Annotated in this window: 41 protein-coding genes and 1 pseudogene (2 of these 42 cut by a window edge); 21 read left to right on the forward strand and 21 right to left on the reverse strand. The window is 71.1% G+C overall.

The window, feature by feature from the left end:
• Positions 1–244: the 3' portion of an alpha/beta fold hydrolase gene (locus ACIRO3_RS27360; protein ID WP_404141272.1), read on the forward strand. The gene continues 1415 nt to the left of window position 1, outside the view; only the last 244 of its 1659 coding nucleotides appear in the window; its start codon lies beyond the left edge, outside the window; its stop codon occupies positions 242–244.
• A 115-nt stretch (positions 245–359) separates the two neighbouring features.
• Here the strand turns inward: ACIRO3_RS27360 and hemQ are convergent, their stop codons facing one another.
• A complete protein-coding gene (hemQ, locus tag ACIRO3_RS27365) occupies positions 360–1073 on the reverse strand; it encodes a hydrogen peroxide-dependent heme synthase (protein WP_361774583.1) in 714 nt (237 codons plus the stop codon).
• Positions 1074–1077: 4 nt separating this feature from the next.
• The gene (gene hemG, locus ACIRO3_RS27370; protein ID WP_404141274.1) at positions 1078–2556 is read right to left on the reverse strand and encodes a protoporphyrinogen oxidase; all 1479 of its coding nucleotides are present in this window, start codon (positions 2554–2556) and stop codon (positions 1078–1080) included.
• Positions 2557–2694: 138 nt separating this feature from the next.
• On the opposite strand from hemG, the gene ACIRO3_RS27375 reads away from it, so the two are divergent.
• Positions 2695–3771: a DUF4349 domain-containing protein gene (locus ACIRO3_RS27375; protein ID WP_404141276.1), complete on the forward strand. Its 1077-nt coding sequence runs from the start codon at positions 2695–2697 to the stop codon at positions 3769–3771.
• Positions 3772–3844: 73 nt separating this feature from the next.
• Positions 3845–5227: an FAD-dependent oxidoreductase gene (locus tag ACIRO3_RS27380; RefSeq protein ID WP_404141278.1), complete on the forward strand. Its 1383-nt coding sequence runs from the start codon at positions 3845–3847 to the stop codon at positions 5225–5227.
• 60 nt (positions 5228–5287) lie between these two features.
• On the opposite strand, the gene hemE is transcribed toward ACIRO3_RS27380, so the two are convergent.
• Complete coding sequence (hemE, locus tag ACIRO3_RS27385; RefSeq protein WP_361774595.1) at positions 5288–6352, reverse strand: uroporphyrinogen decarboxylase; 1065 nt, start codon at positions 6350–6352, stop codon at positions 5288–5290.
• A 91-nt stretch (positions 6353–6443) separates the two neighbouring features.
• Here hemE and ACIRO3_RS27390 point away from each other — a divergent pair, with 91 nt between their 5' ends.
• From ACIRO3_RS27390 to ACIRO3_RS27440, 11 genes are all read left to right on the forward strand, one after another.
• Positions 6444–7100 (forward strand): DUF3000 domain-containing protein, encoded by a 657-nt coding sequence (locus tag ACIRO3_RS27390; RefSeq protein WP_404141280.1) that lies wholly within the window; start codon positions 6444–6446, stop codon positions 7098–7100.
• Between the two features lie 300 nt (positions 7101–7400).
• Positions 7401–8063: a response regulator transcription factor gene (locus tag ACIRO3_RS27395; RefSeq protein WP_007267191.1), complete on the forward strand. Its 663-nt coding sequence runs from the start codon at positions 7401–7403 to the stop codon at positions 8061–8063.
• Between the two features lie 171 nt (positions 8064–8234).
• Positions 8235–9515, forward strand: coding sequence for a ribonuclease D (locus ACIRO3_RS27400; RefSeq protein ID WP_366149065.1), 1281 nt, complete (start codon positions 8235–8237; stop codon positions 9513–9515).
• Between the two features lie 228 nt (positions 9516–9743).
• On the forward strand, positions 9744–10970 hold the full coding sequence (locus ACIRO3_RS27405; RefSeq protein WP_366000408.1) for an acetyl-CoA C-acyltransferase: 1227 nt from the start codon (positions 9744–9746) through the stop codon (positions 10968–10970).
• Entirely contained in the window at positions 10967–13105 is a 2139-nt protein-coding gene (locus ACIRO3_RS27410) for a 3-hydroxyacyl-CoA dehydrogenase NAD-binding domain-containing protein (RefSeq protein WP_404141282.1), read from the forward strand. Before ACIRO3_RS27405 ends, ACIRO3_RS27410 begins: the two co-directional genes overlap by 4 nt.
• 169 nt (positions 13106–13274) lie before the next feature.
• Complete coding sequence (locus tag ACIRO3_RS27415; protein ID WP_404141284.1) at positions 13275–14327, forward strand: signaling protein; 1053 nt, start codon at positions 13275–13277, stop codon at positions 14325–14327.
• A 160-nt stretch (positions 14328–14487) separates the two neighbouring features.
• Positions 14488–16482 carry a hypothetical protein gene (locus tag ACIRO3_RS27420; protein WP_361774613.1) on the forward strand — a complete coding sequence of 665 codons (1995 nt, stop codon included), beginning with the start codon at positions 14488–14490 and terminating at the stop codon, positions 16480–16482.
• Positions 16483–16557: 75 nt separating this feature from the next.
• Positions 16558–18063, forward strand: coding sequence for a bifunctional cytidylyltransferase/SDR family oxidoreductase (locus ACIRO3_RS27425; RefSeq protein WP_361774616.1), 1506 nt, complete (start codon positions 16558–16560; stop codon positions 18061–18063).
• Between the two features lie 2 nt (positions 18064–18065).
• On the forward strand, positions 18066–18905 hold the full coding sequence (locus ACIRO3_RS27430) for a rhamnogalacturonan acetylesterase (protein WP_404141287.1): 840 nt from the start codon (positions 18066–18068) through the stop codon (positions 18903–18905).
• The gene (locus ACIRO3_RS27435; protein ID WP_404141288.1) at positions 18902–19714 is read left to right on the forward strand and encodes an Ig-like domain-containing protein; all 813 of its coding nucleotides are present in this window, start codon (positions 18902–18904) and stop codon (positions 19712–19714) included. Before ACIRO3_RS27430 ends, ACIRO3_RS27435 begins: the two co-directional genes overlap by 4 nt.
• Positions 19715–19730: 16 nt before the next feature.
• Positions 19731–21320, forward strand: coding sequence for a glycosyltransferase family A protein (locus tag ACIRO3_RS27440; RefSeq protein ID WP_366000402.1), 1590 nt, complete (start codon positions 19731–19733; stop codon positions 21318–21320).
• Here ACIRO3_RS27440 and ACIRO3_RS27445 read toward each other — a convergent pair.
• On the reverse strand, positions 21290–22381 hold the full coding sequence (locus tag ACIRO3_RS27445; RefSeq protein ID WP_404141290.1) for a hypothetical protein: 1092 nt from the start codon (positions 22379–22381) through the stop codon (positions 21290–21292). The genes ACIRO3_RS27440 and ACIRO3_RS27445 overlap by 31 nt on opposite strands.
• Before the next feature lie 214 nt (positions 22382–22595).
• On the opposite strand from ACIRO3_RS27445, the gene ACIRO3_RS27450 reads away from it, so the two are divergent.
• Positions 22596–23687: an LCP family protein gene (locus tag ACIRO3_RS27450; RefSeq protein WP_361774631.1), complete on the forward strand. Its 1092-nt coding sequence runs from the start codon at positions 22596–22598 to the stop codon at positions 23685–23687.
• Between the two features lie 14 nt (positions 23688–23701).
• Here ACIRO3_RS27450 and ACIRO3_RS27455 read toward each other — a convergent pair whose 3' ends face one another.
• The 7 genes from ACIRO3_RS27455 to ACIRO3_RS27485 all read right to left on the reverse strand — a co-directional run bounded on the left by ACIRO3_RS27455 (position 23702) and on the right by ACIRO3_RS27485 (position 32966).
• Positions 23702–24199 (reverse strand): GNAT family N-acetyltransferase, encoded by a 498-nt coding sequence (locus ACIRO3_RS27455; protein WP_404141292.1) that lies wholly within the window; start codon positions 24197–24199, stop codon positions 23702–23704.
• Positions 24200–24401: 202 nt separating this feature from the next.
• Positions 24402–25916, reverse strand: coding sequence for an amino acid permease (locus ACIRO3_RS27460; protein ID WP_404141293.1), 1515 nt, complete (start codon positions 25914–25916; stop codon positions 24402–24404).
• A 116-nt stretch (positions 25917–26032) separates the two neighbouring features.
• Positions 26033–27949: a 1-deoxy-D-xylulose-5-phosphate synthase gene (dxs, locus tag ACIRO3_RS27465; RefSeq protein ID WP_404141295.1), complete on the reverse strand. Its 1917-nt coding sequence runs from the start codon at positions 27947–27949 to the stop codon at positions 26033–26035.
• A gap of 252 nt (positions 27950–28201) precedes the next feature.
• On the reverse strand, positions 28202–29491 hold the full coding sequence (locus ACIRO3_RS27470; RefSeq protein ID WP_404141437.1) for a sugar ABC transporter permease: 1290 nt from the start codon (positions 29489–29491) through the stop codon (positions 28202–28204).
• Positions 29492–29517: 26 nt separating this feature from the next.
• The gene (locus ACIRO3_RS27475; RefSeq protein WP_053684862.1) at positions 29518–30306 is read right to left on the reverse strand and encodes an ATP-binding cassette domain-containing protein; all 789 of its coding nucleotides are present in this window, start codon (positions 30304–30306) and stop codon (positions 29518–29520) included.
• Between the two features lie 215 nt (positions 30307–30521).
• Entirely contained in the window at positions 30522–31634 is a 1113-nt protein-coding gene (locus ACIRO3_RS27480; protein WP_361774644.1) for a substrate-binding domain-containing protein, read from the reverse strand.
• A gap of 117 nt (positions 31635–31751) precedes the next feature.
• Positions 31752–32966: an ROK family transcriptional regulator gene (locus ACIRO3_RS27485; RefSeq protein ID WP_361774647.1), complete on the reverse strand. Its 1215-nt coding sequence runs from the start codon at positions 32964–32966 to the stop codon at positions 31752–31754.
• Positions 32967–33558: 592 nt separating this feature from the next.
• Here ACIRO3_RS27485 and mgtA point away from each other — a divergent pair.
• Positions 33559–36276 carry a magnesium-translocating P-type ATPase gene (gene mgtA, locus ACIRO3_RS27490; RefSeq protein ID WP_404141297.1) on the forward strand — a complete coding sequence of 906 codons (2718 nt, stop codon included), beginning with the start codon at positions 33559–33561 and terminating at the stop codon, positions 36274–36276.
• A gap of 42 nt (positions 36277–36318) precedes the next feature.
• Here mgtA and ACIRO3_RS27495 read toward each other — a convergent pair whose 3' ends face one another.
• From ACIRO3_RS27495 to ACIRO3_RS27515, 5 genes are all read right to left on the reverse strand, one after another.
• Complete coding sequence (locus ACIRO3_RS27495) at positions 36319–37248, reverse strand: carbohydrate ABC transporter permease (RefSeq protein ID WP_366149073.1); 930 nt, start codon at positions 37246–37248, stop codon at positions 36319–36321.
• A 12-nt stretch (positions 37249–37260) separates the two neighbouring features.
• On the reverse strand, positions 37261–38205 hold the full coding sequence (locus ACIRO3_RS27500) for a carbohydrate ABC transporter permease (protein WP_404141299.1): 945 nt from the start codon (positions 38203–38205) through the stop codon (positions 37261–37263).
• A 43-nt stretch (positions 38206–38248) separates the two neighbouring features.
• Positions 38249–39700, reverse strand: a complete 1452-nt coding sequence (gene ngcE, locus ACIRO3_RS27505) for an N-acetylglucosamine/diacetylchitobiose ABC transporter substrate-binding protein (protein ID WP_361774659.1) — start codon at positions 39698–39700, stop codon at positions 38249–38251.
• Between the two features lie 340 nt (positions 39701–40040).
• Positions 40041–42755, reverse strand: a complete 2715-nt coding sequence (gene acnA, locus ACIRO3_RS27510; protein ID WP_361774662.1) for an aconitate hydratase AcnA — start codon at positions 42753–42755, stop codon at positions 40041–40043.
• Positions 42756–42910: 155 nt separating this feature from the next.
• Positions 42911–43912: a LacI family DNA-binding transcriptional regulator gene (locus ACIRO3_RS27515; protein ID WP_404141302.1), complete on the reverse strand. Its 1002-nt coding sequence runs from the start codon at positions 43910–43912 to the stop codon at positions 42911–42913.
• Positions 43913–44153: 241 nt separating this feature from the next.
• Between ACIRO3_RS27515 and ACIRO3_RS27520 the strand changes: the two genes are divergently transcribed.
• The 4 genes from ACIRO3_RS27520 to ACIRO3_RS27535 all read left to right on the forward strand — a co-directional run bounded on the left by ACIRO3_RS27520 (position 44154) and on the right by ACIRO3_RS27535 (position 49930).
• The gene (locus ACIRO3_RS27520) at positions 44154–46046 is read left to right on the forward strand and encodes an amidohydrolase (RefSeq protein WP_404141303.1); all 1893 of its coding nucleotides are present in this window, start codon (positions 44154–44156) and stop codon (positions 46044–46046) included.
• A gap of 166 nt (positions 46047–46212) precedes the next feature.
• Complete coding sequence (locus tag ACIRO3_RS27525; RefSeq protein WP_404141305.1) at positions 46213–47742, forward strand: helix-turn-helix domain-containing protein; 1530 nt, start codon at positions 46213–46215, stop codon at positions 47740–47742.
• A 177-nt stretch (positions 47743–47919) separates the two neighbouring features.
• Entirely contained in the window at positions 47920–48435 is a 516-nt protein-coding gene (locus ACIRO3_RS27530; RefSeq protein WP_404141307.1) for an NUDIX domain-containing protein, read from the forward strand.
• A gap of 82 nt (positions 48436–48517) precedes the next feature.
• Positions 48518–49930 (forward strand): cytochrome P450, encoded by a 1413-nt coding sequence (locus tag ACIRO3_RS27535; protein WP_404141308.1) that lies wholly within the window; start codon positions 48518–48520, stop codon positions 49928–49930.
• A gap of 27 nt (positions 49931–49957) precedes the next feature.
• Here the strand turns inward: ACIRO3_RS27535 and ACIRO3_RS27540 are convergent, their stop codons facing one another.
• Positions 49958–51439, reverse strand: coding sequence for an MFS transporter (locus tag ACIRO3_RS27540; protein ID WP_404141439.1), 1482 nt, complete (start codon positions 51437–51439; stop codon positions 49958–49960).
• Positions 51440–51588: 149 nt separating this feature from the next.
• Here ACIRO3_RS27540 and ACIRO3_RS27545 point away from each other — a divergent pair.
• Positions 51589–53679, forward strand: a pseudogene (locus ACIRO3_RS27545) (prolyl oligopeptidase family serine peptidase).
• A 115-nt stretch (positions 53680–53794) separates the two neighbouring features.
• Here the strand turns inward: ACIRO3_RS27545 and ACIRO3_RS27550 are convergent.
• The 4 genes in view from ACIRO3_RS27550 to ACIRO3_RS27565 are tightly spaced (each overlapping or abutting the next) and all read right to left on the reverse strand, a layout consistent with a single transcriptional unit that may run on beyond the window.
• Positions 53795–54805, reverse strand: a complete 1011-nt coding sequence (locus tag ACIRO3_RS27550) for an ABC transporter ATP-binding protein (protein ID WP_404141309.1) — start codon at positions 54803–54805, stop codon at positions 53795–53797.
• A complete protein-coding gene (locus ACIRO3_RS27555; RefSeq protein WP_404141311.1) occupies positions 54805–55806 on the reverse strand; it encodes an ABC transporter ATP-binding protein in 1002 nt (333 codons plus the stop codon). The genes ACIRO3_RS27550 and ACIRO3_RS27555 overlap by 1 nt, the downstream gene beginning before the upstream one ends.
• Positions 55806–56792, reverse strand: coding sequence for an ABC transporter permease (locus tag ACIRO3_RS27560; RefSeq protein WP_361774684.1), 987 nt, complete (start codon positions 56790–56792; stop codon positions 55806–55808). Before ACIRO3_RS27560 ends, ACIRO3_RS27555 begins: the two co-directional genes overlap by 1 nt.
• Positions 56789–57671 carry the 3' portion of an ABC transporter permease gene (locus tag ACIRO3_RS27565; protein WP_404141314.1) on the reverse strand. The gene runs 164 nt beyond the window's last position, so 883 of the gene's 1047 nt are visible here — the last part of the coding sequence; the start codon falls outside the window, past its right edge; its stop codon occupies positions 56789–56791. The genes ACIRO3_RS27560 and ACIRO3_RS27565 overlap by 4 nt, the downstream gene beginning before the upstream one ends.

Genomic DNA, 57671 nt, shown 5'->3' on the forward strand with positions numbered 1-57671 from the left:
GCAACGGCGGCTCGGCGCGCGGGCCGCCCTGGTCACGGAGCTGGGCGCGGGCGCCCACGGGGTGGCCGGCGGTCGCAACGAGTGCGTCGACGCCCATGTGGAGCGGTACTTGCTGAGGGGTGAGACCCGGGGTTGGCGTCGCACGTGCGCGCCGCATCCGGAGCCCGCACCGGTGTCGCTGGACGACCGGGCAACACGTGCCCCGGGGAATGCTCCCAGGGCCCTGCTGCCGCCTGTCGTCTGAACTTCCGGGCGGATCTCCGGCTGCGTCGATTCGGGGGCAGGGCCTCCCGATCCACCGGAGGCCCGCCCCTGTGTCAGGGGTGCGCTCCTCCGGTTCCTTCCCCCCAGGGGAGGTCTCAGGCGAGCCCGGCCACCAGATCGGCGACGGACTTGCGGCGTCCGGTGTAGAAGGGGACTTCCTCACGGACGTGCATACGGGCCTCGGAGGCACGCAGATGACGCATGAGGTCGACGATGCGGTACAGCTCGTCGGCCTCGAAGGCCAGCATCCACTCGTAGTCGCCCAGCGAGAAGGACGCGACGGTGTTGGCACGCACGTCCGGGTAGCCGCGCGCCATCATGCCGTGGTCCTTGAGCATGCGGCGACGGTCCTCGTCGGGCAGCAGGTACCAGTCGTACGAGCGCACGAAGGGGTACACGCTGACGTAGTCGCGCGGGTTCTCGTCGGCCAGGAACGCCGGGATGTGCGACTTGTTGAACTCGGCCGGGCGGTGCAGGGCCATGTTCGACCAGACCGGCTCCAGGGCGCGGCCCAGCCGGGTGCGGCGGAACAGGTTGTACGCGGTCTGCAGCTCGTCGGAGGTTTCCGCGTGCCACCAGATCATGACGTCGGCGTCGGCGCGCAGGCCGGAGACGTCATAGGTGCCGCGGACGGTGATGTCCTTGGCGGCCAGCTGGTCGAACAGCTCCTGGACCTCGTCGGCGAAACCGGCGCGGTCCTCGGGCAGGACGTCCTTCAGCTTGAAGACGGACCACAGGGTGTAGCGAATGACCTCGTTCAGGTCCTTCGCCTTCTTCCCCGCGTTGGGAATCTTCTCTGGTGCAGTCATGTGCCTATTGTCCCGTGTGCTGATCAGTGGTCTTCGCCAGGGGTCCCGAACGCGTTCGAAGTCCCGCGAGCACGGTGTCCGCGGCCTTGCCGGCGCTCGCGACACAGGCCGGGATGCCGACCCCGTCGTACAGCGCGCCGCACACCGCGAGGCCCGGCAGGGCGCTCACGGCGGCCCGGATCCGGGCGACCCGGTCGAGGTGGCCCACCGGGTACTGCGGCAGTCCGGCGTCCCAGCGGGTGACGGTGGAGGCGACGGGCCGGGCCGCGAGGCCCACGGCGGCGCCGAGGTCGCCCAGCGAGACCTCCATCAGGTCGGCGTCGTCGCGCGCCAGGTCGCCCTCGTCGCCGTGCCGGCCCACGGAGGTCCGCAGCAGGAACAGGTCCGGATCGGCCCCGGCCCACGCCCACTTGTTGGAGGAGAAGGTGGAGGCCTTGATGGTCCGGCCGTCCACGGGCGGTACGAGGAAGCCGCTGGCGCCGCCGTCGGCGATCGCGGCCGGCAGGTCGGAGCGCCGGAAGGCCATCGTGACCAGGGCCATGGAGGCGTAATCGACGTCACGCAGTTCGACGGCCGCGGTGGGCGCGAGGTCGTCGAGCAGTCGGGCGGCGGCGCCGGCCGGGACGGCCAGGACCACGCCGTCGGCCTCGATGACCTCGGATCCGGCGGCCACCCGCCAGCCTTCGGGCGTACGGACGATCTCGCGCACGGGGGTGTCGAGCGAGATCCGCGCCCCGGCGGCGCGGCACGCGTCGGCCACGGCGAGCGGGAGCCGTCCGATGCCGCCCTCGATGCCGGCGAAGACCGGTCCGGCCGGGCCGGGTCGGGCCTGCGCCCGGCGCTGGATCTCCCGCACCCCGTCGCCGAGCAGCGCGTGGGCGCGGGCCGCCTCGAAGAGCTGGGGGACGGCGGCGCGCATCGAGATGCGGTAGGCGTCGCCCGCGTAGACCCCGCCGAGAAGGGGTTCCACCAGCCGGTCGACGACCTCGCGACCGAGGCGCGCGGCGACGTACTCGCCGACGGCCACGTCCTCGCCGATCTCGGTGGGTGGCAGCGCGTGCTCGGCCTCGACCCGAGCCAGGCCCTCGGCGGAGAGCACCCCGGAGGCGGCGAGGGGACCCACGTCGCCGGGCACGCCCATGACGTGGCCGCGCGGCATGGGACGCAGCGCGCCCCGGGTCCACAGGTGGGCGGTGGCGGTGGCGGGAGGCTGGAGGGCCTCGCCGAGCCCGACGGCACGGGCGAGGTCGACCGCCTCGGGACGGCGGGCGAGCACCGATTCGGCGCCGAGGTCGACGGGCAGGCCCGCGAGTTCGCCGGCGCGCAGTTTGCCGCCGAGGCGCGGGCCGGCCTCCAGGAGGGTGACGCGGAGCCCGTCGGCGAGGAGTCGGTGGACCGCCGCGAGGCCCGCGATACCGCCGCCGATGACGACGACGTGACCGGTGGGGGCCGGTCGATCCGTACGCGTGTCCGCTTCGTGCATGGACACATCGTCTCAGATCGATCAACGAGGCCGGACCGTGACCGCATCGGGATCACCTCGGGACCGAGGAAGCGAAACCCGCGGCCGGACCCTGGACGTCGAACGGGCAACGACGGCCGAACCTCGGGGGTATCACTGATGGGCACCACACCCGGCACCACGCACGGACACGGCACGGCCGGCCACCGCACGACCCGCCGGCGCGCGGCCGGGAACCGCACGGCGGCGACCCTGGCCGCCCTCTCCCTGGCCGGGACCCTCGCGCTCACCGGCTGCTCGGCCTCCTCCGGCGACGAGGCCCGGTCCTCGTCCGCCGACAAGGCCGCGGCCGGCCCGCGCGAGGCCGCCCCCCAGCAGGGCGCGGCCCAGGGCAAGCCCGGGGCGGCGGCCCCCTCGGCGGGGGCGGACGCGGGTCGGGAGCCGGTGACGGTCCGCCCGCACATCATCCGTACGGCGACCCTGGCGATCGAGACGACGAACGCGCAGAAGGCGCTCTCCGCCGCGCGCACGGCGGCCGAGAACGCGGGCGGGTACGTCGGCAACGAGTCCACGCGGCGCGACGACGACGGCCGCATGACCTCGTCGGTGACCCTGCGGGTGCCGGGCGAGCGCTTCGACTCCGTCCTGGGCGCGCTGGAGGGCGGCGGGAAGCTGCTGAACCGGAAGGTCGAGGCGCAGGACGTGACGGAGAAGGTCGCGGACGTCGACAGCCGGGTCCGGTCCCAGCAGGCCAGCGTGGCGCGGGTGCGGGAGATGATGGAGAAGGCCTCGGCGCTCTCCGACGTGGTCATGCTGGAGAGCGAGTTGAGCCGGCGTCAGTCCGACCTGGAGTCGCTGCTGGCCCAGCAGTCCGCGCTGAAGGACCGGACCGCGCTCGGCACGATCACCCTGGAGGTCTCCGAGCCGGCCACGAAGCGGGCGGCCCCGGAGAAGAAGGAGAAGGACGAGCCGGCGTTCACGGACGCCCTGCGCGGCGGCTGGGACGTCTTCACGACGCTGGTGCGGTACCTGGCCCTGGCGGTGGGCGCCGTCCTGCCGTTCGCCCTGGCGGCCGCGCTGGTGGTGGCGGGCGTGCGGGTGTACCGCAGGTTCCGCCCGGCGACGCCGAAGACGGGCCTGACCCGGAAGTGGGCGACGGTGCCGGGGCAGCCGTCTCGGTCCGCGGACTCCCGCGGGGCGGCCGACTCCGACGCCGGGGTCGACTCCGACCGCTGAGGGAACACCCTTTCGGGCGGCGGCCCGTAGCGTGTCCCCCACCTGACGGCGGCGGTGGAGGACGGTGCGGACGATGGCGGCGGAACGACTGGTGGTGATCGGCGGCGACGCGGCGGGGATGTCCGCCGCGTCGCAGGCCCGGCGGCTGAGGGGCCCGGCGGAGCTGGAGATCACCGCCTTCGAGCGGGGGCACTTCACCTCGTACTCCGCGTGCGGGATCCCCTACTGGGTCGGCGGACAGGTCGCCGGCCGGGACGAGTTGATCGCCCGCACCCCCGAGGAGCACCGCGCGCGGGACATCGACCTGCGCACCCGCACCGAGGTCGTGGGGCTGGACCTCGCGGGCCGGCGCGTGCGTGCCCGGGACCTCGATTCGGGCGCCGAGTCCTGGACGGCGTACGACAAGCTGGTCCTGGCGACGGGCGCCCGTCCGATCCGACCCCGGCTGCCCGGCATCGGCGCGCACGGGGTCCACGGCGTCCAGTCCCTGGACGACGGGCAACGTCTGATGGACGACCTGGAACGTACGCGGGGCCGCCGGGCGGTCGTGGTCGGCGCGGGCTACATCGGCGTCGAGATGGCGGAGGCGTTGGTCGGTCGGGGTTTCGAGGTCACCGTCCTGCACCGGGGCGAACAGCCGATGGTCACCCTGGACCCGGACATGGGCGGCCTCGTGCACACCGCGATGAACGGCATGGGCATCCGTACGGTGTCCCGCGCCGAGGTGACGGCGGTCCTCACGGACGAGGAGGGTCGCGCGCGCGGTGTGGCCACGGCGGCGGGGGACGAGTACCCGGCCGACGTGGTGGTCCTGGGCATGGGCGTGGAGCCCAGAACGGCCCTGGCCCGCGCGGCGGGCCTCCCCCTGGGCGAGTCGGGCGGTCTGCTGACGGACCTCTCGATGCGGGTCCGCGGCCACGAGGACGTCTGGGCGGGCGGTGACTGCGTGGAGGTCCTGGACCTGGTGGCGGGTCGCTCGCGGCACATCCCCCTGGGCACCCACGCCAACAAGCACGGTCAGGTCATCGGCTCGAACGTGGGGGGCGGCTACGCCACCTTCCCCGGGGTGGTCGGCACCGCGGTGAGCAAGGTGTGCGACCTGGAGATCGCCCGCACGGGGCTGCGCGAACGCGACGCGCGGGAGGCGGGGCTGCGCTTCGTGACGGCGACGATCCGCTCCACCAACACCGCGGGCTACTACCCGGGCGCGACCGGGATGACGGTGAAGATGCTGGCGGAACGCCGCACGGGCCGGCTGCTGGGCGTGCAGATCGTCGGCGGGGCCGGCGCCGCGAAGCGGGTCGACATCGCGGCGGTCGCCCTCACGGCCGGCATGACGGTGGACCAGGTCGTCTCCCTGGACCTGGGCTACGCCCCACCGTTCTCCCCGGTCTGGGACCCGATCCTGGTGGCGGCCCGCAAGGCCGTCACCGCGGTCCGCTCGGCGGGGGTCTGAAACCGCGCGAGCCGCTTCCCGGGGCCGTGGGCCCGGGGAAGCGGCTCGGCGGGGGACCGGCTAGCGCGCCGTCCGCGTGTGGACGTACTCCACCAGGCGGGTCAGCGCGTCGGGGTCCGTGGTCGGCAGGACGCCGTGACCGAGGTTGAAGACGTGGCCCTCCAGGCCGGCGGCGGCGTCCAGGACCTCACGGGTCTTGGCCTCCACGGCCTGCGGGGTGGAGAAGAGGACGGCCGGGTCCAGGTTGCCCTGGAGCGCCTTGCCGGGGCCGACGCGACGCACGGCCTCGTTCAGCGGGACCCGGTAGTCGACGCCCATGACGTCCGCGCCGGCCTCGCCCATCAGGTCGAGCAGCTCGCCCGTGCCCACGCCGAAGTGGATGCGCGGGACCCCGTACGAGGCCACGGACTCCAGGACCTTCGCCGACGCCGGCATCACCGAGCGCCGGTAGTCCGCGGGGGCCAGCGCGCCGACCCAGGAGTCGAAGAGCTGGACGGCGGAGGCGCCGGCCTCGATCTGGACCTTGAGGAAGGCGGAGGTGATCTCGGCGAGGCGGTCCAGCAGGTCGGCCCAGAGCTGCGGGTCCCCGTACATCAGGGCCTTGGTGTGCTCGTGGTTCTTCGAGGGGCCGCCCTCGACGAGGTAGCTCGCGAGGGTGAAAGGCGCGCCGGCGAAGCCGATCAACGGCGTGGAGCCCAATTCACCCGTGAGCATGCCGATCGCCTCGGTGACGTACGAGACGTCCTCCGGAGTGAGGTCGCGCAGCTGTGCGAGGTCCTCGCGGCGGCGGATCGGCTGGGCGACGACGGGGCCGATGCCCGGCTTGATGTCGAGGTCGACGCCGATCGCCTTGAGCGGGACCACGATGTCGGAGAAGAAGATCGCGGCGTCCACGCCGTGCCGCCGCACGGGCTGCATGGTGATCTCGGTGACCAGGTCGGGCCGCATGCAGGACTCCAGCATCTGCGTGCCCTCGCGCAGCTTGCGGTACTCCGGCAGCGAGCGCCCCGCCTGCCGCATGAACCACACCGGGGTGTGCGGAACCGGCTCCCGCCGGCACGCCTTCAAGAAGGCGGAATCGTACGTCTGACTCGGCTGGCCCTTGGGGCGGTCGTTGGCGCTCACGACTCAAATCCTCGCACGTACGAAGAAGTGCCCGACCCGGCGCGGGTGTCCCTGCGCCGTCCGGCCGCTCGTTCCGCCTAGTCTTCCCCGCATGGCTGCGGCTCAGGGACGATTTTCAGATGGCGCTGACGGTGTGGACAGCGCGAAGGAGAGCTCCGTCCCGCTCCCGTTCCGGCGGGCGGTCGACGGCTTGAAGAAGGCGCGGCTGCGGCAGGGGATCGAGATCGACCCCACGAAGCCGCCGCAGAGACTTGCCCCGTACGCCTACGCGCTGGAGGCGGCGGTCGTCGACGGCGAGGACGATCTGGCCGACGGCCGGCTGATCCTGCTGCACGATCCGTCCGGGCACGACGCCTGGCAGGGCACCTTCCGCCTGGTGACGCTGGTACGGGCGGAACTGGAGCCGGAGATGGCCGCGGACCCGCTCCTGCCCGAGGTGTGCTGGTCCTGGCTGACGGGGGCCCTGGACGCGCGCGGGCTGACGTACGGGGAGCCCAGCGGGACGGTGACCATGGCGAGCTCGCACTATTTCGGCGGGCTCTCGGAGCGGCGGCCGGCCACCCAGATCGAGATCAGGGCCTCGTGGACGCCGCGCGAGGGGGTGGGCGGGGTGCCGGACACCTCGGCCCATCTGTCGGCCTGGTGCGAGCTGCTGTGTCAAATCGCGGGGCTGCCGCCGATCGGGCCCACGGACACCGTCACCGGTGTGGTCTCCCTGCCACAGCGGCGCGGTCCGCACCACCCGTAGTCAAGGGGCCGCTCGGCCGCACCGCGCGCCCCTCCCGGGGACTCCCCGGGAGGGGGGCGCCGGGTCGGACCGACCGATCGAGCCCGCATCGGAGTGCCAGAACGTGCATTCGTTGCGGGCTTCTGATCATCCATTGATCGATCGTGCGTCCGAATTGCCCGAATTGTTACTCACCAAATCGTGATCATTCCCTAAAGCCGGGCGGGTGACGTGCCGAAGGAGTCAATGACCATCAGCACGGAGCGCACCGGCTTCCTTCCCCCGGCCGAGACGTTTCCGCCACTCCCCCAGGAGGCCTAGGTGTCCGTTCTTCTCGAGCAGCCCGCAAGCCTGGTCGCCTACCGCCCGAACAAGCCGACGGCCATGGTCGTCGTGGCCGACCCGCGCGTCCGTTCCACCGTGACCCGCCATCTGTGGGCCCTCGGAGTACGTGATGTGATCGAGGCGTCGTCCATCGCGGAGGCCCGCCCCCGCGTCGGCAGCCCGCGCGACATCTGCGTGGCCGACGTACACCTGCCCGACGGTTCCGGTCTCACCCTGCTCTCCGAGACCCGCGCCGCCGGCTGGCCGAACGGCCTGGCCCTGTCCGCCGCCGATGACATCGGCGCCGTGCGCAACGCCCTCGCGGGCGGCGTGAAGGGCTACGTCGTCACCGGCACCCGGACCAACATCGGACTCCCCACCCGGCCCGGCGCCGCCCCCATCGGTGCCGCCGCCGCCCGCATGCACCGCCGCCCCCCGGGTGCCCCGAGCCACCCGGGCGGCTACCGAGAGCTCTCCGGCCGCGAGGTCGAGGTCCTGCGCCTCGTCGCGGAGGGCCAGTCCAACAAGGCCATCGGCGTCTCGATGGGCCTGTCCGCACTGACCGTGAAGTCCCACCTCGCCCGGATCGCCCGCAAGCTGGGCACCGGCGACCGGGCCGGGATGGTCGCCGTCGCCCTGCGGACCGGAATCATCCACTGACCGCGCCCGGTGGCTCCCGGGGGACGTCCCGGGAAGACCGCCGGGACCCGTTCGCGCCGCACCCCGTCCCCTCCCTCCCGCCGCTCCCCGTCCCCACCCCGTCCCACCCTCGCGCCCGTCGCCGGAACGTTCCGGCGACGGGCGCGCCACATCCACGGATACCCTTGACCGGTGACCGACGCCCAAGAGACCGCAGCACACCTGCGCACCACCACCGGGGGCGGCCCCCCGGACGAAGAGGTTTCGTCCGATGGGTTGCCCGTTCCCTTGCTGGAGCCCCGCGAGGGCATCCCCCCGGTGGTCGCCGACGCGGAGTCCCTCGCCGAGGTGGTCGCGGCCTTCGCCGCGGGCACCGGCCCCGTCGCCGTCGACGCCGAGCGCGCCTCCGGCTACCGCTACGGGCAGCGCGCCTATCTGGTGCAGCTGCGCCGCGAAGGCGCGGGATCGGCGCTGATCGACCCGGTCGGCTGCCCCGACCTCTCCAGCCTGGGCGAGGCGCTGTCCGGGACCGAGTGGATCCTGCACGCCGCCACCCAGGACCTGCCGTGCCTGCGTGACATAGGCATGGCCCCCACCTCTTTGTTCGACACCGAACTGGCGGGCCGCCTGGCGGGCTTCCCCCGGGTCGGACTCGGCGCGATGGTCGAGAGCGTGCTCGGCTACACGCTGGAGAAGGGCCACTCCGCCGTCGACTGGTCCACCCGTCCCCTCCCGGAGCCGTGGCTGCGCTACGCCGCGCTCGACGTGGAACTGCTGGTGGACCTGCGCGACGCCCTGGAGAAGGAACTGGACCGGCAGGGCAAGCTGGACTGGGCCCACCAGGAGTTCGACGCCATCGCCTCCGCCCCGCCCGCGCCCCCCCGCAAGGACCCGTGGCGCCGCACCTCCGGCATGCACAAGGTGCGCCGGCGCCGGCAGATGGCCGTCGTACGGGAACTGTGGGAGTCCCGCGACCGGATCGCGCAGCGGCGGGACGTGTCGCCCGGCAAGGTGCTGGGGGACACGGCGATCGTCGAGGCCGCCCTGGCCATGCCGCTCAACGCGAGCGCGCTGTCCGCCCTCCCCGGCTACGGGCAGCGGATGGGCCGGCGCCAGTTGGAACAGTGGATGGCCGCCGTGGACCGGGCCAAGGCGCTGCCCGAGAACGAACTGCCGCAGCCGGGCGCCACCCCGGCCGGCCCGCCGCCGCCGCGCTCCTGGGCGGACAAGGACCCGGCCGCGGCCGCCAGGCTCTCGGCGGCCCGGACCGCCGTCACGGCGCTGGCCGAGGGGCTGAACCTGCCCCAGGAGAACCTGATCACCCCCGACACGGTCCGCAGGCTGTGCTGGGAGCCGCCGCAGCGTCTGGAGGCGGACACGGTGTCGCAGGCCCTGGCGGCCCACGGCGCCCGCCCCTGGCAGATCGAGCAGGTCACCCCGGCGCTGGTCGAGGCGCTCGCCGCCACCGACTGACCCCCTCCACCCCACAGGAAGCCCCCCGGCCCCCCGGCCGGAGGGCTTCCCGCGTCCCCGCCGCCGAGGGAGGCCGGCCGTGGGAGTGTGACCTTCGCCGCTCCTCACGGAGAGGGTGTGCACATTGGTTACCCGCAAGTAGCATGGGGCAGGTGAGCGGGCGCTCAGCAAACAACGCGACCGCGCCCCCGCGCAGCAGCGCACACCCGCACCTGGAGGAGAGCCAACGTGCCTCGTACCGTCAGGGACGTCGTCTTCGTCGACGGCGTCCGCACCCCGTTCGGCAAGGCGGGCCCCAAGGGCATCTACAACGGGACCCGCGCCGACGATCTCGTCGTCAAGGCGATCCGGGAGCTGCTGCGCCGCAACCCGGACCTGGACCCCGCGAAGATCGACGAGGTCGCCATCGCCGCGACCACGCAGATCGGTGACCAGGGTCTGACCCTGGGCCGCACCGCCGGCATCCTGGCGGGCCTCCCGCAGTCCGTGCCCGGCTACTCCATCGACCGCATGTGCGCCGGCGCGTTGACCGCCGTGACCGCCGTCGCGGGCGGCGTGGCCTTCGGCGCGTACGACGTCGCCCTCGCCGGCGGCGTCGAGCACATGGGCCGTCACCCCATGGGTGAGGGCGTCGACCCGAACCCGCGCTTCGTCTCCGAGAAGCTGGTCGACGAGTCCGCCCTGTTCATGGGCATGACCGCCGAGAACCTGCACGACCGGTACCCGACGATCACCAAGCTCCGCGCCGACGAGTACGCCGTGCGCTCGCAGGAGAAGGCCGCCAAGGCGTACGCCGACGGCAAGATCCAGCAGGACCTGGTCCCGATCTCGGTGCGCAACACCAACGAGGCCGCCGGCGAGACGGGCTGGGGCCTGGTCACCACCGACGAGCCGATGCGTCCGGGCACCACGCTGGAGAACCTGGCCGGCCTGAAGACCCCGTTCCGTACCCACGGCCGGGTCACCGCGGGCAACGCCGCCGGTCTCAACGACGGCGCCACCGCCGCGATCATCGCGTCCGAGGACTTCGCCCGGGAGAACAACCTCCCGGTCAAGATGCGCCTGGTCGCGTACTCCTTCGCCGGTGTCGAGCCGGAGGTCATGGGTTACGGCCCGATCCCGGCCACCGAGAAGGCCCTGGCGCAGGCCGGCCTGACGATCGACGACATCGGTCTCTTCGAGATCAACGAGGCCTTCGCGGTCCAGGTCCTCGCGTTCCTGGAGCACTACGGCATCGCCGACGACGACTCCCGCGTGAACCAGTACGGCGGCGCCATCGCCTTCGGCCACCCGCTCGCCTCCTCCGGCGTCCGTCTGATGACGCAGCTGGCCCGCCAGTTCGAGGAGCAGCCGCACGTCCGCTACGGCCTGACCACCATGTGCGTCGGCTTCGGCATGGGCGCCACGGTCATCTGGGAGAACCCGAACTTCAACGCCGAGGGAGACTCCAAGTGAGCACCACCGCTGAGCTCCTGAAGGGCGCGGCCGAGCTGTTCCCGGACGAGGTCGTCACGTCCGCGCACGTCCGTCACCTGGACCTGCCGTTCGGCGCCGGGCGCTTCGCGCTCATCACGCTGGACAACGGCTTCGACCACACCAAGCCGACCACCTTCGGCCCCCAGTCCCTCGCCAACCTGAACGCGGCGATCGACCAGGTCGAGCAGGAGGCCCTCGCGGGCTCCATCGTCGGCGCGGGCATCACCGGCAAGCCGTTCATCTTCGCGGTCGGCGCCGACCTCAAGGGTGTCGAGCTGCTCAAGAAGCACGACGACGCGCTCGCCATCGGCAAGGGCGGCCACGACGTCTTCAAGCGCCTGTCGGCGCTGGCCGTCCCGTCCTTCGCGTACTACAACGGCGCGGCCATGGGCGGCGGTGTCGAGGTCGGTCTGCACTGCACCTACCGCACCGTCTCCAAGGCCATCCCGGCCTTCTCGCTGCCCGAGGTCTTCCTCGGCCTGGTACCGGGCTGGGGCGGCTGCGCCCTGCTGCCGAACCTGATCGGCGCGGACCGCGCGGTCTCGGTGATCATCGAGAACTCGCTGAACCAGAACCGCCAGCTCAAGGGCAAGCAGGTCTTCGAACTGGGCATCGCCGACGCCCTGTTCGAGGGTGCCGACTTCCTGGAGCAGTCGCTGATCTGGACGGCGAACGTCCTGAACGGCGCCACCGAGGTCGTACGGGCCGACGTGGACCGCGGCGAGGGCTGGGACGCGGCGGTCGCTCGCGGCCGCGGGATCGCGGACTCCAAGGTGCACGGTGCGGCCCCGGCCGCCTACCGGGCGCTGGAGATCATCGAGGCGGCCAAGGACGGCGACCTGCAGAAGGGCTTCGACGCCGAGGACGCGGCCCTGGCCGACCTCATCATGGGCGGCGAACTGCGCTCCGGCATCTACGCCTTCAACCTGGTCCAGAAGCGCGCCAAGCGCCCGGCCGGCGCCCCGGACAAGTCGCTGGCCCGTCCGGTCACCAAGGTCGGCGTCGTCGGCGCGGGTCTGATGGCCTCGCAGCTGGCGCTGCTCTTCCTGCGTCGCCTGGAGGTGCCGGTGGTCCTCACCGACATCGACCAGGAGCGCGTGGACAAGGGCGTGGGCTACGTCCACGCCGAGATCCAGAAGCTGCTCGGCAAGGGCCGCATCAACCAGGACAAGGCCAACCGCCTGACCGCCCTGGTGAGCGGTGTCCTGGACAAGGCCGAGGGCTTCGCGGACGCGGACTTCATCATCGAGGCCGTGTTCGAGGAGATGTCCGTCAAGCAGAAGGTGTTCGCGGAGGTCGAGGCGGTCGCCCCGGCGCACGCGATCCTCGCCACCAACACCTCCTCGCTGTCGGTCTCCGAGATGGCCTCGAAGCTCCGGCACCCGGAGCGCGTGGTCGGCTTCCACTTCTTCAACCCGGTCGCGATCCTCCCGCTGCTGGAGATCGTCCGCGGTGAGCAGACCGACGACGCCTCGCTGGCCACGGCCTTCGGTGTCGCGCGGAAGCTGAAGAAGACCGCGGTCCTCACCAAGGACGCCCCGGCGTTCGTGGTGAACCGCATCCTGACCCGCTTCATGGGCGAGATCCAGAACGTCATCGACGAGGGCACCCCGGTGGCCACCGCCGAGAAGGCGATCGAGCCGCTCGGCCTGCCGATGTCCCCGCTGGTGCTGCTGGAGCTCGTGGGTCCGGCCATCGGCCTGCACGTCTCCGAGACCCTGAACCGCGCCTTCCCGGAGCGCTTCACCGTCTCCCCCAACCTCAAGCGGGTCGTCGAGGCGGGCAAGCGCGGCTTCTACGTCTACAACGCGGAGAACGGCTTCAAGCCGGAGCTCGACCCCGAGGTCGCCGCGCTCCTGGTCCAGGGCGACAGCGTCCTGACCGAGGAGCAGGTCCGCGACCGCGTCCTGGACGCGGTGGCGCAGGAGATCGGTCTGATGCTGGAGGAGGGTGTCGTGGCCGAGGCCCAGGACATCGACCTCTGCCTCATCACCGGCGCCGGCTGGCCCTTCCACCTGGGCGGCGTGACGCCGTACCTGGACCGTGAGGGCGTCTCGGAGCGGGTGAACGGCAAGAAGTTCCTCGCCCCGGGTCTGGCGAGCATCCCCGTCTGACCCTCGGCCGTCGTCGACGTGTCGAACGGACGCCCGTCCCCCGAGCGGGGGCGGGCGTCCGCCGTTTCCGGCGTCCGCGCCGGTGGGGGCGGGGCCCTGCGGGGGCGTGTGCGCGGTCTTGCGCGGGGGCGGCGGCGCCGGCCCGCGCGGGGGCCGGCAGAATATCGGCATGGCGGATGACACGATACTTTTCAGCCGCCGGACCCTGATGTTCGGCGGTGGCGCGGTCGCCGCCGGGTTGGCCGCGGCCGGTCTGACGTGGGCGCTCGCACCGGAACCGGACGAGCCCGCCCGGGAGGAACCCGACCCCCAGCCGACGGCCGGCGACTTCGACATGCGGACTGGCGCCGAACTGCTGGCGGCGACGCCGCTATTCAATACGACGGGTCCGCAGTCGTTCGCCTTCGACGATGCCAACGGTTTGGTCTATACCCTTCAGACCATTCAAAGCGGCATTCAACTGGAGGACGAGTCGGCGCCGCTCACTTCCGGCGACCGAAAGACCGCCGGCGATATGTGCCTGACCCGGCTGAGCAGTACGGGAATATCCCTCGGGCACATGTATCTGCGCGGCTTCGGCCACGGGATTTCCTTCGGCGTCGAGCCCGTAGGGAAGCACACCTACATTTGGGTGGAGAGCAGGCCCGACGAGGACAGCGGCTACGGGACCGCGGTCGCCCGCGTGTTGTTCGACGACGGTGGCGTGGTCGACGGGTCCGACCGGCGGGTTCCGCACTACGATCCGGTCCCGGGCGCGTCCGACGTGTCCCCCGCGCTCGACCTGGCCGGTGGGCGCGTGCTGGTGAGCCACGAGATCGACGGGGAGCACCGGCTCTCCGTGTACCGGATGGCGGACTTCCTCGCCGGCCGCTTCGACCCCGTGCACGTCGTGCGGGCCGGTGTGCAGGTGAAGGAAGAGGAGTGGTTCCAGGGCTGCGCCCTGCACGGGAACTTCGTCTACATCCTCACCGGCCGCCCGTACACGACCAAGGACGGGAACAATCCCCGGAAGTCCGGCGGGAACACGCACGTCTCGGCGATCGACGTCCGTACGGGCCGGGCCCAGGGTCGACACAAAGTGACTGTGGCACCGGATCTGCCCTTCCGGGAGCCGGAGGGAATGGCGATCGGCACCGCGGATTCCCGCCCCGCTTTGTGCGTGGGCTTTTCCGTCAAGGCCGAGGACCGGCGCGAGCTGACGGTGTATCGCTTTACAGGGTGAGCAATCGGACCTTGGGGGACGAAGGCCACACGTGCGCCCACAAGGGCCACCAACCATTGGCCCGAGCGTCACCTCGTGTTCTTAACTCCTCCATACGGCTGCTTATACTACTGCGACACTTCCGCCGAATCTCAACACCTCCACGGGGAGGCCTCCCACGATGGGCCCCAAACGACTGCACGCCTTCACGGGCGTTCTGATCAGCGCCGGGCTCATCCTCAGCTTCCTCGGGATGATGGCGGCGGTGGCGACCGTCTCCCTGCCGATGTTCGCGTACTGCGCGGCCCTCAGCTACGCGGCCGACCTGATGCTCCACACCACGGAGTCGACGACCCTGGAGCGGCTGCGCGATTCGCGTTTCGGCCTGACCATGCGCTTCCTGATCCGGCAGTTCCTGCTGCTGGGCCTGTGCGGGGCGATCGCCGACATCGAGTCGTTCGTGGCGCAGATGACGACCATCGGCCTGCTCCTCCTGTTCATCCTGCAACTCGCCTACGGCGCGCTCCTCAAGCACGTCCGCAAGCAGCGCAACGAACTGCCGTTCACCACCCGAGGGCTGGACCTGGACGCGCTGGGCATCCGTCGCATGCCGCACCCCTTCCTGGTGGACAAGCACGTCCGCAAGACCCTGCACCTGGACATCCCCCTGGTCGCCGGCGCCCTCGCCACCATCGCGACCGACAACTGGCGCTGGGTCACGTACGGCATGATCATCACGGTCTTCCTCGCCTACCTCTCCCTCCTGGTGCTGCTGCCCGACGCGCGCAACGCGCTCAAGCTGCCCACCACCGACGAGGCCCTCGACGAGCTGAACCGCCAGCTGGCCGAATACCGCCCCCAGGTCGCGCTCTACTTCACCTTCGCCGCCATCTCCAAAGACTTCATGTACCAGGTCAACATGTGGCTGGAGTCCCTGGAGTCCCTGGAGCTGCGGCCCATCATCGTGCTGCGCGAGCGGGCCACCCTGCGGTACCTGGACGCCACGTCGGTTCCCGTCATCTGCGTGCCCAAGGCGGACAACCTCGCGCGCGTCGAGATGCACGAACTCCGGGTCGCCCTCTATCCCGGCAACGCGGGCAAGAACGTGCACATGCTCCAGCGCGCCGAGGTCAAGCACGTCTTCATCGGCCACGGCGACAGCGACAAGCTCGCCAGCAGCAACCGCGTCAGCAAGGTCTTCGACGAGATCTGGGTGGCCGGCCGGGCCGGCCGCGACCGCTACGAGCGCATCAAGCACGCGGTGACGCACAACCAGATCGTCGAGGTCGGCCGGCCCCAGCTGATGCCCCTGCACCGCTGGACCGGCCGGGCGACGAACCCCGTGCCCACCGTCATCTACGCCCCCACCTGGGAGGGCTGGACCGACGACGCCTGCTACACCTCGGTGCTGCCGGCCGGCGAGAAGCTCATCCAGGCGCTGCTCGACCACGAGCTCGACATCCGGGTGATCTACAAGCCGCACCCGCTGACCGGTTCCCGCTCGCCCCAGGCCGCCGCCGCGCACCGACGCGTCATCGCCCTCCTGGAGGAGGACAACGCCCGGCGCTTCGGCCGCAACGTGAGCGACTCCAAGGCCGCGAGCCGGAAGCTGGCCCGCCTCGACCAGCGCATCGCCGACCTCTCCGAGCGCGGTGTCCGCTCCCCGTACCCCGACCTCAGCGAAGAGGAACGGACCGCCCGCATCCGGCGCAGCCGCAACCAGGCCGGGACCCTGTACTGGAGCGCGATGCCCGACGCCGCGCACCACGTGGTGACGGGCCGGATCCCCGCCCTGTACGACTGCTTCAACCATTCCGACCTGCTCATCGGCGACATGTCGAGCGTGGTGTCCGACTTCGTCGCCACCCTCAAGCCGTACGCGATCTTCAACCTCGACGGTCTGCCCGACCAGGAGTTCCGCAACGAGCAGCGCACGGCGTACGCCTCGTACCTGCTCGACGCCGACTGCAACGGCCTGTCCGAGGCGATCGAGGCGATGCTCAACCCGGCCGAGGACCACATGGCCCCCTACCGGGAGCAGCTCAAGGAGTACCTCCTCGGCGCGGAGTACCCGCCGTCGGCCGTTCGCTTCAACGACGCCGCGAACGACCTCTACCGTCGCGGAGTCCTCGACTTCCCGATCGAGTACCCGGAGCCGGCGCCCTTCCCCGCCTAGCCGGCGCCCCACCCACGGCCGACCGCATCCGTCCGGCCGTGGTCCCCACCCCCAGCTCAGAGGAAGAAGGAGACCGTGCCGTCCAGTACCACCCCCCGCCGTACCATCGCCGTTGTTCTCGCAGGGGGGACCGGCCAACGCATCGGGCTCGAGATACCGAAGCAACTGCTCAAGATCGCCGGCAAGCCGATCCTGGAGCACACGCTGCACATCTTCGAGACCGCGGCCGACGTGGACGAGATCCTCCTCCTCATGACGCCCGACCACCTGGAGGAAGCCCGCCGGATCGTCGAGCGCGCGGGCCTGACCAAGGTCTCCCGGGTGCTGGCCGGCGGAGCGACGCGGAGCGAGACCACCCGCATCGCCATCGCCGCGGCCTCGCAGGGGCGGGAGGCGGACGAGAACATCAACCTGCTCTTCCACGACGCCGTGCGCCCGCTGCTCTCGCAGCGCGTGGTCCGCGAGTGCGTCGAGTCCCTGGAGCGCTACCAGGCCGTCGACGTGGCCATCCCGTCGTCCGACACCGTGATCGTGACGCGGACCCACGGGGACGACGGCGAGTTCATCACCGAGGTCCCGGACCGCTCCCGGCTGCGCCGGGGCCAGACCCCCCAGGGCTTCCGGCTGTCCACGATCCGCGGCGCGTACGAGCGGGCGGCCGCCGACCCGTTCTTCCAGGCCACCGACGACTGCTCCGTGGTCGTCAAGTACCTGCCCGACGTTCCGGTCCACGTGGTCGCGGGCGACGAGTACAACATGAAGGTCACCCAGCCGGTCGACGTGTTCATCGCGGACAAGCTGTTCCAGCTCGCCTCGCACGCCGCGCCCGCCCACGCCGACGAGGCCGCCTACCGCGAGCAGCTGTCCGGCAAGACGATGGTGGTCTTCGGCGGCTCGTACGGGATCGGCGCCGACATCGCGCGGATCGCCGAGAGCTTCGGTGCCCGGGTCTTCGCGTTGGGGCGTTCCACCACCGGCACCCACGTGGAGAACCCCGCCCACGTCGAGGCCGCGTTGGCCGACGCGTACGCGCGCACCGGCCGGATCGACCACGTGGTGAACACCGCGGGCGTGCTGCGGGTCGGTCGCCTCGACGAGACGGACGACGACACGATCCGGCAGTCGCTGGAGGTCAACTACCTGGCCCCCGTGCAGATCGCGCGGGCCGCCCACAAGTACCTCGGCGAGACCGAGGGGCAGCTGCTGCTCTTCACCTCCAGCAGTTACACCCGGGGCCGCGCGAACTACAGCCTGTACTCGTCGGCGAAGGCCGCCATGGTCAACCTGACGCAGGCACTGGCCGACGAGTGGGCCGAGGACCACATCCGCGTGAACTGCGTGAACCCGGAGCGCACCGCCACCCCGATGCGCGTCAAGGCCTTCGGCGAGGAGCCGACCGGAACCCTGCTGAGCTCCGAGGCGGTGGCCCTGACCTCGCTGGACGTCCTGCTGTCCGCGATGACCGGACACGTCGTCGACGTCCGCCGGCAGGACCCGACGGCCAACCCCGCGCAGCGATCGGCCTTCGAGGCGGCGCTGGCGGCGGTACTGGCCCAGACGGCCGGGGACGAGGGGGTCTAGGCGTGCCGTACGCACCCGGACCGCGACAGGAGCACCGCCCGAGGATCTTCGTGGCGGGCGGCTCGAACGCGGTCAGCCGGCCCTACAGCTTCCTGCCGATGGCGGGCTGGACCCAGGCGCTGCCGCTGTTCCTCCACGAGGCGGTGGAGGTGGTCAACTGTTCCCGGGCGCGGGCCAGCTCCAAGAGCTTCCGCGAGCGCGGCCGGCTCCAGTGGATCCTGGACACCGTGCGGCCGGGTGACTACCTGCTCTTCGGTTTCGGGCAGACGGACTGGAAGCCGGACCCCGGCCTGCACACCGAGCCCTTCTCCACCTTCCTGGAGCACATGGCGGCGTACGTCCACGGGACCCGCGAGCGCGGTGCGCACCCGGTGATCCTGCTGCCGTACGAGCGGCGTCGGATCGACCGGCACGGCAACGTCGCGCGCTTCCTCGGGGACTATCCGGTCGCCGCCCGTCAGTTGGCCGAGGACGAGCACGTGCCGGTCGTCGACCTGTACGAGCAGAGCCTCCAGTGGTGGGAGGAGCTCGGGCCGGAGGCCTCCAAGGCCGTCTTCACCTACCTGCGACCGGGCGAGCCGCTCCAGGAGCACGTGCTGGACGGGGACAACGTCCACCTGCGGGCCGAGGGCGCGATCGAGTGCGCGCGGTTCATCGCCCGCAGCATGCTGGAGCAGGGTGTGATCCCCGCGCACTGGGGCCGCGACCTCGACCGGACCGCCTTCTCGTACGAGGAGCTGGGCTGGCTGGACGAGGAGACGTTCTGGCACCGCACCAAGACCCGTGTGTCGAGCATGCCCCCGGCCGGCACCGCCCCCGCGAACAAGGAGTCCGGCGCGTGAACCACCTCCTCGGCCGGGGCCGGGCCCTCGGCGCGGATCCCTCCCTGGGCGCCGCCTACGCGGGCCTGTACTCCTCGGCGGACCCGCGACACGGCGTGGCCCCCGGCGAGGTCGTCCAGTTCGGCCTCTCGGTGGCCGTGGACCGGGCCGCCCCGCGCGGCTGCGCGTACCTCCTGGCGGCCCCGCTGACCGCCGCCGGTGAGATCGTCGGCCTCCAGGGGCTGGAGTACTTCCCCCGGCAGCGCTGGTTCCGGGTGCGCGCGGAGGCGGGTGAGACCGGTACCGGTGTCCTGCACCTGCGGGCCGCGGAGACCGCCGACGCCCCCCGGATCCGCCCCCAGATCATGGTGGGCGTCCCGGACGCCTCCGGGCGCAAGATGGTCCGTACGGGGCGACTCGACACGCAGGCCCTGCCGTTGCGCCGGCCTGCCGCGCGCGGTCTGCGCATCGCGACCGAGCCCAACACCCCCGGCTCGGTGCACGTGCTGTCCGGCGCCCCCGCCGGATCCGCGGCGATCTCCGTGACCCGGCCGGGCCACGGCGACGCGCAGTTGTCGTACGACGGGTGGGTGACCTACACGCCCGAACCGGGTTTCGTCGGATACGACCGCTTCGCGTACGTGGTGGGCACTCCCGGGGCGGGCGAGCAGACCTCGCACGTCAACGTCTTCGTCGGCGAGCTCGCCGCCACGCCGGGCGCGTTCCCGGAACACACGACGGACGTCGCCTTCCGTCCCTGGCAGTGGCCCGAACTGTCCGGCGAGATGCCGTGGCCCGTGCCCGCGCCCCAGCGGTCCGCGCAGAACTGAAGAGGATCACTCGACCATGAACACAGCCGTCGTGAACGTCATCGACGTGACGGTCGCCCTCCGGGTCCGCGATCAGGCCGCCGAGCTCGACGCCTGTCTGTCCTCCCTCGTCGGCCAGTCGATCGGCACGGACCGGCTGGAGATCATCGCCGTCGATGACGGGTCCACGGACGACAGCGGGGGCGTCCTGGCCAGGGCCGCGCACCAGTACCCCTTCCTGCGCATGGGCCTGGTCACTCACGGGCTGAGCCCGGCGGCCGCCCGCAACTGGGCGCTGAGCCAGGTGCGCGGACGATACGTGATCTTCCTGGAGGCCTGCGACCGGCTGGCGCCCGACGCGTTGGAGCGGATGGTCGCGGCGGCGGACACGAACGAGGCCGACGTCGTGCTCGGGAAGTTGGAGAGCTCGGGCCGGCACACGGTCGCCACGTCGATGTTCCGCAAGAACCTGGCCCACACGGACGTGGACACCTCCCGGGTCTACTGGTCGCTGACCCCGGACAAGCTGTTCCGCACCAGCATGATCCAACGGCGCGGGCTGGCGTTCCCCACCGACATGCTGATCGGTGACGACCAGGCCTTCACCGCCGCCGCGTTCATCGGGGCGGACAACGTCAGCGTGGTCGGCGACGCGACCTGTGTGGTCAAGGGGCCCTCGCCCGCCTCCTCGGCGGGGCTCGCGGACCGGGTGGCCCTGGTCTCGCGGATGCTGGCGCTGGTCGACGCGCAGGTGCCGCAGGGCCCGCGCCGGGACCGGCTGCACTCCCGCCACCTCGAGGTGGAGCTCGGCAAGGCGACCGCGGTCGCGCTGTTGTCCGCCACGGACCCGACGGAGGCCGAGGGGGCACTGTGGGCGGCGGCCGAGGTGTTGCGGTCCCAGGCCGGCCCGGGGGCGCTCGCGCTGCTGCCGCGCATGCTCGCGGTACGGTTCGCGCTGCTGGCGCAGGGCCGGATCGCCGAGGCCCGGTCGATGGCCGCCTTCGAGGCGGACAAGGACCGGCCGGGCGTCCGCAAGACGGTGGAGGGCGGCCGGGTGTACACCGGGCTGCCGTTCTTCCGCGATCCGCAGGTCGGCCTGCCGGACGAACTCTTTGACATCACCGAGGACATGACGGTCAGTCACCAGTTGCAGAAGGTGCGCTGGGACGGTCCGATGCTGCTGCTCGACGGGTACGGGTTCTTCGAGCAGTTGTCGACGAAGGAGCGGGCCACCCGCGTGGTGCTGCGGGAGCGCACCGGCGGCGCCCAGGAGACGTACGCCGTGACCGCGCGGCGGGACGACACCCTCACCAACGCCAAGGGCAACGCGCGGGCGATGGGTCGCTTCTCGACCCGGATCAACCTGGCCCAGACCGCGGTCGGCCGGCCGCTCCCGCCGGGCATCTGGGAGGTCCACCTCTCCGTGAGCTTCGAGGGGGTCTCCCGGGAGGTGCGGCTCGGCCCGAAGCGGGCGCCCGAGGTGGACACGACGGCCCGGATGCCGGTCCGCATCGCCGCCTCGCCCGACGCCCCGGAGACGGAACTGGTCGCGACGCCCTTCTACACCGAGTCGGGCGGGCTGTGCGTCGAGGTCTCTCAGCGGTTCCCGGTACCGGGTCGCGACTGAGGCGATCCGGCGGTGTCCCAGGGGCCGAAGACCAGCCCCTGGGCGATGTCCTGCCGCGTGCAGACCAGCGTCCCGTCCCGGTCGAAGGCGGCCACCACGATCCGCCCGGCCGCGTCGACGGCGGGCTGCGGGGCCCGCGCCCCGTGTCCGCCGAGGGAGACCCGCCAGGTGCCGTACCTCTCGTTCTCGGTGACGTAGGCGGTGAGTTCGACGCCGCCGTCCGCGCCGATGTGCGTCAAGACCGTGCAGTCGTAGCCGCCGAGCGAGGCCCGGACCACGCCCGGCGCGCCCCGTCCACCCGCGTCGCCGAGGCCCACCAGGGTTTCCCCGAGCCCCGGTTCGCCGGCCCGCCAGGCGACCAGTGAGCCGTCGCCCGGGTAGCGCCAGAAGTACGTCACCCGGCGGGGGCCCGTCTCGCACGCCGCGGGCGTGCCGGGGACCACGGGGGACGGCACCCGGTCGGCGAGCCGGAACCGGCCCTGCCCCGCGCCCGTCCAGCGGTCGGCGCCGGCGGGACCGAGGGCGAGGAGTTCCAGCGGGCCGCCCGCGGGCATCAGCGGGGTGACGTCGCCCTCGTAGGGGTGCGGGGACAGCTGCTTCCAACCACCCCACACGCCCTCGGCATTGCGGCTGCACCGCAGGACGCCGCCCTCGCGCAGGGACACGAGCACGTGCACGGAGCCGGAGCGCTGGTTGACGGCGACGCGGGGCGGGCCGGTGGGCCGGTCGTCGGCGGGGCCGCCGCGTACGTGGGGAACGCCGAGGCCGCGCCAATCGGTCAGGGCGCGGCCGGACTGGAACTGGGTGCACACCGCGATTTCCGGTCTGCCCGAACCGTCCCGGGAGGTGACCGGCGCGGCGAAGTGCACGTATCCCTCGCGACTTCGGGCCATCGCCACGGAGCCGGTCCAGCCGGGAACCTCGAACGTCTCCGGGCCCGTCCAGCCGACGGCGGGGGCGGCGGCCTCGGTCCAGCGCAGCAGTCCGTCCGGCCCGCAGGCGTAGGCGGTCAGCCGGCCGTCGCCACCGGCGAACAGCCAGGTTCCGGCCGCGGGTCGCACGGGCGGGGGGGCCGGTGCGTCCGACCCGGAGGGCGCCGTCCGGCGCGTGAAGGATGCCGTCCGACCGGCGCCGTTGCCTCGCATCACGCCGTCCATCCGCCCTTCGGTCGAGTGCTGTCCGTCGCTGCGTCGACGGCCTTTCACCGATGAGGACCAGCCACTCGAAAGCGTGTCCTATGATTCACCCCATCTATAATAGAAGGGCTCCGCCTCCATGATTGACCGGCCCTCGGCATCGGCCCCGGCCCCCTCCCCTGTCTCCCGGCGCAAGCCGCGGCGCGGCAGGCGCGTCCTGTGGATCGTGCTCTCGGTGGCGGCCTTGCTCGTCCTCGCGGTCGGCGGCGCCGGCTGGTGGACGTACAGCCACCTCAACTCGAACATCTCCAGCGTCGACCTGAACCAGGCGATCGGCGACAACCGCCCGAAGAAGATGGTGGAGAACGCCCAGAACGTCCTGGTCCTCGGGTCCGATTCACGGGCCGGAGCCAACGGCGACCTCGACCACGGGGACGTCAGCGGCGCCCGCTCCGACACCGCCATGCTGGTGCACATACCCCAGGGCCGCTCCAGGGCCACCGCGGTGAGCATCCCCCGCGACACCCTGATCAGCCGGCCCGAGTGCAAGGAGAACGACGGCGGCACCGCGCCCGCCGCGAAGCGGGTCATGTTCAACTCGGTCTACTCCCTCGGCGGCCCCGCCTGCGTCGTGAAGACCGTGGAGCAGATGTCCGGCGTGCGCGTGGACCACTTCGTCGAGGTGGACTTCGCCGGCTTCAAGGGCCTGGTCGACGCCCTCGGCGGGGTCACCGTCACCCTCGACCAGCCGATGAGCGGCGCGAAGGGCGGCCTCAAGCTCGACGCGGGCACGCACCGGCTCAACGGCACCGACTCGCTGAAGTTCGTACGGACCCGCTACGGCTACGGGGACGGCAGCGACCTCGGACGCATCGGCCTCCAGCAGCAGTTCATGCTCGCCATGCTGACGGAGATCAAGAAGCAGGACGCCCTCGGCAACCCGGCCCGGCTGTACAAGCTGGCCGACGCGGGAACCAAGTCGCTGACCACCGACTCCGATCTGGCCTCGCTGACCGCGCTGTCCGACTTCGCCCGCAGCATGAAGGCCGTGGACCCGGCGACGATGGAGACCATCATGCTGCCGGTGGCCTACGACAAGGTGGACCGCAACCGCGTGGTCGCCGCCGAGCCGCAGGCCGGGCAGCTGTGGGAGGCCCTGCGCACGGACCAGAAGGTCCCCGCCTCCGCGAAGAAGTCCCCCGCCAAGGGCGGCACGTCCACCAAGCAGTAGGACCCGTCGGGCCACTACCGCAGCACCGTGCGCCAGTCGTTGCTCGCCTCCCAGTGGCCCGGCGGGTACTCGAACGGGACCTCGCCGAGCAGGACGAAGCCGGCCTTGCGGCAGACCGCGTTCGACGCGGCGTGCTCGACGGGCGGGAAGGCGTGCAGGTGGCGGCGCGTGCCGTGCTCGGCCGCGTGGGCGACCAGGACCCGGGCCGCCGCCGCGGCCAGGCCCCGGCCCTGGTGCTCGGGCAGGATGCCCCAGCCCGTCTCGTAGACCTCCTCGTCCTTCCAGAGGCGTTCCCAGAAGCCGATGCTGCCCACGCTCTCCCCGTCGGCGACGACGCGGAACATCCCGCCGGCCGCCGGCTCCCGCGCGCTGAGCGCCAGGTAACGGCGCTGCCGGTCCCGGAGCTTGGCCTCGGTCTCCGGCCCGCCGAGGTGCTCGGTCATGACCGGCTCGTTCTTGCGGAGCAGCAGCCAGTAGTCGTCTTCCGCCCAGGGTTCCAGCGTGATCACCATGGCGCCCAGGCTAGTGCTGTGGCCGCGGGGGGGGCGCCGCCGGACAGGTCGTGCGACGACGCACGGCCCGGGTCGTCTCTTTCGGATCTTGCCTGGCAAGGCGGAGGGGCACCCGTGTACTGGACGTACTCGGGTGCCCCGACAACGCCGCCAGGGGCGGTACCGGGCGCCGCGACCCCGGCAAGATCTTGAAAGAGACGACCTAGCGCTCCTCGTGGTGCGGGTGGAGGCCCACGCCCTCGCCCAGGCCCAGTCGGCTGTGCTTGCGCCCGTACAGGAAGTACACGGCGACGCCGATGACCATCCAGACGACGAACCGCAGCCAGGTCTCGGCCGGCAGGTTGAGCATCAGCCACACCGAGGCGGCGATCGAGATGATCGGCACGAACGGCACCCACGGGGTCCGGAAGGACCGGTGCAGGTCCGGCCGGGTCCGACGGAGGATGATCACGCCGAGGGCGACGACCACGAAGGCGAACAGGGTGCCGATGTTCACCAGGGTGGCGAGTTCGTTGATGCTGGTGAATCCGGCGACGATCGCGATGATCACACCGAGCAGGATCGTCGGCCGGTACGGGGTGCGGAACCTCGGGTGGGTGCGCGAGAAGAAGCGCGGCAGCAGGCCGTCACGGCTCATCGCGAAGAACACGCGGGTCTGACCCAGCAACAGGATCATGCACACGGTGGTCAGGCCCACCGCGGCGCCGAAGCTGATGATGCCTCCGTACACCGGATGCCCGGCGGACTTGAAGGCGTCGGCCAGTGGCGCGCTCACCGACAGCTCGGTGTAGTGCTGCATGCCGGTCACCACGAGGGAGACCGCCACGTACAGCACCGTGCAGATCAGCAGCGAGCCGAGGATGCCGCGCGGCATGTCGCGCTGCGGCATCTTGGTCTCCTCGGCGGCGGTGGCGACCACGTCGAAGCCGATGAAGGCGAAGAACACGACGGAGGCCGCGGTGAAGATGCCCATGACGCCGAAGTTGGTCGGCTCGTACCCGAACAGCAGCTGGACCAGGGGCGCGTCGAACCCCGCGCCGCCCTCCTGGGGCACCGCCTTGGGGATGAACGGCTTGTAGTTGCTGCCCGTGATGAAGAACAGGCCCGCGATGATCACGATGAGGACCACCGTGACCTTGATCGCGACGACGATCGCGGTGATGCGCGCCGACAGTTTCACGCCGATCACGAGGACCGCGGTCAGCACCAGGACCAGCAGGAAGGCGAGCAGGTCGAAGGTGCCGCCCGGCACGTCGGGCCCGGACAGGGCCGCGGGTAGATGGATGCCGGCGTTGTCCATCAACGACCGGACGTACCCGGACCAGCCGACCGCGACGACCGCGGTGCCCAGCGCGAACTCCAGCACCAGGTCCCAGCCGATGATCCAGGCGGGAAGCTCGCCGATCGAGGCGTAGGAGAAGGTGTACGCCGAACCGGCGACGGGGACCGTCGAGGCGAACTCGGCGTAACACAGGGCGGCGAGCCCACACACGATACCGGCGGCCACGAACGCGAGGGCGGTGGCCGGGCCGGCGTTCTCCTTGGCGACCTTGCCGGTGAGGACGAAGATGCCGGTGCCGATGATGACACCGACGCCGAAGACCATCAGGTCCCAGGAGGAGAGAGACTTGCGGAGGGCGTGTTCGGGCTCCTCCGTGTCGCGGATGGACTGTTCCACCGACTTGGTGCGGAAGGGACTGTTGCGATCCGTGCTCACCGACGCACCTCCGAAAGGTGACGCGTACGCGAAACGGGCCGGGAGGCCCACCCTCCAAGGGTGATCTCCCGGCCCGTGGGACGCAACCGCGCGTCGGGGACTCGATGCCCCGTCGACTAGTCGACGGTGGCGGCCGGCTCGCTGTCGTAGCGCCCGTCCAGCTTGGCGACCAGGCCGGTCACCTGCCGGGCGATGTCCGGGGCCGTCAGGCCGATCTCGGCCAGGATCTCCTTGCGCAGCGCGTGGTCGAGGAAGCGCTGCGGGATGCCGAAGTCCCGCAGCGGTACGTCGACGCCCGCGTCCCGCAGGGCCTGCGAGACGGCGGCGCCCACACCGCCGGTGCGGCCGTTGTCCTCGACGGTGACGACCACCCGGTGCCGCTCCGCGAGCGGGGCCAGGGCCTCGTCGACGGGCTTGACCCATCGGGGGTCGACCACGGTCGTGGAGATGCCCTGCTTGTCGAGCAGATCGGCGATCTCCAGGCACATCGGGGCGAGGGCGCCGACGGAGACGAGCAGTACGTCCGGACGGGTGACTTCGGGGGCCGGGGTGCGCAGCACGTCCATGCCGCCGATCCTGCCGACGGCCGGCACGGCCGGTCCGACGACACCCTTGGAGTAGCGCACGACGGTCGGCGCGTCCTTGACCTCGACGGCCTCGCGCAGTTGGGCGCGCAGTTGCTCGGCATCGCGCGGCGCGGCGAGCCGCAGGCCGGGCACGACCTGGAGGATCGACATGTCCCACATGCCGTTGTGGGAGGCGCCGTCGTCACCGGTGACGCCCGCGCGGTCCAGTACGAAGGTGACCCCGCACTTGTGCAGGGCGACGTCCATCAGCACCTGGTCGAAGGCGCGGTTGAGGAAGGTGGCGTACACGGCGAAGACCGGGTGGGCCCCGCCGGTGGCCAGTCCGGCCGCCGAGGTGGCCGCGTGCTGCTCCGCGATGCCCACGTCGAAGATGCGGCCCGGGTAGGCGTCCGCGAACTTCTTCAGGCCGACGGGCTGGAGCATGGCCGCGGTGATCGCGACGATGTCCGCGCGCTCCTTGCCGAGCTTGACCATCTCGTCGGCGAAGACGGAGGTCCAGCTGGCGGCCGCCGTCTTGATCGAGAGGCCGGTGTCCGGGTGGATCGGGCCGATGCCGTGGAAGCGGTCGGCCTCGTCCTGCTCGGCGTGGGTGTAGCCGCGGCCCTTCTGGGTGAGGCAGTGCACGATGACCGGTCCGCTGAAGCGCTTGGCGCGCTGGAGCGCGGACTCCAGGGCCTCCATGTCGTGCCCGTCGATCGGGCCGATGTACTTCAGGCCGAGGTCCTCGAACATGCCCTGCGGGGCGATGAAGTCCTTGAGGCCCTTCTTGGCGCCGTGCAGGGTCTCGTAGAGCGGCCTGCCGACGACCGGCGTGCGCTCCAGGAGGTCCTTGCCGCGGGCCAGGAAGCGCTCGTAGCCGTCGGTGGTGCGCAGGGTGGCCAGGTGGTTGGCGAGGCCGCCGATGGTGGGCCCGTACGAGCGCTCGTTGTCGTTCACCACGATGACCAGCGGGCGGTCCTTGGCGGCGGCGATGTTGTTCAGCGCCTCCCAGGCCATGCCTCCGGTCAGCGCGCCGTCGCCGATGACGGCGGCGACGTGGTGGTCCTCGCGGCCCAGCACCTCGTTGGCCTTGGCCAGGCCGTCGGCCCAACCCAGCACGGTGGAGGCGTGGGAGTTCTCGATGACGTCGTGCTCGGACTCGGCGCGCGAGGGGTAGCCGGACAGGCCGCCCTTGGTGCGCAGGCCGCCGAAGTCCTGGCGGCCCGTGAGCAGCTTGTGCACGTAGGCCTGGTGGCCCGTGTCGAAGAGGACCTTGTCCTTGGGCGAGTCGAAGACCCGATGCAGGGCGATCGTCAGCTCGACAACACCGAGGTTGGGGCCGAGGTGCCCGCCGGTCTTGGAGACGGCGTCGACGAGGAAGGACCTGATCTCGGCGGCGAGCTGTTCGAGCTCCTCCTGGCTGAGCCGGTCCAGATCGCGCGGTCCCTTGATGCGGGGCAGCAGCACCCGTGCCTCCTTGCAGTTGCTTGCTGGTCTGTCGAGTCTAATGTTCCGCTCGCGGCGAGCGTCATCGGGCGGTACCGGGTCGGTCACGCCTTTGTCATACCTGTACACCTCATCGCCAAATCACACATCCCAAACGGGTGTATACCCGCACAGGTGTACCCATGAATGTACGCACGAGCGCCCGGCGCCACTGGACGTGGCACCGGGCACTGTGACGGGTCTTACCGCCGGGTACTGCCGGGGGGCGCGCGGTCAGGCGCGTCCGGCCGTCTTCTGGGTCTTGCGGGTGACCGAGTCGATCACGACCGTGGCCAGCAGGACCGCACCGGTGATCATGTACTGGATCGGCGTGGCGATTCCCTCCAGGGCCAGACCGTACTGGATGGAGGTGATGACCATGACGCCCAGGAGGGCGTTCCAGGTCCGGCCCCGGCCACCGAAGAGGCTGGTGCCGCCGATGACGGCCGCCGCGATCACGTTCATCAGCAGATCGCCGGCGCCGGCGCTCTGGTTGGCGGCCGCGATCTTGGAGGCCCAGAAGAGCCCGCCGACGGCGGCGAAGGTGCCGGCGATGGCGAAGACCGTGATCCGCACCCGGTTCACGTTGATGCCGGCGCGACGGGATGCCTCGACGCTGCCGCCGAGCGCGAACACCTGGCGGCCGAAGGAGGTACGGCGCAGCAGGAAGTCCGTGCCGACGAGGGCCAGCAGGAAGAGCACCACCGCGAGCGGCAGGCCCTTGTACTGGTTGAACACGACGGCGGGACCGAAGGTGAACACCGCGAGCACGCCGGTGCGCAGCAGGATCTCGGTGAGAGGCCGCGCGGGGACGCCCGCGGCCTGCCGGCGCCGGTTGTCGAAGTAGGTGGCCAGGAAGTACCCGGCCACGGCCAGGGCCGCGAGGCCGTAACCGACCGCCACGTCCGAGAAGAAGTACGTGGTGAGCTGACCGACCACGCCCTCGGAGTCGAGGTTGATGGTGCCGTTGCTGCCGAGGATCTGCAGCATGGCGCCGGACCAGAACAGCAGGCCCGACAGGGTGACCGCGAAGGCCGGGGCACCGATCCGGGCGAAGAAGAAGCCGTGGATCGCGCCGATGAGGGCGCCGCCCGCGACGGCCGCGAGGATCGCGAGCCACTCGTTCACGCCGTGGGTGACGGCGAGGACGGCGACGATCGCTCCCGACACACCGCTGACCGAGCCGACCGAGAGGTCGATCTCGCCGAGCAGCAGCACGAAGATGATGCCGACGGCCATCATGCCGGTGGCGACCATCGTGATCGCGATGTTGGTCAGGTTCTCGGGGCCGAGGAAGTTCGAGTTCAGGCTCTGGAAGATGCTCCAGATGACGATCAGGCCGACGACGACCGGGAGGGATCCCAGGTCACCCGCCTTCATCTTGCGGCCGAACTCGCTCAGGTAGCCGGCGAGGCCCTGCTCGCGCACGAGCAGGCGGGGGTCGACGGCCGGGATGGCGTCGGCGGCCGCCGCCGGGTTGACCGGGTCCACGTGCCCGACGCGGTCGGCCGGGCCCTTGTCCAGCGGTCCGGCGGCAGGGTTCTGGGTGCTCACTTGCGGGCCTCCCCGGTGCGGGCCGCCCGGCGGGTCACGGCGTTGTCCGTGGCACCGGTGATGGCGGAGATGATCTCTTCCTGCGAGGTGTCGGCGACACTGAAGACGCCGTTGTTGCGGCCGAGCCGCAGGACCGCCACCTTGTCGGCGACGGCCTTCACATCGGCCATGTTGTGGCTGATGAGGATGACGGCGTGACCGCGTTCGCGCAGTCGCTCCACCAGATCGAGGACCTGTGCGGTCTGCTCGACGCCGAGGGCCGCGGTGGGCTCGTCGAGGATGACCAGCTTGGGCTCGCCGAGCATCGAGCGGGCGATCGCCACGGTCTGGCGCTGACCGCCGGAGAGCGAGGCGATCGGGATGCGGACACTGGGGATCCGGATCGACAGGGTGGTCAGGAGCTCGCGGGCGCGGCGCTCCATCTCCACCTCGTCGAGGATGCCGCGGCGCTTGAGCTCGCGGCCCAGGAAGAGGTTGCCGACGACATCGATGTTGTCGCACAGCGCGAGGTCCTGGTAGACCGTCGCGATGCCCAGGTTCTGGGCGTCGTGGGGCTTGCCGATGGAGACCGGGCGGCCCTCCCACTCGATGACGCCGTCATCGATGGGGTGCACGCCGGCAATGGTCTTGACCAGCGTGGACTTGCCGGCGCCGTTGTCGCCGACGAGGGCGACCACCTCGCCGGAGTGGATCTCGAGTTCTACGTCGGTCAGGGCCTGAACGGCGCCGAACCGCTTCGAGACCCCTCGCAACGCCAGCACGGGCGCAGCGGACACATGAACCATCTCCTTCGCCGCCTGACCGGCGGGGATGTCGTGCAAAAGAGCAGGAACGCGAATGGGGGTGGAGCGGGGTGGAGCAAGGGGTTGAGCGTGGGGTGGAGCGTTGAGCAAACGTTTCTGCCCGGCGCCCCGCGGTGGCGGGGAAGAGAGGGGCGGGGCGCCGGACAGGCGTGGGGGTCGGCTCGCCTCGAACGACTCGCGAGGGGAGCGACGGGGCCTTACTTCAGGCCGAGGGTGGTGCAGTTGGCCGCGTACTTCTCGGTGCAGATCTCGTCGGCCGTGTAGACGCCGTCCTTGACGACGGTGTCCTTGATGTTGTTCTTGGTGAGCGAGACGACCGGGATCAGCACGGACGGGACGCCCTTGGTGGTCGGGCTGTCGACCTTCTGGTTGATGATTCCGTCGATCTTCTCGCCCTTGGCGAGGGCGACGGCCATCTCGGCCGCGGCGGCGGCCTCCGGGGCGTACGGCTTGTAGACGCTCATGAACTGCTCACCGGCGACGATGCGCTGCACACCGGCGAGTTCGGCGTCCTGACCGGTGACCGGGGGCAGGGGGGACAGGTTGGCCGCCTTGAGGGCGGTGATGATGCCGCCGGCCATGCCGTCATTGGCGGAGTAGACGCCGATGACCTTGTCCTTGCCGATCGCGGAGAGCGCGCCCGCCATGTTGGTGTTGGCGTTCTCCGGCTTCCACTCCTTGGTGTCGTACTCCTTGCCGATGGTCACCTTGCCGTCGAGGACGGAGTGCGCGCCCTTCTTGAACAGGGCGGCGTTCGGGTCGGTGACGGAGCCGTTCATCATGACGATCTGGCCGTCCTTGGCCTTGTCGCCCAGCGCCTCCAGGAGCGCCTTGCCCTGGACCTTGCCGACCTCTTCGTTGTCGAAGGAGGTGTAGGCGTCGATCGGGCCCTCGGCGAGGCGGTCGTACGCCACGACCGGGATGCCGGCGTCCTTGGCCCGCTTGACCGAACCGGCGATGGCCTTGGCGTCCACGGCGTCGATGATCAGGACGTTCACCTTGTTGGTGATCATCGTGTCGACCTGCGAGTTCTGCGTGGTCGCGTCCTGCTTGGCGTTGGCGTAGACGACCTTGCCCTTGCCGCCGGTGAGGTCGGCGACCTTCTTCTCGATCAGCGGCTTGTCGAACTTCTCGTAGCGCGCGGTCTGGTTCTCCGGGAGGAGCAGGCCGATCTTTATCGCGTCACCCTGGGCTGCGCCCGAGTCCTTCGGCTTGTCGCCGGCCTCCTTCGCACTGCCACAAGCGGCAAGCGATACGGCCATGGCACCGGCGGCGACGGCTACGGCGGCTCTACGCATACGAGTGTTCATTACTTGAACCTCCCTGACGAGGCCGCAACACTGCGGCCGAGGTGGATGTGAGTCAACCCCGGCCGCGTTTTGCCGTCAAGGAGTGAATCCTTAACGAGATGACAACGGTGCCATCCGTTATCTAACTGAAGACATGGCGGTGAGCGTGCGCAGACCCATCCCGTTCTCCGCCAAAAGCGTCGAATCGCCCATCTCGCTGAGGACCAGGGCCAGCGCCCCCAGCACCTCGGCACGTCCGCCCAGCGACCCCGTGAGGACCGACAACTGCCGGGCCGCACTGGGGATCGCGTACCTCCCCACTGATTCACGGATGGGGGCCAGCACCAGTTCACCGGCGTCGGCGAGGGAGCCGCCGAGGACCACCCGGCTCGGGTTCAGGAGGTTGCACAGGCTCGCCACGCCACTGCCGATGTGTCGGCCCACGTCGGTGATGACCCGCCGGCAGCCGGGGTCCCCCTCGCGGGCCAGCTCGACCACCCGCTCCATCGTCAGTTCCGGTCCGTGGGTGCCCTGCAGGAGGGGCAGCACGTACCGGGCGGCCGCAAAGGTCTCCAGGCAGCCCCGGTTGCCGCAGCGGCAGACCGGACCCGACTCGTCCAGGGTGATGTGCCCGATCTCGCCGGCCGTGCCGCCCGGGCCCCGGTAGATCTGGCCGTTGATCACCAGGCCCGCGCCGACGCCGCTCGCGACCTTGATGTACGCGAGGTCCTTGACCCCGCGGCCACTGCCCCAGACCAGCTCCCCGAGGGCGCCGAGGTTCGCGTCGTTGTCCACGTACACGGGCACGCCCAGCCGCTGCGAGAGCTCCTGGCGGGGGTTGATGCCCGCCCAGCCCGGCAGGATCGCGGTGGAGCCCAGGGTTCCGGACTCGACGTCGATCGGACCGGGTACGCCGAGTCCGACCCCGATGACCTTGTCCCGACCCACCCCGATCCCCGCGATGAGCCGCCCGACCAGCGCCTCCGCCCGGTCGAAGCCCTCCACCCAGGACGCGTCCACGTCCAGCGGCTCGGATTCCTCGGCCAGCACCTGGTGGGCGAGGTTCCCGACGGCCACCCGCAGGTGGGTGTGACCGAAGTCCACGCCGATCACGATGCCCGCGTCACCGCTGAGCGAGACGCTGCGCGCGCGCCGGCCGCCGGCCGAGGTGTCGGTGACCTCGACGGTCCCGGCCTCCTTGAGCTCGCGGACGATGTTGGAGACCGTGGCCGCCGACAGTCCGGTGGTACGGGCGATCTCCGCCTGGGTCAGTGAACCCGCGAGGCGCACCGCCCGCACGACCCGTTCAAGATTCGCGCGATGCAGCGAGGACTGCGATCCGGGAGTCTGCACGACTCATCCACTCCTGCCCATAAGCGACGGCCAGCCGTCGCCCCCCGGCCGGCAGTCGCGGCTGTGTGCTCCGAGACACCGGCGTCTCTCCAACTTGTGAACCTTAAGTCGAGCCTTTGGCCCCCCACACGTCAAGAGGCTGACACAGCACGAAACGGCCACTACCGGTCATAAGTATGAAAGAACCCCCTCCACATCGTGCTACGGTCGGCGAGGCGCCGATCCTCTGCGGCCTTTCCGGCCGGACCGGGCGCCTTAACGTGACGGCGCTGCGCAAGGAGGTGTTCGGGATGAGTCCCGACCGAAGTCCTTGCCGCGCCCTCGCCGGCTGATCAGCCCTTCGACTGATCCACTTCTCCGTACACGCACGACCGCGGCCCCCACGTCGCCGCCGTGTGTCCCGGCGGCCCTTTCGACCCGCCGACCTTTTCCTCCGCACGTCCGGGATCCCCGGATCCCCCGACGGACGTGCGTCATCCATGCCCGTCGGCGTGCCCGCGGCCGCTTCGCGCCGCCGCGCGCCGACCCGTGATCACTCCACGTGACCGCGCGGCTTCGTGCTGCCCGGACGCCGTGGAGGGAGGTATGTGCCATGACCCTGCTCACCCCGCGCACCCCGACGAAGCTCGCACCGCCGGGTCGGACCCGCCGCGAACGCAAGAGCGCCGAGCTGGAGGCGCGCACCCGGCTCGTCGGCGAGCGGCTCGCCGATCTCAGCGCCCGCCCCGGCGACCAGGTCCTGCGGGACCTCCGCGCCACCCGCCACGGCCTCACCCACGACGAGGTCTCCCTGCGCCTGGAGCGCCACGGACCCAACGTGGTCGCCCGGGAGCGCGCCCCGCGCTGGTACGCGCAGTTGGCGAAGGCGTACGCCAACCCCTTCATCGCCGTCCTGGTCTTCCTGGCCGGGATCATGTACTGGCAGGACCCGGCCGACCCGGGCGTCGTCATCCTCTCCGTGATGATCGGCATCAGCGGACTGCTGCGGTTCTGGCAGGAGTTCCGCTCGGGCCGGGCCGCCGACGCGCTGAAGGGGCTCGTCACCACCACCTGCGCGGTGCAGCGCCGCGCCGGCGGGGGCTCGGCGCCGACCACCTTCGAGGTGCCCATGGACCGGGTGGTCCCGGGCGACCTGGTCAGGCTGGCCGCCGGCGACCTCGTCCCGGCCGACCTGCGGATCGTCACCGCCAAGGACCTGACGGTCTCCCAGGCCGCCCTGTCGGGCGAGTCGTTGCCGGTGGCCAAGGCCGACACCCGCGCGCAGGACCCCGGTCAGACACTGACGCGCGACCCCGTCGAGGCCGACAACCTGGTCCTGACGGGCACCTCCGTCACCTCCGGGACCGCCACCGGGGTCGTCGTCGCCACCGGCGCCGACACCTGGTTCGGCTCGATGGCCGGCTCGCTCGTCGGCGAGCGCCCGCAGACCAACTTCGACACCGGGGTGCGCAGGGTCAGCTTCCTGCTGATCCGCTTCATGCTGGTCATGGTCCCCGTGGTCTTCATGGTCAACGGTCTGACCAAGGGCGACTGGGACGAGGCGTTCCTGTTCGCCGTCGCCGTCGCGGTGGGTCTGACCCCCGAGATGCTGCCGATGGTCGTCTCCGCCAACCTGGCGCGTGGCGCGCTCGCCATGTCCCGGCGCAAGGTGGTCGTCAAGCGGCTCAACGCGATCCAGAACCTGGGCGCGATGGACGTGCTCTGCACGGACAAGACCGGCACCCTCACCGAGGACCGGATCGCCTTGGACCGCCACCTCGACGTGCACGGCGACGAGGACGACGAGGTCCTGGAGTACGGCTACCTCAACGCGCACTTCCAGACGGGCCTGCGCAACCTCATGGACCGGGCGGTCATCGACCGCGTCGACGAGGCCGAGGAGGTTGTCGTCGACGCACGGTTCTCGATGGTCGACGAGATCCCCTTCGACTTCGCCAGGCGCCGGATGTCCGTGGTCCTGAACCGCGACGCCGTCGTGGGCGGCGGCCGCTCCGAGCACGTCATGGTCACCAAGGGCGCCGTCGAGGAGGTCCTCTCCCTGTGCACCCACATGACGGACCGCGGTGAGCGGGTCGAGCTGACCGAACGGCTGCGCGCCCACGTCACCCGGATCGCCGAGGAGAACAACCGTCGGGGCCTGCGCGTCCTCGCCGTCGCCACCCGTACGTTCGCCGACCCGCGCGACACCTACACGGTCGCCGACGAGGACGGGTCGACCCTGGTCGGCTTCCTCGCCTTCCTCGACCCGCCGAAGGCCGACGCCGCCCGGGCCCTGCGGGCCCTCGCCGACAAGGGCATCGCGGTCAAGGTGGTCACCGGGGACAACGACCTGGTCGCGGCGCGGGTCTGCGCCGACGTCGGTCTCGACGTCGGGCGCGTGGTGCTCGGAACCGAGATCGACACGCTCGACGAGGCCGGCCTGCGCGCGACGGCCGCCCGTACGACGGTCTTCGCGAAGGTCAACCCGGTGCAGAAGGCCCGGATCGTGCGGGCCCTGCAGTCGCAGGGCCACACCGTCGGCTTCCTCGGGGACGGCATCAACGACGCCGCCGCGCTGCGCGACTCCGACGTCGGCATCTCGGTGGACACCGCCGTCGACATCGCGAAGGAGTCGGCGGACATCATCCTGCTGGAGAAGGACCTGACCGTCCTGGAGCAGGGTGTGATCCAGGGCCGGACCACCTTCGGCAACACGATCAAGTACATCAAGATGACCGCGTCCTCGAACTTCGGCAACGTCTTCTCGGTGCTGGTGGCGAGCGCGTTCATCCCCTTCCAGCCGATGCTCGCGATCATGCTGTTGGTGCAGAACCTGGTCTACGACATCTCGCAGCTGGCGACCCCGTGGGACCGGATGGACGAGGAGTACCTGCGCAAGCCCCGCAACTGGGACGCCAGGGGCATCGGCCGCTTCATGGTGACCATCGGCCCCGTCAGCTCGATCTTCGACATCGCGATGTTCCTGATCATGTGGCACGTCTTCGGCGCGAACAGCGAGGCCGGGCAGGCGCTCTTCCAGTCCGGCTGGTTCATCGAGGGACTGCTGTCACAGACCCTGATCGTCCACATGATCCGTACCCGGAAGATCCCCTTCATCCAGTCCCGCGCCTCGTGGCCGGTGATGGTGATGACCGTCCTCGCGGTGCTGACCGGGCTCTGGCTGCCCTTCTCGCCGGCGGCCGGATCGCTGGGCTTCGTGGCCCTGCCGGCGGGCTACTTCCCCTGGCTGGTCGGCGTACTCCTCGCCTACTGCACGCTCACGCAGGTCGTGAAGACCTGGTACATCCGCCGGTTCGGCACCTGGCTCTGATCGACACGACCGCGCGAATCCGCTCGACCGCGCCGGACCCCGCTACTTGAGGGTGGCGGAGGTCAGGCCGGCCTGGATCTGTCGCTGGAAGGACAGGTAGACCACCAGCATCGGGATCATCGCGATGGTCACGCCGGCGAACAGCACCGGCAGGTCCGTCTCGTAGCCCATCTGGTACTGGAGTTGGATCAGGCCCTGGGTGAGCATGTAGCGCTCGGGGTCCGATCCGCTCTGGGGCTGCATGAGCACCGAGGGCAGGATGTACTGGTTCCACTGGCCCAGGACATTGAATATCCCGACGCTGATCAGGCCGGGCTTGGCCATCGGCAGCATCACCTGGAAGAAGATCCGGGTGTCGGAGGCCCCGTCGATGACCGCCGCCTCGTGCACCGCCGTCGGCAGGGTGCGGAAGAACGAGTACATGAAGAAGACGGTGAAGGGCATCGAGTAGGCGACGTAGACCATGATCAGGCCCTGGTAGGTGTTCAGCATGTCCAGGCGCTTGACCATGAAGAACAGCGGTACCAGCGCCAGGAACACGGGGAACATCGCCCCGGAGACGAAGAAGTAGTAGATGACCCGGTTCCCCCGGAAGGGGTAACGGGCCAGTACGTACGCGGCCATCGAGCCGAGCAGCATGGTCAGCGGGACCGAGAACACCATCACGATCATCGTGTTGGCGAAGTAGTCGCCGATGCCCTTGTCCCAGGCACGGGAGAAGGCGTCGAGGTGCCAGTTGGAGGGCCAGCTGAGCGCCGATCCGCCGATCTGGGAGTCGGTCTTGAAGGAACCGAGCATCAGCCAGCCCAGCGGCAGGACGATCAGCACCGCCCAGACGGCCAGGAAGCCGTGCGAGAAGACATTGAGCGCCACGCCCTCGGAGGGGGGGCTCCCGCCGTCCTTCTTGACGCGGCGGCCTGCGCCGGACCGCTCGGCCTCGGTGGTGCCGGCGGTCTTGGTCACTGTGGTCATCGTGTCTCCCGCTCAGAACTCGATGCGCTCGCGGCGGGTGGCGCGCAGCGTGATGAGAGAAAGGATCATGGTCAGGATCAGCATGACCACGCCCATGGCGCAGGCGTATCCGCTCTTGCCGAAGTAGAGGAAGTTGCGCATCAGGACCGTGGCCATGACCTCGCTGTGGTGGTCGGGCCCGCCGCCGAACTGGCCCGAGGTCATGGTCGACACGAGGACGAACATGTCCATGGCGGCGATGCCCAGGTAGACCGCGGAGGTCTGCACAGAATCCCACAGCAGCGGCAGGGTGACCTTGAAGAAGGTCTGCGCGCGTCCCGCGCCGTCGAGGAGCGCGGCCTCGTAGATGTCCTTCGGCACGGACTGCATGGCCGCGGAGAAGAGCACCAGGTAGAAGCCGACGCCGTGCCAGACGACCACCATCAGCAGGCACCAGAGCACCAGGTCGGGTTCGTTGAGCCACTCGACGGGGTGGGCCGCGTCGACGAGGCCGACCTTGGCGAGGAAGCCGTTGAGGAGGCCGCCCTCGTCGCTTCGGTACACGGCGCCGAAGAGCACCGCGAGGATGGCGAGGGAGAGGACCTGCGGGAAGAAGTAGACCACCTTGTAGAAAGCCGACCCGCGGACTCCCTTGACCCCGCCGGCCCCGCCGCGTCCGCCCGCGTTCAGCATGAAGGCGAAGAACAGGGACAGCAGGATGGTGATCGTCGGGACGAACACCAGGAGCAGCAGGTTGTGCCACAGGGCGCCTCGGAAGACCTCGTCCTTCATCAGGGCCGTGTAGTTCTCGACGCCGACGAACCGGAACGTCGGCGACTGGCCCGACCAGTCGGTGAAGGAGTAGCCGAACGTCTGGATGTACGGCCAGATGACAAAGGTCAGGTACAGCGCGAGAGGCAGGACGAGGAAGCCGGTGATGAAACCGAGCCTTCCCCTGCTCTGGGCTACTTGGCTCATGGTGTCCGTCCCTGGAGGTGCCGGGTGACCGGTGGACGCGGGGTCAGCTGCGCTTGTTGTTCTTGGCGTCCGGGCTCTTGGCGGCCTTGTCGACCGCGGCCTGGGCCCGCTTGATCCACTCCTTGGGCTGGATGCGCTTGGCCATCAGCTCGTTGGAGGCGTTCTGGATCTCGGAGTCCATCTCGCTGTACCAGTCGGGGTACAGGTAGTTGAACGTGTTGGTGCCGGCCCCCTTGAGGGCGCCGACGGCCGACTGGGTGCCCGGACGCAGCTTCACGTTCGGGTCCACGCCGTCCTTGACGACGGTGAGGGAGTTGGCCTGCTGGGCGAAGAGGGTGGACCACTCGCGGGAGAGCATCGAGCGGAGGAACTCCAGGCCGCCGGCCTTGTTCGCGGCCTTCTCCGGGACGATGAACGGCTCGCCGGCGCCGGCGCGGATCGCCTCGAAGGGCAGTTTGCTGTCCGCGAGCACCGGGACCGGGAGGAACTTCATGTCGAAGTCCTCGGGGGTCTGCTTGAGCTGCTCGTTCTCCAGCCAGGAGCCGGAGGGGATGAAGGCGGCCTTGTACTGGTTCCAGGCCGTCTGGGACTCCGTGTGGGTGAGGCCGTTGGTGCCCGGCATCAGGAGGCCCTTCTCCACCACCTCGTACACCGCCTCGACCGCGGCGAGGGCGGCCGGGTTGCCCTCGAAGGCGTTCGGTTCGAGGTTGTCGATCGCCTTCATGGCGTCCAGACCGCCCTTCTTGGCGATCAGGTCCATGATGACGACGTTGATGTAGTACGGGAACTTGCCCTGGTGGGCGAGGCCGCCGATGCCGGCTTCCTTGGCCTTGGCGCAGACCGCGAGGAACTCGTCCCAGGTCTTGGGCTCGGTCCAGCCCTTCTCCTTGAAGAGCTTGCCGGAGTACCAGAAGCCCCACAGGGTGTAGACGTAGTTGAGGGCGACGAACTTGCCGCCCTGGGTTCCCTGTTCGACGGTGCCTGCGATGAGGACGTCGCGCACCTTCTTGCTCGGGTCGTCGAGCGAGGGCGAGTCGAGCACCTGGGTGAGGTCGGCGAGCTGGCCGCCCTTGGCGAGCACGTCGATCTTGATCTGCTGGGCGCCGGAGTCGTCGACGACGTCCGGGGGGTTGCCGCCGTTGAAGCGGGGCTGAAGCTTGGCGGTGATCTCCTGGGTGCCGAGGTGGGTGCTGGCGGTGCCCCACTTCTTGTCGAAGGCCGCTTCCCAGGCCTTCGCGTAGTCGTCACCGAACCCGCCCTTGAAGACGACGACGTCCAGCTTGCTGCCCTTGGCCACGCCGAAGGGGTTCTCCTTGGTGACCGCGCCCTTGGGAGCGCCGCCCTTGGGGGCCTCCTCACCGCCGGAGGCGCAGGCGGACAGGAAGCTCATCGTCGGAACGGCGATCAGGCCGAGTGCCGCGGAGCGCTTGATCAGGTCCCGGCGGCCGAGGCCGTCACCGGTGCTGTTCTCGCCGTGGGCGGAGGTGGATCCCATGCTCAAGTCCTCGCCTTCGTCAGGAGTGTGAAGGAGGGAGGGAAAACGACAGCCGCAAGCGGTAGCCGTGCATGCGGGCATCGCCGCAGGTCCCCGCCGTCCCCCGGTCCGGGGCCGCTCGTTTCGCGGTGGTCCGGACGGGCACAGGTATAGTCCACTTCCGCTCGGGTGAGCAAGATCGTGCACAAGTATCTGCCCCGGCTTTTCCGAGTTGAGACCTCACCGTCACCTGCCTGGCCGATACCCGACCGCCCGGACAAGCGGAAGGGCCGTACCCCCTTGACGGGGATACGGCCCTGTGGTGCCGGCTGCCGGGCGGATCGCTCCGCCCGGCGCGCCATCAGCCTCGGATGAGGTTGCGGAGCACGTACTGCATGATGCCGCCGTTGCGGTAGTAATCCGCCTCGCCCGGCGTGTCGATGCGGACGACCGCGTCGAACTCCACACCGGTGTCGGTGGTCACCTTGACGGTGCGCGGGGTGGTGCCGTTGTTCAGCTCCTCCACACCGGTGAAGGCGAAGGTCTCCTCGCCGGTGAGGCCCAGCGAGGCGGCCGTGGCGCCCTCGGGGAACTGGAGCGGCAGGACGCCCATGCCGATCAGGTTCGAGCGGTGGATGCGCTCGTAGGACTCGGCGATGACGGCCTTGACGCCGAGCAGCGCGGTGCCCTTGGCGGCCCAGTCGCGGGACGAGCCCGAGCCGTACTCCTTGCCCGCCAGGATGACCAGCGGGATGCCGGCGGCCTGGTAGTTCTGCGAGGCGTCGTAGATGAAGGCGACCGGCGCGCCGTCGACGGTGAAGTCGCGGGTGAAGCCGCCCTCGGTGCCCGCGGCGATCTGGTTGCGCAGGCGAATGTTCGCGAACGTGCCGCGGATCATGACCTCGTGGTTGCCTCGACGGGAACCGTACGAGTTGAAGTCGCGGCGCTCGACGCCGTGCTCCGTGAGGTACTTGCCGGCCGGGGTGTCGGCCTTGATGGCGCCGGCCGGGGAGATGTGGTCGGTGGTGACCGAGTCGCCCAGCTTGGCCAGGACGCGGGCGCCGGCGATGTCCGAGACCGGGGTGGTCTCCATCGTCATGCCCTCGAAGTAGGGGGGCTTGCGGACGTAGGTGGACTGGGGGTCCCACTCGAACGTGTTGCCGGTCGGGATCTCCAGCGCCTGCCACTGGGCGTCGCCCGCGAAGACGTCCTGGTAGGACTTGTTGAACATGTCCTCGCCGATGGCGTTCGCCACGACGTCGTTGACCTCGGCCTCGGAGGGCCAGATGTCCGCGAGGAAGACCGGCTTGCCCTCGGAGTCGGTGGCGATGGCGTCCCGGGTGATGTCCACCTTCATGGAGCCCGCGATGGCGTACGCGACGACCAACGGCGGGGAGGCCAGGTAGTTCATCTTGACGTCGGGGTTGATGCGGCCCTCGAAGTTGCGGTTGCCCGAGAGGACCGAGGTCACCGCGAGGTCGGCGTCGTTGATCGCCTTGGAGATCTCCTCCTCCAGCGGACCCGAGTTGCCGATGCAGGTGGTGCAGCCGTACCCGACGAGGTTGAAGCCCATCTTGTCCAGGTACGGGGTCAGGCCGGCCTTGTCGAAGTAGTCGGTGACGACCTTCGAACCCGGGGCCAGGGTGGTCTTGACCCACGGCTTGCGGGCGAGGCCCTTCTCGACGGCCTTCTTCGCCACGAGCGCCGCGGCGACCATGACGTAGGGGTTCGAGGTGTTGGTGCACGAGGTGATCGCGGCGACGGTGACGGCGCCGTGGTCGATCTCGAAGGAGGTGCCGTCGGCCAGGGTCACCGGGGTGGGCTTGGTCGGCACGCCGTTGCTGGACGCCGGGGCGTCGGAGGCCGGGAAGGACTCCTTGCCGGCCTCCTCGTCGTCGTTGACGTAGTTGCGCACGTCGAGCGCGAACTGCTGCGAGGCGTTGGCGAGGACGATGCGGTCCTGCGGGCGCTTCGGGCCGGCGATGGAGGGGACGACCGTGGAGAGGTCGAGCTCCAGCTTCTCGGAGAAGTCCGGCTCGGCGGCCGGGTCCAGCCACAGGCCCTGCTCCTTGGCGTACGCCTCGACGAGGGCGACCTGCTGGGCGTCGCGGCCGGTCAGGCGCAGGTACTTCAGGGTCTCGCCGTCGATCGGGAAGACCGCGGCGGTGGAGCCGAACTCCGGCGACATGTTGCCGATGGTGGCGCGGTTCGCGAGGGAGGTGGCGGCGACGCCCTCACCGTAGAACTCGACGAACTTGCCGACGACGCCGTGCTTGCGGAGCATCTCGGTGATGGTCAGCACGAGGTCGGTGGCGGTGGTGCCGGCGGGCAGCTCGCCGGTCAGCTTGAAGCCGACGACGCGCGGGATCAGCATGGAGACCGGCTGGCCGAGCATCGCGGCCTCGGCCTCGATGCCGCCGACGCCCCAGCCCAGTACGCCCAGGCCGTTGACCATCGTGGTGTGCGAGTCGGTGCCGACGAGGGTGTCGGGGTACGCCTGGCCGTTTCGGACCATGACCGTGCGGGCCAGGTGCTCGATGTTGACCTGGTGGACGATGCCGGTGCCCGGCGGGACGACCTTGAAGTCGTCGAAGGCGGTCTGGCCCCAGCGCAGGAACTGGTAGCGCTCCTTGTTGCGGCCGTACTCCAGCTCGACGTTCTGGGCGAACGCGTCGGCCGTGCCGAACTTGTCGGCGATGACCGAGTGGTCGATGACCATCTCGGCGGGCGAGAGCGGGTTGATCTTCGCCGGGTCGCCGCCGAGCGCCTTGACGGCCTCGCGCATGGTGGCGAGGTCGACGACACAGGGCACACCGGTGAAGTCCTGCATGATCACGCGGGCCGGCGTGAACTGGATCTCCTCGCTGGGCTGGGCCTGCGAGTCCCAGTTGCCGAGCGACCGGATGTGGTCGGCGGTGATGTTCGCGCCGTCCTCGGTACGGAGCAGGTTCTCCAGCAGGACCTTCAGGCTGTAGGGAAGGCGGGCGGAGCCCTCGACCTTGTCCAGCTTGAAGATCTCGTACGACTCGTCGCCCACCTGCAGCGTGCTGCGGGCGTCGAAGCTGTTCGCCGACACGACAGTCTCCTTCATGCATGAATTCGCGCGTATTACCGCAATCCTGCCGCCACGCCCCTGGGCCAATCCGCTAAGGTAAGGCTAAGTTAGGTAACCCTTACCAGCGGGGGCGGCTGCGGTACGCCTTCGGCAGATATCTCGATGTCGAGATAACTCTAGTACATGTCCGGGGGAAGGGACGAGGCGCGCACCCGCATGCCCGCCGGCACGGTCCGTTGGCCGGGGGATTCCGCATGTCCGGATTCCACCAGCTTGACCAGCAAGGACACCGCGCATGCGGCGATCCGCTCGGGATTCAGCGTGACGGTGGTCACGGAGAGTTCTTTCTCCCCGTACACGGGATCCTCACTCGCGCAGACCAGCAACAGGTCGCCGGGCGTCCGCAGGCCGTGGCGCGCGGCCGCCGCGAGCACCTGCCTGCCGCCGGGGTCGTACACCGTGTAGACCGCGTCGGGCCGCTCACGGCCGGCGAAGGCGCCGTCGAAGGCGTGGCCCGGCGCGTCCTCGGGATCGAAGGGGACGACCAGCTCGGGCGCGCCCCGCTCCGCGCACCACCGGGCGTAGGCCGCGGTGACGGCCCCCGTGTAGAACTCCCGGCCGTACCCGGCGTGCAGGGCGATCCGGCGGGCGCCGGAGGCCGCGAGGTGGTCCAGCACCTCGCGGGCGGTGGCGACGTGGTCGTTGTCCACCCACACGTCCCCGGGCCGGGGGTCGGCGGGCCGGCCGTCGAAGACCACCGGCAGGCCGCGCGCCCGCAGGGCCCGGAGCACCGGGTCCCCGGCCGGACTGTCCAGCAGCAGCATCCCGTCGACGGCGAGCGTGTGCCAGAGGGGATCGCCGCCCCGGGCGGCGGGCAGGGTGGTCAGGGCGTAGCCGCGGGCGTGCGCGGCCGAGGTGGCGGCGGTGAGCAACCGGGAGAAGTAGGCGACCCCCGCGAAGTCCCAGGGAGATCCGGCGTACGTGGTGACGGCGATGCCGAGGCAGCGGGTGAGCGGGCCGCGCCGGGTGCCGTAGCCGAGGGCGGCCGCGACCTCGCGGACCCGACGCCGGGTGCCCTCGCCGAGCCGGCCGGTGCCGCCGAGCGCGTGGGAGACGGTCGCGGTGGAGACCTCCGCGGCGCGCGCGATGTCGGCGAGGGTCGGTCCGGGGCCTGGCACGCGTTCATCGTACGGATCGGGGCGCGGCGGGTACAGGGAACGGCCGTCGGGTGCGGGTGCCGGTTGCCGGTTGCCGGGGACGGGGTGCCGGTTGCCGACGTCGGGTGCGGGTGCCGGGCCCGGGTGCCGGGTACCGACGCCGGGTACGGGTGCCGGGTGCGGATTCCGTCGTCGGGGGCGGGTTCCGGTTAAGGGGTTAACCACCGAGTGTCCAGGCCACCTACCGACTCTGGGAGTGGCCATGACCTCTTCACCCCTGTCCCGCCGGGGACTCCTCTCCGCCGTGGGGGCCGCCGGCGCCGCGGGCCTGCTGGGGGCCGGCCCGGCCTCGGCCGCCGACGCGCCGTCCGCCCGGCGCGGCTCGGCGGCCCTGGTGTTCCACAACGCCCGGGTGTTCACCGGTCTGTCCGGCGGGGCGCCGGTGGAGGCGGTGGCCGTCGGACGGGACGGGCGGATCCTGGCCACCGGCCGCGACGCGGTGGTACGGCGTCACGTGGGCCGGGACACCGAGGTCGTCGACGCCCGCGGGAACACCGTGATGAGCGGCGTCCACGACGGTCACACCCACCCGCTGGGCGCCGGGGAACGGTCACTGCGGCCCTCGCTGGAGGGGGCCGAGACCACCGTGGCCGAACTCACCGAGATCCTGCGCGGCTTCCTCGCCGACACCGGCGGCCCGGGCGCGGAGCCCGACGGTTGGCTCGTCGTGGAGGACTGGAACCCCGTCGGGCTGCTGCCCGTCGGCACCGCCCCGCACCACTCGCTGCTGGACGCCCTGCCCACCCGGCGGCCGATCGCGCTGGTCGGCGGCGACGGCCACAACCTGTGGGCCAACGGGCGGGCCCTGGAGATCGCCGGGATCACCGCCGCCACCCCCGACCCGGTCGGCGGCAGGATCGTCAAGGGGCCGGACGGGCGGCCGACGGGCGTGCTCAAGGACGACGCCCAGGTGCTGGTGAAGCGGCACGTGCCGGAGCCCTCGCGCGCGGAACTGGTCGCGGCCTGCGCCGAGGTGCTGGGGCTGGCGGCGGCCTCGGGGGTGACGACGATGATGGACGCCCTGGTCGGGCGGCACGAGCTGGAGCTGTACCGGGCCCTGTCCGACGCGGGGAGACTGCCGCAGCGCATCACGGCGGCCATCCGCCTGGAGGTGGGCCACACGAAGGATCCCGCGGCCGCCCTGGCGTACGCGCGCGGGCTGCGCCGGGAGTTCGAGGGCGTGCGGGGCCTGCGGTTCGGGATGGTCAAGGTGTTCCTGGACGGGGTCATCGAGCACCCGGCGCAGACGGCCGCGCTGTTGGAGCCGTACCTGGACGGCGACGGCCGGCCGACGGCGAACCGGGGCGAGCTGTACACCTCCGCGGCCGAGTACGGCCGGCTGACCGCGGCCTTCAACTCGGCCGGCTGGCAGATGCACGCCCACGGGCTCGGGGACCGGGCGGTGCGGACCGCGTTGGACGGGTACGAGTACGCCCTGCGGGCGACCGGGCGACGGGACCCGCGGAACGCGATCGCGCACCTCCAGCTCGTCGACCCGGCGGACCTGCGGCGCTTCGCGCGGCTCGGCGTCGCCGCCTGCATGCAGCTCCAGTGGGCCGCGAAGGACACCTGGACGATGGAGGCCCTGTTGCCGTACATCGGGCCGGAGCGGCACCGGTGGATGTACCCGGCGCGCAGCCTGGAGAAGGCGGGGGCCCGCCTGACGGGTGGCTCCGACTGGCCCGTGGACGCGCTCCAGGTGTGGAACCAGCTGCGGACGGCGATCGACCGGCAGGGCGCCCACGGCACGGGCGAGCTGTACCGGCGGTTGGAGGGCCTCGGTCGGGACACGGTCCTGCGGATGCACACCTCGGGGACGGCGTGGCAACTGCGCCAGGAGGACCTGACGGGCACGGTCGAGGCGGGCAGGGCGGCGGACCTGGTGCTGCTGGACCGGGACGTGACCCGCTGCCCGGTGGCCGACATCAGCGGAACGGGCGTACGGATGACCCTGGTCGGGGGTCGCGTCGTGCACGACGCGGACTCCTCGGCGGGACGGGCGGCCACCGCGCGGGCCTCGCGCGCGCGGACCGCCCCGCGCCCGGCCTCGTACGCGGCGGTGCACGGCGGCCGGCACCACGCCTGCGGGCACTGACGGTCAGGCCCCGGAGCCGAGCGCCTCGGCGATCCCCTCCGGGCGGTCCGCCGAACCCCACGCGCACCACGCGCATCCCCTCGCGGGGATGCGATCTGACGGTCGGTGACACCCGTCTGCCGCACCCGACACGATCACCATCTCATATCTGAGATACCGTGCACCCATGGCAGACGACTACCTCGTACGCATCGGCAAGCTCATCCGTGACGCCCGGCAACACCGGGGCTGGACACAGAGTCAGCTTGCCGATGCTCTCGGCACCAGCCAGAGTGCCGTGAATCGGATCGAACGCGGCAATCAAAACATCAGCCTTGAGATGATCGCCCGAATCGGTGAAGCTCTCGACAGCGAGATCGTCTCTCTGGGCTACGCGGGACCGATGCACCTGCGGGTCGTCGGCGGTCGGCGGCTGTCCGGCGCCATCGACGTCAAGACGAGCAAGAACGCGTGTGTCGCGCTGCTGTGCGCCACACTGCTCAACAAGGGTCGAACCGTACTGCGGCGCGTGGCCCGCATCGAGGAGGTCTACCGCCTCCTGGAGGTGCTGAACTCCATCGGTGTGCGCACCCGCTGGATCAACGACGGCGTGGACCTGGAGATCGTCCCGCCGACCCGCCTGGACATGGACGCCATGGACGCGGACGCGGCCCGCCGGACCCGGAGCATCATCATGTTCCTGGGCCCGCTGCTGCACCGGATGGACCACTTCAAGCTGCCCTACGCCGGCGGTTGCGACCTCGGCACCCGCACCATCGAGCCGCACATGATCGCCCTGCGCCGGTTCGGCCTGGACATCACCGCGACCGAGGGCATCTACCACGCGCAGGTCGAGGCAGGGGTCTCCCCCGACCGCCCGATCGTGCTGACCGAGCGCGGGGACACGGTCACCGAGAACGCGCTGCTGGCCGCCGCCCGCCACGACGGTGTCAGCGTCATCCGCAACGCCTCCTCCAACTACATGGTCCAGGACCTGTGCTTCTTCCTGGAGGCGCTCGGCGTCAAGGTCGAGGGCGTCGGCACCACCACCCTCACCGTCCACGGCGTCCCGAACATCGACGTGGACGTGGACTACTCCCCCTCCGAGGACCCGGTCGAGGCGATGAGCCTGCTGGCCGCCGCCGTGGTCACGGAGTCGGAGCTGACCATCCGCCGGGTCCCGATCGAGTTCATGGAGATCGAGCTCGCGGTCCTGGAGGAGATGGGCCTGGACCACGACCGCTCCGCCGAGTACACCGCCGACAACGGCCGTACCCGCCTGGTGGACCTGACGGTCCGCCCGTCGAAGCTCGAAGCCCCCATCGACAAGATCCACCCGATGCCGTTCCCCGGGCTGAACATCGACAACGTCCCCTTCTTCGCGGCCATCGCCGCCGTCGCGCAGGGCCAGACCCTGATCCACGACTGGGTGTACGACAACCGGGCGATCTACCTGACCGACCTCAACCGCCTCGGCGGCCGCCTCCAGCTCCTGGACCCGCACCGTGTCCTGGTGGAGGGCCCCACCCGCTGGCGGGCGGCGGAAATGATGTGCCCGCCGGCCCTGCGCCCGGCGGTGGTCGTCCTGCTGGCGATGATGGCCGCCGAGGGCACCTCGGTGCTGCGCAACGTCTACGTCATCAACCGCGGATACGAGGAACTGGCCGAGCGCCTCAACTCGGTCGGCGCCCAGATCGAGATCTTCCGGGACATCTAGGCCGTCTCTTCCGGATCTTGCCGGGGCCCCCGTTCCTCCGTCGGTGGAGGAGCGGGGGCCCGGTCGTTCTTGCGCCGTTGTCGCCCGTACCGGTGGCCGGTTTCGCGAGAGGCCCCGACGCGGTGGGCGGGGGCGGGACAATCGGGGTCCACGCCGCAAGCCGTGAAAGGGGTCCGCATGGCGAACGTCTGGCTTCCGCCCGCGGAGTACATCGAGACCATCGCCCGGGCGACCAGTTACGCCTGTCTCTACTTCACCGACACCGCCGGCCGCCCCGTGCAGTTGCGGGCCACGTACGCCACGGAGACCTGGCAGTGGCCGGGCGGGAACATGGATCCCGGCGAGACGCCCTGGCAGTGCGCGGTGCGCGAGTGCCTGGAGGAGACCGGCATGATCTTCGAGGGCGAGCCGCGCCTGCTGGCCGCGCACTTCATCTCCCATCAGGGGGCGGCCTGGCCCGCGAACCACATCGGTTTCGTCTTCGACGGGGGAACGCTCACGGACGAGCAGATCGACGCCTTCGTCCTCGATCCCTCGGAGCACACCGAGGTGAGCGTACGGACGATGGAGGAGTGGCGGGCGACCATGACGCCCGTCAACTTCGACCGCCTGTGGGAGATCGACGCGGCCCGGCGCGCGGGCACCGTGGTCTACATGGAGCGCCAGGTCGTCGGGAAGTCCCGCCTGGCCTGATGCCGTGCGGGCCCTCGCCGTGACGGCCGGGGCCCGGCAGAATCGGTTGCTCGTGCAGGCGTCGAGGGGGCGGGGGCCGACCATGGCTACGGACAAGATCGCGGGCACCGGTGCGGACGCGGGGGCGGGCACGGCTCCTCCGGGACTCGCCGGCCTGCCGCTGCTGGGGTCGCTGGCGGACCTCAAGGCGGACTCGCTGGGCACCTACCTGCGCGCCCGGCGCGAAGAGGGCGACGTCGTACGGATCACCGCCGGTCCCCCGGGGCTGCGCGCCGAGCTGTACTGCGTCTTCTCCGCGGAGGGCGCCCAGCAGGTCCTGGCGTCGGAATCGGCCAACTTCCGCAAGGACAACTCCTTCTACCAGGAGGTCCGGGAATCCTTCGGCAACGGTCTGCTGACCAGTCAGGACGAGGACTACCTGCGCCAGCGCCGGCTGGTCCAGCCGCTGTTCACCCGGCGCCGCGTGGACGGCTACGCGCACGCGGTCGCCGCCGAGACCCTCTCGACGCTGACCTCCTGGGAGGAGGCCACCGACGGGATCGTGGACGTCTGCGACGAGATGACCCACCTGGCCCTGCGCGCGGTGGCCCGCATCCTGTTCGGCGCGGACGTGGACGCCACCGTCGACGTGGTCGACAGGAGCTTCCCGATCATCACGGAGTACGTCCTGCGCCGCGGCTACTCCCCCGCCAACATCCCGCGCTCGTGGCCCACTCCGGGCAACCGGAGGGCCGCCGCCGCGATGGACGAGCTGTACGGGGTCTGCGACCGGATCATCGCGGAGCGCCGGCGCGTCGGCCCGGCCGGGGGTGACGGCGGGGAGGCGGAGGATCTGCTGACCCTGCTCGCGGCGGCGCAGAGTGCCCACGACGGGGCCTTCGACGCCGGCGAACTGCGCGACCAGGTACTGATATTCCTGCTCGCGGGGCACGAGACGACCGCGACCTCCCTCGCCTTCGCCCTGCACCTGCTGGCCCTCCACCCCGATCTGCAGGCGCGGGCCCGCGAGGAGATCTTCCGCGTACTGGGCGACCGTACGCCGCAGGCCGCCGACCTGGACCGGCTCCCGTACCTGACCCGGGTACTCAAGGAGGCCATGCGCCTCTACCCCGCCGCCCCGGTCATCGGCCGCCGGGCCGTCGCCGCCACCGAGGTCGGGGGCCATGTGGTGCCGGCGGGCGCCGACGTGATCCTGGCGCCGTGGGTGACGCACCGCCACCCCGCCTACTGGACGGACCCGGACCGCTTCGACCCCGAGCGGTTCACCCCGGAGGCGGAGGCCGCCCGGCCGCGCTACGCCTGGTTCCCCTTCGGCGGCGGCCCGCGCGCCTGCATCGGGCAGCACTTCTCGATGCTGGAATCGGTGCTCGCGCTGGCGATGGTCCTGCGCGAGTACACCTTCGAGGCCGTGGACGAGGTGGTGCCGGTGAGCGCCGGGATCACGCTGCGGACGCGGGGGCCCGTGCGCTGCCGGATCCGCAGGGCGGCCGGGTAGCGGATTCGACCGGGAGCGCGGCGGTGCTCAGACCGCCGTCGGAGCGTGTTTTCCCTGGAGCCGCGCCAGGTCCGAGGGGCGGACCTGGATGACGAAGAGCGCGATCAGCGCGGTGAGCAGGGTGAAGGCGGCGGCGGCCACGAAGGCCGCGCTCACGCCCGAGGTGAGTACCTGGTCGCTCCAGGGTTTCGGGAACTGCCTCGTCCGCGCGAAGAGGGCCTTCTGCTGCGGGGTGGCGGTGCTCAGGAAGGAGCCCACCTGGTCCTTGGCCTCGTTGCGGCCGGCGGTGCCGAAGACCGTGACGAGGATCGACAGGCCCAGCGAACCGCCCACCTGCTGCATGGCGTTCAGCAGTCCGGAGGCCGCGCCCGACTCCCGGTTGGGGACGTTGGAGAGCGCCATCAGGGTCAGGGAGACGAACTGCATGCCCATGCCCGCGCTGAACAGCAGCATCGGGCCCAGGATGCTGCCCAGGTAGGTGGAGTCGATGTCGACCTGCGTCAGCCACGCCAGCCCGCCGGCCGCGCACAGCGAGCCGGTGACCATGAACGGCTTCGGCCCGTACTTGGGCAGGAGTTGGGAGGTGACCCCCGCCATTACCGCGATCATCGCGCTGACCGGCAGGAAGGCGAGGCCGGCCCGCAGGGGGCTGAAGCCCAGCACGTTCTGCACGAAGAGCGTCAGGAAGAAGAACATGCCGAAGATCGCGCAGGCGAAGAAGAGCATGATCGCGTACGTTCCGGCCCGGTTGCGGTCGGCGAACATGTGCAGCGGGGTGATCGGCTGGGGCGAGCGGCGCTCGTTGGCGATGAACAGGGTCAACAGCACGACGGCCGCCCCGAAGGAACCCAGCGTCACCGGAGCCGACCAGCCCTCCTGGGACGCGCTGATGAACCCGTAGACCAGCGCGACCATGCCGAAGGTCGACAGCAGGGCACCGGCCAGGTCGAAGTGTCCGGCGTGACGTTCGGACTCGCGGATGACCCGGGGCGTCACGAGGGCGATGATCAGGGCGATGGGGACGTTGACGAAGAGCACCCAGCGCCAGTTGAGCCATTCCACGAGGATGCCGCCGGCCAACAGGCCGATGGCGCCGCCGCCGGCCGAGACGCCGGCGAACACGCCGAAGGCGCGGTTGCGTTCGGGGCCTTCGCGGAAAGTGCTCGTGATCAGGGCGAGGGCGGTCGGGGAGGCGATTGCGGCGCCGACGCCCTGGAGGGCGCGGGCGCCCATCAACTGCCCCTCGTTCTGGGCGAATCCGCCCAGGAGCGAGGCCAGGCCGAAGAGCAGCACGCCGAAGACGAACACGCGCCGGCGTCCGAGGATGTCGCCGACGCGTCCGCCGAGGAGCAGCAGTCCGCCGAAGGTCAGCGTGTAGGCGTTGACGACCCAGGAGAGGCTTTCGGTGGAGAAGCCGAGGGCCGTCTGGATGTGCGGCAGCGCGATGTTCACGATGGTGATGTCGAGAACCACCATGAGCTGGCACGAGGCGATCACCAGCAGGGCGATCGTGTGCCCCCCGCTTCGGAGCCTGCCGTCGGTCCCGGCGCCGCCGGGCTGTTGGTTCGGGTCCACCTTCTCGACGCTAAGCCCGGATGTCGGGGGTCACCACTCGAACGGCCTAGCGGGTGTGATATTTCACATGTCACACTACGGAAATGGATGACCCTTTCCTCGAACTCTCCGCGGCCACCGCCCAGTACACCCACGGCGCCCCGCGCGCGTTCTCCTTCGGGGACGACGGCCGGCTCCTGTGGTTCCTGCGCTCGACGGGCCCCACCGACGCCTGCGACGGCCTGTGGGCCCTCGACACCACGACCGGCGCCGAGACCCTCCTCGCCGACCCGCGCGCCCTGTCCCCCGAGGGATCCACCGGGCCGGGCGAACTCCCGCTCGCCGAGCGCCGCCTGCGCGAACGCACCCGGCTCGTCGCCGCGGGAATCGGCTCCTTCGCCCTCTCCGGGAACGGCCGGCGCGCCGCCTTCGCCCTGCGCGGGCGGCTGTACGAGGTCGCGTACCCGGACGCCGGGGACGCCGGGGACGCCGGCGGGCCGCGGGAGGTCCCCGCGGCCGGGCCCGCCTGGGACCCGCGCCCGAACGCGGACGGCTCCCGCACCGCGTACGTCGCCGACGACGCCCTGTACGTCACCCCCGGCGGCCGGGTCAGCCCCGACGACGGCGCCCGCTGGGGCGTGGCCGAGTTCGCCGCCGCCGAGGAACTCGGCCGGTCCCGGGGCCACTGGTGGTCGCCCGACGGGGTCACCCTGCTCGCCGCCCGGGTCGACGAGTCCGCGCTGCGGCGGCGCTGGTTCACGGACCCGGAACACCCGGAGCTGCCGGCCGAGGACTTCGCGTACCCGGAGGCCGGCGGCCCCAACGCGGACGTCGCGCTCTGGGTGCTCCGGCCGGACGGGGGGCGCGTCCGGCTCGACTGGGACGCCGTCGCCCACCCGTACGTCTCGGACGCCGGCTGGGAGTCCGCCGAGGAGATCCTGCTGACCGTCCAGGACCGGCTCCAGCGCGAAGTCCTGCTGCTCGGCGCGGACCCCGTGACCGGCCGTACCCGCGAGCTGTCCCGCACCACGCACCCGCTGTGGGTGGACCCGCTGCCCGGGACGCCCGGCCGGCTGCCCGACGGACGGATGCTGACCGCCGCCGACACCCCGGGCGGGACCGCCCGCGCCCTCGCCGTCGACGGACGGCTGCTCACCGGGGACGGGCTCCAGGTCCGCCGGGTGGCCGGGTTCCACCGGGACCGGCTGCTGATCGAGGCGGGCGGGCAGGACCCCGCCGGGCAACGGGTGCTGCTGATCGACCCCGCGACGGGCGAGGTGACCCCGGTCGCGGACGGGCCCGGGGTGCACGGCGTCCAGGCGTCCGCCGGCGTCCTGCTGCTGACGTCCGCCGACGCCGACGGGATCCGGCGGACCGTACGCGCCCCGGACGGACGGGAGTGCACCCCCGGCGACCTGTCCGAGCCGCTGCCGTACCGGGTGGTCCCGGTGCTGGAACGGGTCACCGAGCACGGCCTCCCCACCGCGCTCGTCCTGCCCCGCGGCCATGTGCCCGGCACCCGACTGCCCGTGCTCGTGGACGGCTACGGCGGCCCCTGCGCGCAGGACGTCAGCGCGGAACCGCGCCGCTGGCAGCACCGCCAGTGGTGGGCCGACCAGGGCTTCGCGGTGGTGACCGTCGACAACAGGGGCACCGCCCACGTCTCGCCCGCCCACACCCACGCCGTGCACGGCGGGTTCTCCCGGATCGTCCTCGACGACCAGGTCGCGGCCCTGCGGGCCCTCGGCGCACGCCACCGCGACCTCGACCTCACCCGGGTGGGGATCCGCGGCTGGTCCTTCGGCGGCTACCTGTCCGCCCTCGCGGTGCTGCGCCGTCCGGACGTCTTCCACGCGGCCGCCGCCGGGGCCGCCCCCACCGACTTCCGGCACTAGGACACGGCGTACACCGAGCGCTACCTGGGACTCCCGCGGGAGCGCCCCGAGGCGTACGCCCGCGACTCGCTGATCGCGGACGCCCCCGGGCTGCGGCGTCCGCTGCTGCTGATCACCGGCCTGGCCGACGACAACGTCCACCCCTCCCACACGCTGCGGCTGTCCCGGGCCCTGACGGACGCGGGGCGCCCGCACCGGCTGCTCGCGCTGCCGGGAGTCACCCACATGACCCCCGGGGGCACCCGGGAGAAGGTGATGACCCAGGAACTCGCCTTCTTCCGCGCCGAGTTGCGGCGGTGACAGGCGGACCGGCGGCAACGGGACGGGGGGCGAACGGACCGTGACGAGGCGAAGGGCCCCGGAGTCGATCGTGTCGGCTCCGGGGCCCTTCGTTCTCCCTTCCCTGGGATCCCCGTCAGTCACCCGGGAAGTGACAGGCCACCTCGCGCGAGGCGGCGGCCCGGAGCAGAGGCCTCTCCGTACGGCAGATCTCCCGCGCCTTCGGGCACCTCGGGTGGAAGGCGCAGCCGGCCGGCGGGGCGGCCGGGCTCGGTGGATCGCCGAGGAGCACGATCCGCTCGCGCCGCCGCTCGGCGGCCGGGTCCGGCAGCGGCACGGCGGACAGCAGGGCGCGGGTGTAGGGGTGTTGGGGGTTCTCGTACAGGGCGCGCTTGTCGCCGATCTCGACGATCCGGCCCAGGTACATGACGGCGACCCGGTCGCTGATCCGCTTGACCACGGAGAGGTCGTGCGCGATGAACACGTACGCCAGGCCCAGCTCCGCGCGCAGCCGCTCCAGCAGGTTGACGATCTGCGCCTGCACGGAGACGTCCAGGGCGGAGACGGGCTCGTCCGCGATGACCAGCCGGGGTGCGGTCGCCAACGACCGCGCGATCCCCACGCGTTGGGCCTGACCGCCGGAGAACTCGTGCGGGTACCGGTCGACGTGCTCGGGGACGAGGCCGACCAGTTCCATCAGTTCGACCGCCCTGCGCCTGGCATCGGCCGCCGACCAGCCCTGCACGAGCAGCGGGTCGCAGATGATCCGGGCCACCGTCTGGCGGGGGTTGAGGGAGGAGTGCGGGTCCTGGAACACCATCTGGAGGCTGCGCCGCAGGGGACGCAGCGCTCCCTGGGAGAGCCGGCTGATGTCCCGGCCGTCGAAGGTGACGCTGCCGGAGGTGGGCTCCAGGAGCCGCACGAGCATCCGGCCGGTGGTGGACTTCCCGCAGCCCGATTCCCCGACCAGCCCGAGGGTCTCGCCCGCCGCCAGGTCGAAGGAGACCCCGTCGACGGCGCGCACGGGCGCCCCCCGGCGCCCGGTCACCGACCGCCTGCCGGGGAAGGTCATGGTCAGGTCGCGTACGGACAGCAGGGCGTCGGCGGCGGTGGGCGGGGTGGCGGGCGGGGTGGTGCGCGCGGCCATCAGGCCACCTCCTTCGCGTACCGGGCCCCGGCGTGGTGGCAGGCCACCGTCCGCCCGACGGCGTGCGGCACGAGGTCCGGTCGTACGTCCGTGCACAGCGCGGTGGCCATCGGGCAGCGCGGGGCGAAGGCACAGCCCGGCGCCTGGGCCGCCGGGGAGGGCGGGGACCCGGCGATGGCCCGCAGCGGGGCGTCGTCCGGGTCGTCCAGCCGGGGCAGCGAGTCCAGCAGCCCGCGGGTGTAGGGGTGCGCGGGATCGGCGAACAGCGCGTCCACCCCGGCGTGTTCGGCGACCCGGCCGCCGTACATGACGAGCACCTCGTGGGCGACGCGGGCCACCACCCCCAGGTCGTGGGTGATCATCACGACGCCGAGGCCCCGGTCCTGCTGGAGCCGGGCGATCAGCTCCAGGATCTGGGCCTGCACCGTGACGTCGAGCGCGGTCGTCGGCTCGTCGGCGATCAGCAGGTCCGGTTCGCAGGCCAGGGCCATCGCGATCATGGCGCGCTGGCGCATGCCGCCGGAGAACTGGTGCGGGTACTCCCCCGCCCGCCGGGCCGGTTCGGGGATGCCGACCTCGCCGAGCATGTCGACCGCCCGTTTGCGCGCGGCGGCCCGCCCGGAGCGCAGGTGCACGCGGACGTGCTCGGCGATCTGCTCGCCGACGGTGTAGTAGGGGTGCAGGCTGCTCAGCGGGTCCTGGAAGATCATGGCCATCCGGCGGCCGCGGATCCGGGACAGCCGCTTCTCGGACATCCCGGTGAGTTCCTGTCCGTCGAGGGCGACGGAGCCGCCGACCTCGGCGCCGCGGTGCAGACCCATGACGGCGAGGGAGGTGACGGACTTGCCCGAGCCGGACTCCCCGACGATGCCGAGGGTGCGGCCGGCCTCGACGGTGAAGCCGAGCGAGTCCACGGCCCGTACGACTCCGCGCGGGGTGGTGAACGTGACGCGCAGGTCGCGCACTTCGAGCAGTGGTGGCGGTGGTGCGGGGGCGTCCATCAGTACCTCACCCTCGGGTCGACGACGGCGTACAGGAGGTCCACGGCGAGATTGGCGAGGACGATGAAGAAGGCGGCCAGCAGCGTGACCCCGAGGACCACGGGCTGGTCGGAGCTGACGAGCGCCCCGTAGAAGAGCCGCCCGACACCGGGGAGCCCGAAGATCGACTCGGTGATGACGGCGCCGGCGAGCAGTCCGCCGAGGTCCATGCCGAAGATGGTGAGGAGGGGGGTCATCCCGGAGCGCAGTCCGTGTTTGACCACGACGGTGCGTTCGGGCATCCCCTTGGCGCGGGCGGTACGGATGTACGGCTCGGCCATCGCCTCGATCATCGAGCCCCGGCTCTGGCGGGCGTACATGGCCGCGTAGAGCAGGGCGAGCGCGGTCCAGGGCAGGAGCAGGTTGGAGGCCCAGCCGAGCGGGTCGTCGGCGAGGGCCCGGTAGGTCGGGTAGGGCAACAGTCCCGCGACGCGGATGACCCCGAAGATCAGCATCACCGAGGTGAAGTACACGGGCAGCGAGGCGGCGGCGACGGCTCCGACCATCAACGTCCTGTCGGTGGCGGTGTCCTTGCGCAGGGCCGCGGTGACCCCGGCGCCCAGACCGAGGACCAGCCACAGGACGGCCGCGCCGACGGCGAGGGAGGCGGAGACGGGGAGCCGGTCCATCAACAGGTCCCAGACGGGCAGGGAGTTCTCGTACGAGTAGCCCAGGCAGGGGAAGTCGCACCGGACGGCGTACGGGCCGGTGCCGAGGGTGCGGCCGGTGAAGATGCCGGTGAGGAAGTGGAGGAATCGGCTCCAGAGGGGCTGGTCGAGGCCGAGGTACGCGCGGACGTCGGCCAGCCGTTCGGGGCCGCAGGTCTTGCCGCAGGCGGCCGCGGCCGGGTCGGAGGGCAGGACCTGGAAGATGACGAAGGTGACGGCGGCGATGGCGAGGAGCACGCCCACGAGAGCGAGCAGCCGGCGGGCCAGGTAGAGGATCACGTCCGGCCGCCCCTCGGGTCGAGGATGTCGCGCAGGGCGTCGCCGAGCAGGGTGAAGGCGAGGACGGCGAGGAAGAGGAAGACGCTCGGGATGACGAAGTACACGGGGTCGGTCTCGTAGTAGGCCACGGACTCGGCGATCATCTGGCCCCAGGACGGGGTGGGTGGACGGACGCCGACACCGAGGTAGCTGAGGGCGGCCTCGGTGCTGATCATTCCGGGGATCAGCAGGGTGGTGTAGGCGATGACCGGGCCGGCGACGCCCGGGAGGACGTCGCGGGTCAGGATGCGCCAGGAGCCGGCGCCGGCGACGCGGGCGGCGTCCACGTACTCGCGGTGCTTGAGGGAGAGGGTCTGGCCCCGGACCACGCGGGCGACGCCGGGCCAGCCGAAGAGGCCGATGACGGCCGTCATGAGCACGATCCGGTTGACGTCCTTGGCCACCGAGAGCATGGCGATCATGAAGATCAGGGACGGGAAGGACATGGTGAGGTCCATCAGGCGGGAGAGCACCGCGTCGACGCGGCCGCCGAAGAAGCCGGCGGCGATGCCGGCGGCCGTGCCGACCGCCACCACGATGGCGGTGGCGGCGAAGGCGATCAGGAGGGAGACCTGGGCGCCGGCCACGACACGGGCGAACAGGTCGCGGCCGGTGACGGGTTCGACGCCCAGCCAGTGCGCGGAACCGATCCCGCCGAAGGAGCCGAGGGGCTGTCCCGCGAGGTAGGGGTCGATGGCGCTCTTGTCGAACTCGTTCGGGGACCAGCCACCGAGCGAGCCCAGCCAGGGGGCTCCGACGGCCATCAGGACGAAGAGGAGGACGACGCAGAGGCTGACGCGCACGGCGGGGCGGCGGCGGAGCTCGCGTCGGGCGAGCTGC

This window comes from Streptomyces sp. NPDC102278, assembly GCF_044766345.1.
Classification (GTDB): Bacteria; Actinomycetota; Actinomycetes; order Streptomycetales; family Streptomycetaceae; genus Streptomyces.

What these genes read in the sequence shown, in the direction of transcription:
- ACIRO3_RS27535 (WP_404141308.1), top strand. Translation starts at nt 48,518, where the DNA reads ATGGCTACGGACAAGATCGCGGGCACCGGTGCGGACGCGGGGGCGGGC.
- ACIRO3_RS27555 (WP_404141311.1), bottom strand. Translation starts at nt 55,806, where the DNA reads ATGGACGCCCCCGCACCACCGCCACCACTGCTCGAAGTGCGCGACCTG.
- ACIRO3_RS27520 (WP_404141303.1), top strand. Translation starts at nt 44,154, where the DNA reads ATGACCTCTTCACCCCTGTCCCGCCGGGGACTCCTCTCCGCCGTGGGG.
- ACIRO3_RS27480 (WP_361774644.1), bottom strand. Translation starts at nt 31,634, where the DNA reads ATGAACACTCGTATGCGTAGAGCCGCCGTAGCCGTCGCCGCCGGTGCC.
- ACIRO3_RS27375 (WP_404141276.1), top strand. Translation starts at nt 2,695, where the DNA reads ATGGGCACCACACCCGGCACCACGCACGGACACGGCACGGCCGGCCAC.
- ACIRO3_RS27450 (WP_361774631.1), top strand. Translation starts at nt 22,596, where the DNA reads ATGATTGACCGGCCCTCGGCATCGGCCCCGGCCCCCTCCCCTGTCTCC.
- ACIRO3_RS27380 (WP_404141278.1), top strand. Translation starts at nt 3,845, where the DNA reads ATGGCGGCGGAACGACTGGTGGTGATCGGCGGCGACGCGGCGGGGATG.
- ACIRO3_RS27525 (WP_404141305.1), top strand. Translation starts at nt 46,213, where the DNA reads ATGGCAGACGACTACCTCGTACGCATCGGCAAGCTCATCCGTGACGCC.
- ACIRO3_RS27420 (WP_361774613.1), top strand. Translation starts at nt 14,488, where the DNA reads ATGGGCCCCAAACGACTGCACGCCTTCACGGGCGTTCTGATCAGCGCC.
- ACIRO3_RS27390 (WP_404141280.1), top strand. Translation starts at nt 6,444, where the DNA reads ATGGCTGCGGCTCAGGGACGATTTTCAGATGGCGCTGACGGTGTGGAC.
- ACIRO3_RS27530 (WP_404141307.1), top strand. Translation starts at nt 47,920, where the DNA reads ATGGCGAACGTCTGGCTTCCGCCCGCGGAGTACATCGAGACCATCGCC.
- ACIRO3_RS27495 (WP_366149073.1), bottom strand. Translation starts at nt 37,248, where the DNA reads ATGACCACAGTGACCAAGACCGCCGGCACCACCGAGGCCGAGCGGTCC.
- ACIRO3_RS27475 (WP_053684862.1), bottom strand. Translation starts at nt 30,306, where the DNA reads ATGGTTCATGTGTCCGCTGCGCCCGTGCTGGCGTTGCGAGGGGTCTCG.
- ACIRO3_RS27415 (WP_404141284.1), top strand. Translation starts at nt 13,275, where the DNA reads ATGGCGGATGACACGATACTTTTCAGCCGCCGGACCCTGATGTTCGGC.
- ACIRO3_RS27500 (WP_404141299.1), bottom strand. Translation starts at nt 38,205, where the DNA reads ATGAGCCAAGTAGCCCAGAGCAGGGGAAGGCTCGGTTTCATCACCGGC.
- hemQ (WP_361774583.1), bottom strand. Translation starts at nt 1,073, where the DNA reads ATGACTGCACCAGAGAAGATTCCCAACGCGGGGAAGAAGGCGAAGGAC.
- ACIRO3_RS27550 (WP_404141309.1), bottom strand. Translation starts at nt 54,805, where the DNA reads ATGGCCGCGCGCACCACCCCGCCCGCCACCCCGCCCACCGCCGCCGAC.
- mgtA (WP_404141297.1), top strand. Translation starts at nt 33,559, where the DNA reads ATGACCCTGCTCACCCCGCGCACCCCGACGAAGCTCGCACCGCCGGGT.
- ngcE (WP_361774659.1), bottom strand. Translation starts at nt 39,700, where the DNA reads ATGGGATCCACCTCCGCCCACGGCGAGAACAGCACCGGTGACGGCCTC.
- ACIRO3_RS27455 (WP_404141292.1), bottom strand. Translation starts at nt 24,199, where the DNA reads ATGGTGATCACGCTGGAACCCTGGGCGGAAGACGACTACTGGCTGCTG.
- ACIRO3_RS27440 (WP_366000402.1), top strand. Translation starts at nt 19,731, where the DNA reads ATGAACACAGCCGTCGTGAACGTCATCGACGTGACGGTCGCCCTCCGG.
- hemG (WP_404141274.1), bottom strand. Translation starts at nt 2,556, where the DNA reads ATGCACGAAGCGGACACGCGTACGGATCGACCGGCCCCCACCGGTCAC.